At 58.3% G+C, this 57,671-nt stretch carries 49 protein-coding genes (1 of these 49 cut by a window edge); 34 read left to right on the top strand and 15 right to left on the bottom strand.

Features of this window, described 5'->3' with window-relative positions:
* A protein-coding gene (locus U5A65_RS02485; RefSeq protein WP_321945385.1) for a M15 family metallopeptidase crosses the window boundary here: on the bottom strand, window positions 1-270 show its start. 537 nt of this gene lie to the left of the window's left edge; 270 of the gene's 807 nt are visible here — the first part of the coding sequence; the start codon lies at window positions 268-270; its stop codon lies off the left edge, out of view.
* Window positions 271-937: 667 nt separating this feature from the next.
* On the opposite strand from U5A65_RS02485, the gene U5A65_RS02480 reads away from it, so the two are divergent.
* Together U5A65_RS02480 and U5A65_RS02475 are read left to right on the top strand one after the other, a co-directional pair.
* Window positions 938-2,449, top strand: coding sequence for a Dyp-type peroxidase (locus tag U5A65_RS02480; RefSeq protein ID WP_321938236.1), 1,512 nt, complete (start codon window positions 938-940; stop codon window positions 2,447-2,449).
* Between the two features lie 343 nt (window positions 2,450-2,792).
* On the top strand, window positions 2,793-3,806 hold the full coding sequence (locus U5A65_RS02475; protein ID WP_321945384.1) for a hypothetical protein: 1,014 nt from the start codon (window positions 2,793-2,795) through the stop codon (window positions 3,804-3,806).
* Window positions 3,807-3,832: 26 nt separating this feature from the next.
* On the opposite strand, the gene U5A65_RS02470 is transcribed toward U5A65_RS02475, so the two are convergent.
* The 3 genes from U5A65_RS02470 to hxlB all read right to left on the bottom strand — a co-directional run bounded on the left by U5A65_RS02470 (window position 3,833) and on the right by hxlB (window position 7,599).
* Window positions 3,833-5,269, bottom strand: coding sequence for a hypothetical protein (locus U5A65_RS02470; protein ID WP_321945383.1), 1,437 nt, complete (start codon window positions 5,267-5,269; stop codon window positions 3,833-3,835).
* The gene (locus tag U5A65_RS02465; protein ID WP_321945382.1) at window positions 5,269-6,168 is read right to left on the bottom strand and encodes a hypothetical protein; all 900 of its coding nucleotides are present in this window, start codon (window positions 6,166-6,168) and stop codon (window positions 5,269-5,271) included. The genes U5A65_RS02470 and U5A65_RS02465 overlap by 1 nt, the downstream gene beginning before the upstream one ends.
* Before the next feature lie 855 nt (window positions 6,169-7,023).
* Window positions 7,024-7,599 carry a 6-phospho-3-hexuloisomerase gene (gene hxlB, locus U5A65_RS02460; RefSeq protein ID WP_321917156.1) on the bottom strand — a complete coding sequence of 192 codons (576 nt, stop codon included), beginning with the start codon at window positions 7,597-7,599 and terminating at the stop codon, window positions 7,024-7,026.
* Window positions 7,600-8,043: 444 nt separating this feature from the next.
* Here hxlB and U5A65_RS02455 point away from each other — a divergent pair, with 444 nt between their 5' ends.
* From U5A65_RS02455 to zwf, 7 genes are all read left to right on the top strand, one after another.
* Entirely contained in the window at window positions 8,044-9,549 is a 1,506-nt protein-coding gene (locus U5A65_RS02455; RefSeq protein ID WP_321945381.1) for a sugar ABC transporter ATP-binding protein, read from the top strand.
* Window positions 9,550-9,629: 80 nt separating this feature from the next.
* A complete protein-coding gene (locus tag U5A65_RS02450) occupies window positions 9,630-10,559 on the top strand; it encodes an ABC transporter permease (RefSeq protein ID WP_321945380.1) in 930 nt (309 codons plus the stop codon).
* Between the two features lie 101 nt (window positions 10,560-10,660).
* A complete protein-coding gene (locus U5A65_RS02445) occupies window positions 10,661-11,614 on the top strand; it encodes a sugar ABC transporter substrate-binding protein (protein WP_321917152.1) in 954 nt (317 codons plus the stop codon).
* A 46-nt stretch (window positions 11,615-11,660) separates the two neighbouring features.
* Window positions 11,661-12,698 (top strand): NAD(P)-dependent alcohol dehydrogenase, encoded by a 1,038-nt coding sequence (locus U5A65_RS02440; protein ID WP_321945379.1) that lies wholly within the window; start codon window positions 11,661-11,663, stop codon window positions 12,696-12,698.
* A 32-nt stretch (window positions 12,699-12,730) separates the two neighbouring features.
* Window positions 12,731-14,227, top strand: a complete 1,497-nt coding sequence (gene xylB, locus U5A65_RS02435) for a xylulokinase (protein WP_321945378.1) — start codon at window positions 12,731-12,733, stop codon at window positions 14,225-14,227.
* 2 nt (window positions 14,228-14,229) lie between these two features.
* Window positions 14,230-14,946: a ribulose-phosphate 3-epimerase gene (locus tag U5A65_RS02430; protein WP_321945377.1), complete on the top strand. Its 717-nt coding sequence runs from the start codon at window positions 14,230-14,232 to the stop codon at window positions 14,944-14,946.
* 172 nt (window positions 14,947-15,118) lie between these two features.
* Window positions 15,119-16,603, top strand: coding sequence for a glucose-6-phosphate dehydrogenase (gene zwf / locus U5A65_RS02425; protein WP_321917166.1), 1,485 nt, complete (start codon window positions 15,119-15,121; stop codon window positions 16,601-16,603).
* 87 nt (window positions 16,604-16,690) lie between these two features.
* Here the strand turns inward: zwf and U5A65_RS02420 are convergent, their stop codons facing one another.
* A complete protein-coding gene (locus tag U5A65_RS02420; RefSeq protein WP_321945376.1) occupies window positions 16,691-17,494 on the bottom strand; it encodes a DeoR/GlpR family DNA-binding transcription regulator in 804 nt (267 codons plus the stop codon).
* A gap of 455 nt (window positions 17,495-17,949) precedes the next feature.
* On the opposite strand from U5A65_RS02420, the gene U5A65_RS02415 reads away from it, so the two are divergent.
* The 11 genes from U5A65_RS02415 (at window position 17,950) to bamA (ending at window position 33,979) form a co-directional block, all read left to right on the top strand.
* Window positions 17,950-18,993: an ABC transporter permease gene (locus U5A65_RS02415; protein ID WP_321917145.1), complete on the top strand. Its 1,044-nt coding sequence runs from the start codon at window positions 17,950-17,952 to the stop codon at window positions 18,991-18,993.
* A gap of 13 nt (window positions 18,994-19,006) precedes the next feature.
* Complete coding sequence (locus U5A65_RS02410) at window positions 19,007-19,987, top strand: substrate-binding domain-containing protein (RefSeq protein WP_321917143.1); 981 nt, start codon at window positions 19,007-19,009, stop codon at window positions 19,985-19,987.
* Between the two features lie 72 nt (window positions 19,988-20,059).
* On the top strand, window positions 20,060-21,580 hold the full coding sequence (locus U5A65_RS02405; RefSeq protein ID WP_321945375.1) for a sugar ABC transporter ATP-binding protein: 1,521 nt from the start codon (window positions 20,060-20,062) through the stop codon (window positions 21,578-21,580).
* 185 nt (window positions 21,581-21,765) lie between these two features.
* Entirely contained in the window at window positions 21,766-22,476 is a 711-nt protein-coding gene (locus tag U5A65_RS02400) for an HAD-IA family hydrolase (RefSeq protein ID WP_321945374.1), read from the top strand.
* A gap of 316 nt (window positions 22,477-22,792) precedes the next feature.
* Window positions 22,793-23,527 carry a response regulator gene (locus U5A65_RS02395; protein ID WP_321938225.1) on the top strand — a complete coding sequence of 245 codons (735 nt, stop codon included), beginning with the start codon at window positions 22,793-22,795 and terminating at the stop codon, window positions 23,525-23,527.
* Window positions 23,511-24,764: an ATP-binding protein gene (locus U5A65_RS02390; RefSeq protein WP_321945373.1), complete on the top strand. Its 1,254-nt coding sequence runs from the start codon at window positions 23,511-23,513 to the stop codon at window positions 24,762-24,764. Before U5A65_RS02395 ends, U5A65_RS02390 begins: the two co-directional genes overlap by 17 nt.
* 160 nt (window positions 24,765-24,924) lie before the next feature.
* On the top strand, window positions 24,925-26,175 hold the full coding sequence (locus U5A65_RS02385; RefSeq protein WP_415764038.1) for an efflux RND transporter periplasmic adaptor subunit: 1,251 nt from the start codon (window positions 24,925-24,927) through the stop codon (window positions 26,173-26,175).
* A gap of 9 nt (window positions 26,176-26,184) precedes the next feature.
* Window positions 26,185-29,400: an efflux RND transporter permease subunit gene (locus tag U5A65_RS02380; protein WP_321945371.1), complete on the top strand. Its 3,216-nt coding sequence runs from the start codon at window positions 26,185-26,187 to the stop codon at window positions 29,398-29,400.
* Window positions 29,397-30,827, top strand: a complete 1,431-nt coding sequence (locus tag U5A65_RS02375) for an efflux transporter outer membrane subunit (RefSeq protein ID WP_321945370.1) — start codon at window positions 29,397-29,399, stop codon at window positions 30,825-30,827. The genes U5A65_RS02380 and U5A65_RS02375 overlap by 4 nt, the downstream gene beginning before the upstream one ends.
* A 337-nt stretch (window positions 30,828-31,164) precedes the next feature.
* Complete coding sequence (locus U5A65_RS02370; protein WP_321917126.1) at window positions 31,165-31,563, top strand: hypothetical protein; 399 nt, start codon at window positions 31,165-31,167, stop codon at window positions 31,561-31,563.
* Window positions 31,564-31,666: 103 nt separating this feature from the next.
* Entirely contained in the window at window positions 31,667-33,979 is a 2,313-nt protein-coding gene (gene bamA / locus U5A65_RS02365) for an outer membrane protein assembly factor BamA (protein ID WP_321945369.1), read from the top strand.
* A 279-nt stretch (window positions 33,980-34,258) separates the two neighbouring features.
* Here bamA and U5A65_RS40920 read toward each other — a convergent pair whose 3' ends face one another.
* Together U5A65_RS40920 and U5A65_RS02355 are read right to left on the bottom strand one after the other, a co-directional pair.
* The gene (locus tag U5A65_RS40920) at window positions 34,259-34,465 is read right to left on the bottom strand and encodes a hypothetical protein (protein ID WP_415764037.1); all 207 of its coding nucleotides are present in this window, start codon (window positions 34,463-34,465) and stop codon (window positions 34,259-34,261) included.
* 448 nt (window positions 34,466-34,913) lie between these two features.
* The gene (locus U5A65_RS02355) at window positions 34,914-35,147 is read right to left on the bottom strand and encodes a hypothetical protein (RefSeq protein WP_321917120.1); all 234 of its coding nucleotides are present in this window, start codon (window positions 35,145-35,147) and stop codon (window positions 34,914-34,916) included.
* A gap of 797 nt (window positions 35,148-35,944) precedes the next feature.
* Here U5A65_RS02355 and U5A65_RS02350 point away from each other — a divergent pair.
* On the top strand, window positions 35,945-36,352 hold the full coding sequence (locus tag U5A65_RS02350; RefSeq protein ID WP_321945367.1) for a hypothetical protein: 408 nt from the start codon (window positions 35,945-35,947) through the stop codon (window positions 36,350-36,352).
* Between the two features lie 101 nt (window positions 36,353-36,453).
* On the opposite strand, the gene U5A65_RS02345 is transcribed toward U5A65_RS02350, so the two are convergent.
* Together U5A65_RS02345 and U5A65_RS02340 are read right to left on the bottom strand one after the other, a co-directional pair.
* Window positions 36,454-37,329, bottom strand: a complete 876-nt coding sequence (locus U5A65_RS02345) for an NAD(P)-dependent oxidoreductase (RefSeq protein WP_321945366.1) — start codon at window positions 37,327-37,329, stop codon at window positions 36,454-36,456.
* A 130-nt stretch (window positions 37,330-37,459) separates the two neighbouring features.
* Window positions 37,460-38,059 (bottom strand): short chain dehydrogenase, encoded by a 600-nt coding sequence (locus U5A65_RS02340; RefSeq protein WP_321917117.1) that lies wholly within the window; start codon window positions 38,057-38,059, stop codon window positions 37,460-37,462.
* A gap of 377 nt (window positions 38,060-38,436) precedes the next feature.
* Between U5A65_RS02340 and U5A65_RS02335 the strand changes: the two genes are divergently transcribed.
* Complete coding sequence (locus tag U5A65_RS02335; RefSeq protein WP_415764036.1) at window positions 38,437-39,150, top strand: hypothetical protein; 714 nt, start codon at window positions 38,437-38,439, stop codon at window positions 39,148-39,150.
* Window positions 39,117-39,455 (top strand): 3-hydroxyacyl-CoA dehydrogenase family protein, encoded by a 339-nt coding sequence (locus tag U5A65_RS40915; RefSeq protein ID WP_415764035.1) that lies wholly within the window; start codon window positions 39,117-39,119, stop codon window positions 39,453-39,455. Before U5A65_RS02335 ends, U5A65_RS40915 begins: the two co-directional genes overlap by 34 nt.
* 631 nt (window positions 39,456-40,086) lie before the next feature.
* Here U5A65_RS40915 and U5A65_RS02325 read toward each other — a convergent pair.
* The 5 genes from U5A65_RS02325 to U5A65_RS02305 all read right to left on the bottom strand — a co-directional run bounded on the left by U5A65_RS02325 (window position 40,087) and on the right by U5A65_RS02305 (window position 46,658).
* Window positions 40,087-41,133 (bottom strand): hypothetical protein, encoded by a 1,047-nt coding sequence (locus U5A65_RS02325; protein ID WP_321945365.1) that lies wholly within the window; start codon window positions 41,131-41,133, stop codon window positions 40,087-40,089.
* Between the two features lie 119 nt (window positions 41,134-41,252).
* Window positions 41,253-42,683, bottom strand: a complete 1,431-nt coding sequence (locus U5A65_RS02320) for a TniB family NTP-binding protein (protein ID WP_321945364.1) — start codon at window positions 42,681-42,683, stop codon at window positions 41,253-41,255.
* Between the two features lie 181 nt (window positions 42,684-42,864).
* Window positions 42,865-45,018: a Mu transposase C-terminal domain-containing protein gene (locus tag U5A65_RS02315; protein ID WP_321945363.1), complete on the bottom strand. Its 2,154-nt coding sequence runs from the start codon at window positions 45,016-45,018 to the stop codon at window positions 42,865-42,867.
* 202 nt (window positions 45,019-45,220) lie between these two features.
* Window positions 45,221-46,063 carry a TnsA endonuclease N-terminal domain-containing protein gene (locus U5A65_RS02310; protein ID WP_321945362.1) on the bottom strand — a complete coding sequence of 281 codons (843 nt, stop codon included), beginning with the start codon at window positions 46,061-46,063 and terminating at the stop codon, window positions 45,221-45,223.
* A 208-nt stretch (window positions 46,064-46,271) separates the two neighbouring features.
* Entirely contained in the window at window positions 46,272-46,658 is a 387-nt protein-coding gene (locus tag U5A65_RS02305) for a hypothetical protein (protein ID WP_321945361.1), read from the bottom strand.
* A gap of 419 nt (window positions 46,659-47,077) precedes the next feature.
* Between U5A65_RS02305 and U5A65_RS02300 the strand changes: the two genes are divergently transcribed.
* Window positions 47,078-48,001 carry a hypothetical protein gene (locus U5A65_RS02300; RefSeq protein ID WP_321945360.1) on the top strand — a complete coding sequence of 308 codons (924 nt, stop codon included), beginning with the start codon at window positions 47,078-47,080 and terminating at the stop codon, window positions 47,999-48,001.
* 397 nt (window positions 48,002-48,398) lie between these two features.
* Here the strand turns inward: U5A65_RS02300 and U5A65_RS02295 are convergent, their stop codons facing one another.
* Window positions 48,399-49,310 carry a TniQ family protein gene (locus U5A65_RS02295; RefSeq protein WP_321945359.1) on the bottom strand — a complete coding sequence of 304 codons (912 nt, stop codon included), beginning with the start codon at window positions 49,308-49,310 and terminating at the stop codon, window positions 48,399-48,401.
* A gap of 282 nt (window positions 49,311-49,592) precedes the next feature.
* Here U5A65_RS02295 and U5A65_RS02290 point away from each other — a divergent pair, with 282 nt between their 5' ends.
* The 10 genes from U5A65_RS02290 (at window position 49,593) to U5A65_RS02245 (ending at window position 57,497) form a co-directional block, all read left to right on the top strand.
* A complete protein-coding gene (locus tag U5A65_RS02290; RefSeq protein ID WP_321945358.1) occupies window positions 49,593-49,820 on the top strand; it encodes a DUF6471 domain-containing protein in 228 nt (75 codons plus the stop codon).
* 273 nt (window positions 49,821-50,093) lie between these two features.
* Window positions 50,094-50,357 (top strand): BPSL0761 family protein, encoded by a 264-nt coding sequence (locus U5A65_RS02285; protein WP_321945357.1) that lies wholly within the window; start codon window positions 50,094-50,096, stop codon window positions 50,355-50,357.
* A 217-nt stretch (window positions 50,358-50,574) separates the two neighbouring features.
* Window positions 50,575-51,156 carry an HAD domain-containing protein gene (locus U5A65_RS02280; RefSeq protein WP_321945356.1) on the top strand — a complete coding sequence of 194 codons (582 nt, stop codon included), beginning with the start codon at window positions 50,575-50,577 and terminating at the stop codon, window positions 51,154-51,156.
* Between the two features lie 205 nt (window positions 51,157-51,361).
* Complete coding sequence (locus tag U5A65_RS02275) at window positions 51,362-51,754, top strand: hypothetical protein (RefSeq protein WP_321945355.1); 393 nt, start codon at window positions 51,362-51,364, stop codon at window positions 51,752-51,754.
* A 48-nt stretch (window positions 51,755-51,802) separates the two neighbouring features.
* Window positions 51,803-52,141 carry a hypothetical protein gene (locus tag U5A65_RS02270; protein ID WP_321945354.1) on the top strand — a complete coding sequence of 113 codons (339 nt, stop codon included), beginning with the start codon at window positions 51,803-51,805 and terminating at the stop codon, window positions 52,139-52,141.
* Window positions 52,122-52,571: a hypothetical protein gene (locus tag U5A65_RS02265; RefSeq protein WP_321945353.1), complete on the top strand. Its 450-nt coding sequence runs from the start codon at window positions 52,122-52,124 to the stop codon at window positions 52,569-52,571. The genes U5A65_RS02270 and U5A65_RS02265 overlap by 20 nt, the downstream gene beginning before the upstream one ends.
* A gap of 554 nt (window positions 52,572-53,125) precedes the next feature.
* Entirely contained in the window at window positions 53,126-53,689 is a 564-nt protein-coding gene (locus U5A65_RS02260) for an HAD domain-containing protein (RefSeq protein ID WP_321945352.1), read from the top strand.
* 636 nt (window positions 53,690-54,325) lie between these two features.
* A complete protein-coding gene (locus tag U5A65_RS02255) occupies window positions 54,326-54,832 on the top strand; it encodes a 3'-5' exoribonuclease (RefSeq protein ID WP_321945351.1) in 507 nt (168 codons plus the stop codon).
* A 569-nt stretch (window positions 54,833-55,401) separates the two neighbouring features.
* Window positions 55,402-55,893 (top strand): hypothetical protein, encoded by a 492-nt coding sequence (locus U5A65_RS02250; RefSeq protein WP_321945350.1) that lies wholly within the window; start codon window positions 55,402-55,404, stop codon window positions 55,891-55,893.
* A gap of 740 nt (window positions 55,894-56,633) precedes the next feature.
* Complete coding sequence (locus U5A65_RS02245; RefSeq protein WP_321945349.1) at window positions 56,634-57,497, top strand: HIRAN domain-containing protein; 864 nt, start codon at window positions 56,634-56,636, stop codon at window positions 57,495-57,497.
* The last annotated feature ends 174 nt before the right edge of the window (window positions 57,498-57,671 follow it).

Below are 57,671 nucleotides of genomic sequence, written 5' to 3'. Positions count from 1 at the left end.
TTCGTGGAAGCTGCCTCCGGGTGGCGGACTAAACGCGGATTTCTTCTTGTTCACGTAGTCGAGATGTGACTGAAACTGCATTTCGTAGCTTCGGAACAGGTCGGAAAGCACGAGCCGCCCACCGCGAGCGGCCAGGTCGCGCGACAGTGCGGCGAGCGCGGCTGCCATGTCCGGCGTCGCGCGCGCGAGCCTTTTCGGCAAGGGCACGGTCGCGCCTTGCTTATTCTTGTAGATGGACGGGATATTGATATCGACAAGTGGCGTTTTCACGTGAACTCCCGAAGACTGCTGCATGAACGACGTGCCGAAAGCCCGTGCATGACAGGGACTTCCTGCCGTAATGAATGGAAACGCGTCCTCCGAAACCGGGCGCAATACTTTTGCTGAACTATTTATTCATCGATTCATCTTTGGGGTGGCCTTATTTCATCTCACTGGATGACCTGTTCATTACGAGGTTAGGTGGACTTAAAGTTGAGGAAAGCTTCTTGTAAATGGAAGTGTGCGTTCACGCACAAAAAAATGGCATTTCGATCGACTCTTCGGTCATTGAATATAAGTGAATAAACAATTAAATTTTTTGAAAGAAAAGTTATTTAACAACGAATGAATTGTGCGGTTCCGCACACAGCGAACAGATTTTCTGTGAATGGAGCCTCACGCTTTTCTAATCTTCTCGTCGAAGACAATCAAAAAATCAAGACCAGACCACTGGCGGAGAGGGCCTCAGACTGCCATATCTGTCCTGGGTGCGCGCAACATGCAGACAGTCTTGCGTGTTGTGTCGGCAGGGGGGCGGACCGCACGGCACAAGCGCTATTGCTGATCGAGCGCGCATCTCTCGTCTCTCACGTTGAGGTTCAGGTTGGGGCGGCGGAGCTATCTCGTCTCCACGTCAGTCTTCGTCATTCTTTTCAGAAACTTCAAGGAGAGGGATATGGCACGCGATCTGAACGCTGAACCAGCGTTACCGACAGATGAAATTCAAGGCGATATTCTGGCTGGGCTTATTAAGCAAAACGAACATCTTCTGTTCTTCAAGATATCGGATGTGAAGCGTTTCAAAACTTTCCTCCATTCGCTGCATCTGACGAGCGTTGACGAAACACTCGCACAGGAAGAGATGATTAAAAAGAGCAAGAACGGCACTCGTCGAAAACTGCTGCCCACGCCGGGCCTCAATATTGCGTTCACATTCTCCGGATTGACTGTACTTGGCGTTCGCGATATCGACTCGGTGGCGGCACAGGCCTTCATCGAAGGCATGGGCAAGCGCGGAGACAAGATGACCGATCCGCCCACATCGTCGTGGAGCATCCTGCGCCCGGACGCGAATCTCCATGGGGTGTTCGTCGTGACCGGCGCAAGCCGTGCTGAAATCGCGGATATCATTTCCCTGCGTCTTGCTCCGCCGAGCGAAAACGGCTGGATGCTTTTGCACACCGAGGAAGGACAGGTGCGCCCTGCGCCTGTCGCCGGTCACGAGCATTTCGGCTATGCGGATGGCGTGTCGCAACCGGGTGTGAAGGGGAGAACCTCGGCCAATGCTGCACTCACGCCAACCGCCAGTGGTGCGAAGCCCTCGGAAGGTCAGAAAGGCCAGGATTTGTTATGGCCAGGCGAGTTCGTCTTTGGTTATCCAGGCCAGAATCCGAATGCCCCTTCACTGGAAGTCAAAGGAGACGTAAAGCAGGCACCCTCGCCGTTCATGGAGAACGGTGCGTATCTCGTGTTCCGGCGTCTCGCGCAGAAAGTTCCTGAATTTAATCGCTCCGTAAAGCTCGCCGCCCAGAGCATCACTAGCACCGCCAACCCGATGGATCCGGATTTACTCGGCGCGCAGATGGTTGGGAGATGGAAAAGCGGCGCTGCCATCATCAATGCGCCACTCGGTGACAATCCCACCATTGCTGAGGGAACACCCGACGTCAATGATTTTGAGTTCGACGGCGACCGGCACGGCTTCAAGTGCCCGTTTGCCGCGCATGTCCGGAAGGCGTACCCGCGCGACGACGTTCCAGGGGATCCAAACGCCAAGGACAAGAAGGAAATCGACGCGGCGGAAGCGCGTACGCAGTCTCACCGCATGCTTAGACGCGGCATTGCTTTCGGCCCTGAGGTGACTGAGCAGGAGGCGCTCAATGAGCAATCGGCAGGTGGCGCCATGTCGCGCGGGTTGCTTTTCAAGTGCTACATCACGTCGATTGAGAACCAGTTCGAGTTCGTTCAGCAATCGTGGGCGAACACCGTCCAATTCTCACAGGTCAATAGCGGTATCGACCCGATCATCGGACAGTCTCATCAAACGCACCGATTCTTTGCCGGTGCTGCGCCAAAGTCACATAAGGCGGCCGATAAACCACAACTTGAGCTGGAGAGCTTTGTGAATCTTGATGGTGGTGCTTATTTTTTTGCTCCCAGTATCAAAAAGCTGCACGAGCTTGTCTAAGCGCCGATTGATAGGTGCGGTCACTAGTTGTAGTGAAAGGGGCGGGCGTTTCAGAGCGTTCGTATTCTGCGAATGAGACCTGAAACGCCGCTCCCCTTAATTCAGTCGCTTGGCGTGATCGACTGCCTGAATCAAAAAAACGGAGTTAGATGGCTGCTGATGGTTTTACAATGCGGCGGGAGGGCCGCCTGTTGAGGGGGGGACTCGCCTCCAATTCCTTATGCAGTAAGGAGTCGAATGCCGAGATCGATCTTCCATGGCGGAGACTGGCGCTCGGGCGTGAACGTTTAGAGTATCGTTTCGTTATCCGCATAACTGCCACGTCTTGCGAAGGAAAAAGCTCATGTCAGGGTTCGAAAGCTTTATGGGTTCGGTGTTTGGCGCGGCCTCGGTCGCCAGCGTACTCGGATATCTCGGCAAGCAGTTCGTCGAGCGCAACATCAAGGTCGACCTCGAATACGTCAAGGCAGAACTAGCGGACCTAGCCGAGAAGAAGAAGCTGGATCGGACGGAACAGGCGAGCGTGCGTGCAGTCGTTAAGCGATATTCGCGTGTCGTGATGCTCTCCGCCGCCGACTTGCAAGACCGGCTTTGGCACTTCAATGAAAGGATCGAGCACGTTGCCAAACGCCTGCATGCCGCGGATCCGTTCGTCACTCGCTCGAGCAAATGGCCGATGACCGGCCGCCATTACCTGGTCAGCACGATGTATTGCTTTGCGCGATATCTGTGCTGGATTGAGATCCTCAAACGGAACTTGAGTGTTCTTGAGTTCAATGACGACGCACAAACGCGCGAGTTCAACCATCTGGTCAAACGCGTCGAGCGTATGCTCGCGGATACGGGACCGCAGAACTGTTGGACCCAGAAGGTCACCGTCGATCAGCCCGTATTTCAATTTATGCAAATGGAGATCGGCGAGTCTGTCCTGGTAGCGGGCGAAACGGAAATCCATTGCATGTCGTATAGGGACTTCCGGGTGAATTACGATAGCCTTCTTGAAAATAACGAGGGCTTGTTGCAACTACAGAATCTGCTGATGACGGCGGCGAAGGCCTACGTTGCGCCGCCGCCGAAGCCGCACCAAGCCAATGCAGCCGGAATGCCGGAGGAGGGCCCGGCGCTGGCGCAACTGGCAGCACAGCCGACGGTCACTGCGTCCGTCATTCCGCAGCCTGGCAACTTCTGTCCCCTCCGGCTGCGGCTGATCCATAACGCGCTCGTCGACCTCACGAAGTTCCTGAATACCTACAACAAGGTCCAGTCCACTGAACCGCTCGTCATGCTGGAACTGAAGTCATTCCGGCTTGACGAGTTCGACAAGACCTGGCCCGCGTTCGGACAGAAGACCGTCTGAATCAGGTGGACAGCGTCTGCGGCGGTTCAGTCCGGAAGATCGCCGGAACTGAACGCAGGGTCGGAGGATTCGCTTCTCGGCGCATTGGGCGATAGGGTCGCCGTCTTTGCGATGAACTCCTCCACGTCACGGTGAAATGCGTATTGCGGCAAATTGCTCTTTAGCCAGGGCAATGCGGTCATGACACGCAGCAAGGCGTCCTCGTCAGGGTCGAAGCCCAGTGCCTCGTAGTCGTACCAGTGGTGTTCGTATGCCGCGAATTCCAACGGCAGATTGACGACATTGCTGCTCAGGTAACACGCGCCGAACAACAGAAGCTCGAACGTTTCTACATCCGTGCCCTTCGGAATCTGCGCGAGCGAGTTGCATGCGAACGCCAGCAGATGTCGAAGCGATGGCGCGGCTTTCGCCGGGCGATATTCGGCCGGTATCAGATGGTCGGGAATAACGACGCGAGCGAGGTCCGCGAAACGGTCGACAGAAGGTCCTCTGTCGAACGAGAGCCGACGATATGACCGGAAGATCGCTTCGAAGAAGTGGTTATACTCGTGGCTCGGCTGTCCGCGGCCCAGAACGAGAAAAGTCGCCAGCATGTTGACCGCCACCGCCGGATCTTGCAACGGGAGAATTGTGGCCCAAGGGCTCTCGTAGAAATCTTGATAAGCGGGCAACTGGTAATAGTCTCTGATCAAGGCAGCGATGCGTGCCGAAAAAGAGCTATCTTGTTGAAGCTGCAGGTACATGGCCGGCAAAAGACGCATCTCGCTAATGCACCGGAGCACGCTTCGCGCGGACATGTGCAGGCGTCTTCGATTGTGCCGGTCAGTTTCTTCTGGAAAGGAAAGTATGTGGATCGCCAGTCGGAGCGCCGCGCGGCCTAGGCGTGCGGCACAACCCCGGCCGTCTCCCGCCGAAGCCGCGTCGTTCAACCTCGCGAACGCGTCTCCCGAGAGAACCGGCCCGCCATTAACGGCATTCCCGACCTTGCCGAGAAAATCTTGATGTCCATTAATCAATGGGGCGACCGGGTCGAACGAGTCGAATGAAAGTACCCCGTTGCCAAACGACGGACCATCGAAAGGTGGTTCTGAACTGACCGCTTCCCCATCTCCGTCTTTCGGTGTCGGCGGCACGAACGGCGCAGGCGTAGATCCGCCGTCGTCGTCGGTGCTGCCGCCGCTGCCATATGCGCGCCGCACGAATTCGGCGACTGCGCTCAGCGTCGGGAACGCGACTTCATTGTCGACGTCGAAGAAGAGGCCCGTCTGGAAGCTTGCGCGAGCCGCGCCGAACGATACCGCTCTGGAGCTGACGCGTTCCGGCACGAATTGCGGTGCTTCGATAAAGAAGGTGTCCGTGCTGTCGAACAGGGCGGTCGTGTCATTCAGATCCTGCACCCGATGGCTTGCGAATGCATAGCCCGAGCGCGCGTCGATCGTGTCGATGTACCAGGCTCGGGTCATTATCGGATCCTTCCAGGTGCAGTCACCACTCGAACGTCGAGGTTGCGCTGATTCAATGCGCGCTCCGCTTGGAGACGCCGTTGCCGCCATTGCAACTCGGCGAATGAGGGGATGGGGCCATGCGCCGCACGGTCTCCTATCGACGCATCCCGCGCCGATTCGGTAGCAGACGTGCGTACTTCGGCCACATCGTCCGCGCTGAAGCTGCCCTGGCGAAGCACTTCGAGATAGTCTTCGTCGTTCAAGACCGCATTCGAGATCTGCCCGGTCGTCAGCCTGCGGGACGATACCCGCACACTTGTGAACACCTTGACGACGAGCATGTGCGCCAGGTCTTCGTCCCATTTTCCCGATATCGATTGAACAGCCCATTGCATGGGTCCGTCGAGCAGGTTGCCGTTTGCCAGCGGCGGCCGTGCGATATCCCAGGAATTGCGGTCGAGCACCCACTCGCTGGCACGCGCGACCTTCAAGACGAGGCAATAATCGCCGTAGAAGCGCATGCCGCTCCCATTCACTTCGACCGCGCCGAAATAGATGTCCTGCGCGGGAATGCCCGTGATTTTTTGCACGGCGTGATCGACCTTCCGGCGACGCTCGGACACCTGCTTCGGCGTCGCGCCGGTTCTGATCGACAGCGCCTCGAGATCGTAGGCGTTCAGATACGCTTTCACACCCGGTCCGCCATGCACGGCGCAAAACTTGGTGATGTTCTCATTGCTCATGTTGAATACAACGCACGCGCCGCCACCCGCATTCGAGCCTGGGTCTGGGCCGAGATCCTTGACGACCCCGTCGATCGCCTGGCTATTTGCCGTGGCAAACGCCCGTTGCTCTGTCTTGCGTCTGCCCGCACCTGCGAGCTCACTGTTTCTGCGCTGCTTCCATTTGGCCGACATGTTTGTCCTATCCCTCTTGGGTTCGAGCGTTCGATGCAGAAGGCCGCGGTGTCACGGACGTACGTTCCACCTTTTTATAAGACGAAATTCGGAGCGGCATGGACTTGTCCGGTGCGCCTATCCGACGAACGCACCCGAGCACGGCGAGCGCACTAATTACCCGTGGCTTCTGGCGATGCACTACACGAGCATAATGCAAAATATAGAGGACAACAGATATTTAAATAGAAAATCAAAGAATGCTTTGTTGTTGCCCAGGAATTTTTGATCGACATCCGAAGCGATAGAACGAAAAATTACGGTTCCGTCGAGCGCGTGCTGTTGACTTCGCCACGCAAGGATTTGCCGCTCGCCGCGTGGGTGGATCTCAGCGTGCGCTGAGCCTCAAGTTGTACGTTGTTGCGCATCCAGTCACAGCAGCTTCACACGCGTTGGTACGGACGCTTCACGCCTGCTGGTGAGTAGATCGATGTTCACGCATTCATGCGCGGACGACTGCAAATGATCGGCGATCGCGTCACACTGTCGCCGTGCCGTTTTCTCGCCGGACTCATCGTTCAGTTCATTTACAAACATCGGAGTTGCTGAAGAAGCGAAGGGCGCAGAGGACTTTGGCGAGCGCTGGATGATACCGCTCAGCGATTAGAATTTCCGAAAATAGGATGTTAGGTATGCATACGAGTGTTGGCACTTCGGGTTGGGAGATGCCAACTTCGGTTTGCAAGTGCGAAGGATGACAACCGGCCCGGCAGGGGTTCGGTCAATTCCAGATCGCTCGTCTTCGAGACTGGCTGGTCGCAGCTTGCGACAAAGCCCGCGCGCCTGGCATGACCTTCAACGATGCCGCGGGGGCGCTCATTCGAGATTGGCATGTCTCTGCGCCATTTCGTCTTCGCCAATTCCCTTCTTGATTTTCAGCAGGCATACGACTGCTTCGCAGAGCAGGAAGAACACCTGTTCGAACAGCGTGCGCATGGGTTGAAGGCTTTGGCCTTGTTCGCCGTTCACGAGATCGGCGGGAGCAGGAATTCTCACGGTTACGTCTGCCGTCATCGAGCGAGCGCCAGTGCGGCGCGCCGTGAAGAGCGCGACGCGCGCTCCCGCTCGTCGGCCCTGTTCCAGTACGGCCGACACGCTGCGAGTTTCGCCTGACCCCGAGGCAACGATGATCAGGTCCCTGGCGGCCACCGGAGGACAGGGCAGGCCGCCCGCCATATACGCCTCGAAGCCGAGGTGGTTCAGCCGCATGCAGAACGCCTGCAACAGGATGCCCGACCTGCCGGCTCCGAGGCAGAACACGCGCGGAGCACGCTCGATTTCGGCGACAAGCGAGTCAAGGTCCGCGGAATTGACATCGCGGAGGGAGGCGTGGATTTCACCGAGTATCTCGCCCGCCAGGCTCGGTACCTCCAGTTGCTTCAAGTCGGTCATGGTCGCACTTCGTTCTCGTCAGGTTAGTGGAGTCCGGCGCCCGGAGCGGTCTTCCTCTGCGGCGGCATTCCGGTCGGCGAGAAAGTCCCGTCTGTTGGGCTAACTATAACACCAAGAATTCATGATGGTGAAGTTACACCATTTAACCTGGTGCATTCCCTGGGTCGAGGCGGACGCTAGAGGGTGTGCGAAATCAGCTAAAAGTCCCAGAGAATAAGCGTGTTGCTCGAATTTGGAGGCTTTCAATGGTGGTTCGGTCCCCAAATCAATACTGGTGATACTAGAACATTAATGTTGATTGTTGAACTTCGCGCATGTAGAGTGTGTTCATGGTTAAGCAAAGCGGCGATGCTGGAGCGCGACATGTAACCCTGCGCTCCGGAGCGCCAGGCCGAACGGCAGGCCTGAGTGCCATTCCTTGTACACAGATATAAGGCGATGAAGATGGGAGACACACCAATCCTGGAATTGCGTGGAATCGAGAAGCGGTTCCCGGGCGTCATTGCGCTCAAGGACATGGGCTTCTCTGTGCGCAAGGGTTCGGTCCACGTGATATGCGGCGAAAACGGAGCGGGCAAATCCACGCTCATGAAGATCGTCAGCGGCATCTACCAGCCCGACGCCGGCGAGATTTATGTCGGCGGGGAGAAGGTCACGATCGACAGCCCGCTAACGGCGCGTCGACTCAAGATCTCGATGGTCACGCAGGAGCTCAACTACATTCCGGAAATCACCGTTGCGCAGTCGCTCTTTCTCGGCGACGAACCGAGAACCCGCATCGGCTCGATTGACTGGAAGAAGGTTTATGCGGACGCGAAGGCGCTGCTCGAGCGGGAAGGCCTGCATTACCGTCCCGACACGAAGCTCAAGGAGCTGAGTGTGTCGGACCTTCAGATGCTCGAAATCATGAAGGCGGTGTCGCGCGAAGCGAACATCATCATCTTCGACGAGCCCACCTCGGCGATCACGTCGAAAGAGGTCGATGTTCTCTTCAAGAAGATCAATGAGCTTCGGGAAAATGGCGCGGGCATTGTCTACATTTCGCACCGCTTCGACGAACTCTTTCGCATTGCAGACGATATTTCCGTTATCCGCGACGGCACCCACGTCGGCACGCGGCCCGCGAGCGAGATTGACGTCGACACCATCATTCAGATGATGGTCGGTCGCAAGCTCGACAACGTTTATCCCGAGAAGCCGCAGCGAAAGTTGGGCGCCACTGCGCTCGAAGTCAAGGGCCTTGGCGACGACGAGCGCTTTTCGGATGTCAGCTTCAATGTGCGCAAAGGCGAAATCATTGGCCTGGCTGGCCTCATGGGTGCGGGTCGCACGGAGGTCGTGCGCACCGTCTTCGGCCTTGACCCGTACACGCAAGGTGAAATCAACGTGCACGGTCAGCCGGTTCGTATCCGCCATGTACAGGACGCGATCCGGCTCAGGATCGCCATGCTGTCCGAAGACCGAAAGCGCTACGGCATCGTTCCCATGCGCAGCATCACCGAGAACACGGGTCTCGTTTCGCTCAACAAGTTCTTCAAACGCGGTTACCGGGATGCGAAAACCGAGAAGCGTCTGATCGATGGTGTGAGCAGCCGCATGAAGGTCAAGGCGCCGAATTTCAACACGCAGATTGGCCTGCTTAGCGGCGGCAACCAGCAGAAGGTGATGCTCGCGAAGTGGATGCTCTGCGACCCGGAAATCCTGATTCTCGATGAACCGACGCGCGGCATCGATGTCGGTGCGAAGTTCGAGATCTACAAAATCATCTTCGAGCTTGCGCAGGAAGGGCGCGCCGTAGTGGTCATCTCGTCGGAGCTCTCCGAGCTGATTGCCATTTGCGACCGCATCTATGTGATGGCAAACGGACGAATCAGTGGAGAACTGAAAGAGCCTGAATTCAGCCAGGAAGGAATCATGCGCCTGGCAACCCTTGGTGGAGACGAAAATTGAATACTGCAACGCGTAGCGTACCCGCTCGCTGGACGCTGTTCACAAACGGCCGGTACAGCATTTATCTGATTCTGGTTGCAATGATCGTGGTGAGTTCGATCATTAGCCCAGTGTTCCTCTCCACCACCAACTTTCTGAATATCTCTCGCCAGATTTCAATTACGACGATTCTGGCATTCGGTCAAACGCTGCTCATCATCTGCGGCCTCATTGACCTTTCGGCGGGCTCCGTGCTTGCGCTCTCCGGCTTGCTTTCCGTGATGTTCTTCAAGGCGACCGGCATGTTCGTGCCGTCGATGATCGTTGGCATCGCGATTGGCTCGGCGTGCGGCCTGGTGAACGGCTGGATTGTCACCCGCTTCAATACGCCGGCGTTCATCGCAACGCTGGCAATGCAGACCGCCGCGCGCGGTGCCGCGCTGATGATGACGAGCGGTCAGAACATCTATGAGCTGGACACGTTCACTGGCTGGGGCCAGGGTTCTGTGCTCGGTGTTCCGTCGCCAGTCATTTTCCTCGTGGTGATTGCCCTGCTGACCTGGTATGTCCTGAACCATACGCGTCTTGGTCGATACATCTACGCCATCGGCGGCAACCAGGAAGCGGCCCGTGCCTCCGGCATCCGGATTTCCCGCATCAAGATGGCAGCCTTCCTGCTGAACGGCGCACTCGTGGGACTGGCCGGCGTGCTCTACATGTCGCGTGTCAACGCAGGCCTGCCGAATGCCGGCATCGGCTTCGAGTTCGACGCGATGACGGCCGCGATCATCGGCGGCACCAGCTTCTCCGGCGGCATCGGAACAGCGATTGGCACGCTCGCAGGCGCATTCATCATGGGCTTCCTCGGAAACATCATGAATCTGCTCGGCGTCCAGTCGTACCTCCAGCAGATTATCAAGGGCGGCATCATCGTTCTCGCAGTGGCATACGACATCTCATCGAAGCACGGAAAGAAAAAGAAGGTCGCGAAGCGTGGCTCTACCGAAAAGCCGACGGCGGCGACCAGCTAGCTGAGTCGGCAGTGCAGTTAGCAGTGCAAGGTTTTCTGCAGGTGTCGGTTTTCCCTACTCACATGAAGAGTGCATAACGTCTAATCTGAAGGAGACACAACATGAAGTTGAAGAAGCTGATGGTGTGCGCGGTGGCGCTGGGTGTGTTCGCCGCAAGCGGTGCGGCGGTCGCGGAGAACGCGAAGTATCGTGTCGCGTACCTCGCCCGTGCGCAGAGCGACTCGTTCGCAGCGTGGCTCGCGAACGCCATGGTCAAGGAAGCGAAGCAGTACCCGGACATCCAGCTGACGGTGTTCGACGGCCAGAGCCAAAACTCGGTCATGCAGTCGAACATCGAGAACGCCGTCACGAACAAGTACGACCTCGTCATCATCCAGCCGTACGACCCCGCAGTGCAGCACGGCCCGGTCAAGAACGCGATGGCGAAGGGCGTCAAGTTCGTCGCGACGAATCCGAAGTTCTCGGACGACGCGATTCCTTCTGTCGACTCCAGTCCGTATCTGCTCGGGCAAGTCAACGCACAGCTCGCCTTGAAGGAAGTGCCGAAGAACGCCAAGGTCGTGGTTCTGCTCGGGCCCCCGGGCAACCCGCACTCGCTTGGCCGTCGTGACGCGTGGCAGAAGGAATTCTTCGCGAGGCGTCCGGACGTGAAAATCGTCGCGGAGCAAACGGCGAACTGGAACAAGGATGAGGCCATGCAGTTGATGGAGGACTGGATTCAGGCGAACCCCAAGATCGATGCCGTGATTTCGATGAACGACAACATGGCAGCCGGTGCGGTCGAAGCGCTCAAGGGTTCTGGCATGCAGCCGTTCCCGCTGGTGTACGGAACCGACGGAACCGGTGAAGCCTGTTTGCTCATCAAGCAAGGCAAGATGACGTCGACCGCCCTTCAGAGCGCGGACGAACTGGCCCAGAAGTCGATGGCAATGGCACACGATATTTTGACCCACAAGCAGACGGATCTGCATCAGGTCGAAGGGACCGTTCTCTACACGAAGGCGAACGTGGACGAATGCATCGCACTCCACAAGAAGCTGGGCGACATCAAGTAACGGTTTCGTAGCGGCCAACCGAACCGACTAACTGAAAGGAAATGACATGAAAGCCTTGGTCCTCGAGGAAAAAGACAATCTTCAGATTCGCGACATCGCAATCGAAGAGTCGCTCGGCCCCAACGACGTGCGCATCAAGATTGCCAAGGTCGGCGTTTGCGGCAGTGACGTCCACTACTACAAGCACGGCCGCATTGGTGACTTCATCGTGAATGAGCCGATGGTCCTCGGGCACGAAGCGAGCGGCGTCATCGCCGAAGTCGGCAGCGCGGTGAAGAACCTCAAGGTCGGCGACCGTGTGGCAATGGAGCCGGGCATCTTCGACCCGAACTCGCCCGAAGCCATGCAGGGCAACTACCACCTCGACCCGGGCATCCGGTTCTGGGCAACGCCGCCGATTCATGGCGTGCTGCGCGAGTCGGTCGTTCACCCGGCGAGCCTCACGTTCAAGCTGCCGGACAACGTCAGTCTCGAAGAGGCGGTGCTGGCCGAGCCGCTGACCTCGGGTACCCATGTCGCCCGCAAGGTTGGCATCGCGCCGGGCGACACGGCGGTCGTTGCCGGAGCCGGCACGATTGGCTCGCTGATGGCGCTCGCGCTGCTGGCTTCCGGGGCCAGCCGCGTCATCATCACCGACGTGAAGCAGGAGAAGCTCGACTTCCTGTCCGAAAACTATGGTGAGCGGCTCATCACGTGCAACGTGGCGAAGACGGACCTGAAGGAATTCGTCCTCGAGCACTTTACGAACGGCGCAGACCTGTTTGTCGACTGCAGCGGCAACGCGAAAGCCATCGCGGCGGCGCCGCACTGCCTGCGTCCGGCCGGCAAGCTCGTGTTCGTCGGCATGCCGCAGGACCTCGTCCCGATGGATATCGTCGCCATGCAGGTCAAGGAGATCGAAACGGTCGGCATTTTCCGTTACGCAAATGACTATGAGCGTTCGATTGCCCTGATCGCATCCGGCCAGATCAACGTCAAGCCGTTGATTTCGCGCCGCTACGCGTTCAAGGACAGCATCGAGGCGTTCGATCTCGCGGCGTCCGCGCAGCCGGACGTCATCAAGGTTCTCATCGACGTGCAGTAACGCAATTCACTTTCAGGAAATAGAGGTCTCGAATGTATCTCGGCATCGACTGCGGAACGCAAGGAACGAAAGTCGTTTTGTTGGACCCTGAGAGCGGCGCCCTTGTGGCCCGCGGTCATGCCAGCCACCCGATTATTTCCGAAGCCAATGGCCGCCGGGAGCAAAAGGCGGAGTGGTGGATTACGGCCCTGCGTCAGGCGCTCAAGCAACTGTTCGCACAGACCTCGCGCAGTCCCGCCGACGTTTCGGCAATTGCAGTATCCGGCCAGCAGCACGGGCTTGTCATGCTGGACGGCAAGGGCGCCGTGGTACGCAACGTGAAGCTGTGGAACGACACGGAGACCACCGAGGCGAATGAGACGCTATTCAACGCGGCAGGTGGCGAGCGTCGCATTCGCAGTCTGATTGGAACCACGATTCCTGTCGGCTTCACGGCGTCCAAGGTGGCGTGGGTCAGAGAACACGAGCCTCAGACCTGGGAGCAGGTGGAACATGTTCTTCTGCCTCACGACTACGTCAACTTCTGGCTGACCGGCGAATATGCAACGGATGCCGGTGAGGCGTCCGGTACCGGTTATTTCGACGTGGCCTCCCGTACGTGGTCGAAGCACATGGCCGGCCTGATCGACCCGACTGGCAGGCTCGAACGGGCTCTGCCGCGCATCGTTTCGCCACTCGACGCGCTCGGTACCGTGCGCCCCGAGGTGGCGGCGGAATTCGGATTCTCGCCCGGGACGCTCGTTGCATGTGGTTCCGGCGACAACGTCATGGGTGCGCTGGGCACAGGCAACGTCGCCGCGGGACGCGCGACGCTCGGTCTCGGCACATCGGGCGTGCTCAACCTCCATGCGGACCGCTTGACCGACTCGGTCGACCCCAGCATTTACGTGTTCTGCGGTCTTGACGGCGGCTGGTTGCCCACAATCGCGACGATGAACGCGACGTCGACGACCACGCTGCTGCAACAGCTCTTCGAAGTGGAGATCGCGGAGGTCGAGACGCTCATCGCCTCGGCGAACCCGGGCGCAGGCGGCGTGCGCATGTTCCCGTACTTCAGCGGCGAACGCATTCCGGCGCTGCCCCGCGCGCGTGGCGTCATCAAAGGGCTGTCGGCAGACAACATGACCCGCGCGAATCTGATGCGCGCCGGCGCCGAAGCGGTCGCGTTCGGTTTGAAATGGGGCTATGAGCTTCTTTCACAGAGCTTCGAGCGCGCGCAGCAGTTCCGCCTGACCGGTGGCGGTGCGAACAGCGCAGCCTGGCGCCAGATACTCGCGGATGTTTTCGATGTCGACGTCATTCGCGTGAAGTGCGACGAGGGCGGTGCGTATGCCGCCGCGCTGCTCGCCCTGACCGTGCATCAGCGCGCAAAGGGTGCGGACGTCACGCTATACGACGTCTGCGAGAAGTACGTCGAACTGGACGAAACGCGCGCAGCGAAGCCGCGCCCGGAAGTGGCAGCGCGATACAAGGAACTCTTCGCCGCGTTCACGGACACCATCGCGAACGAAGACTTCGAGGCGAGCTGACCGTGGAAATCGCCTGGCAAAAATCCTGTCTCATTGCGCCTTCGCTCATCACATTCGACCTTTGCAATCTCGAACGTGAGGTGCAGGGCATCGCTGCGGCTGGACTGGACGTCGTGCATCTCGACGTCCTCGATGGGCATTTCAGCCCGAGCATGCCGCTGGGCATCGAGACCATCGCTCAGCTGCGGCGAAAGACTGACCTCGCGCTCGATGCGCACGTCATGGCAACGCGGCACGACTACTTCATCGACGCGCTTCTTGACATCGGCGTGCAGCAGCTCACGTTTCAGATTGAATCGGAGCCGCATGTCGACAGGATGCTCAATCACATCCGGTCGGCGGGCGTGCGTGCCGGTGTAGCACTGAAACCGTCGACGCCGCTCAATGCGCTCGACTATGTTCTCGAGCGCTGCGATACCGTGCTGTTGATGCTCACCAACCCGGGCTATGCCGGCGTTCCAGGTGAGTCGCAGGTGCCCTATACCGAGCGAAAGATTCTCGCCCTGCGCGAGATGATTCAACAACGGGGACTTGAAACGGCCATTGAAATCGACGGCCGCGTGTCGAAGGACACCATTCGCAAGCTCGCTCCATCGGTCGACATGTTCGTGGCGGGCAGCATGTGCATCTCCAGAGAATCGCCCGCAGCGGGCCTCGCAGAGCTTGCCGAACTTCGGCGTGCAGTGACGGCGACGGCATCCATGAACGCCGGTTCATAAGCCGCCGCGTCTGCCGTGGAGCGCTTCGAATGGTTTGGCTCCAGGCCAACAGCGCACGATTGAATCTCGGCCGTCCGGCTACAGCCATCTCGACCTCGGCCTGCCCGTCGAGGCGCTGCACCTCGCGCGTTTCCATTTAATCGCCAACCCTCTCTGTCTTAGAAGAACACCTATGGCAACGTTCTCCAGGTCACCCACTGCGAACGCATTTTCCTTCGTGCTCATTGGCGGCACGGGAGACCTCGCCATGCGCAAGATTTTGCCGGCGCTCTATGCCGCGCATCGCGATGGCACGTTGGGCGAGGGCGGGCGCATCATTCCCGTTGCTCAGACTGCGCTTGATCAGCATGGCTATATCCAGTGGGTCAACGAACACGTGAAGCCGCTGGTCGCCATGGTTGCATCAGGCGTTGACGACGATGCGTGGCTTAGCTTTCTCGGGCGCATCACCTATGTGGCGCTTGACGCCAGTCGTGCCGATGACTTCGCCGTGCTTCGGGATGTACCGGGGATGCTCCGGTCCCAACGCATCTTCTATCTCGCGACAGGGCCCTCGCTCTTCGTGCCGATATGCGAGGGTCTCGCCGCTGCAGGGCTGACCGAGCATGCGCGCGTGGTGCTCGAGAAACCGCTTGGTCATGACCTGGCGTCGTCGCAAGCGATCAATGACGCGGTCGGCGCAATCTTCACCGAGGACCAGATTTACCGGATCGACCACTATCTCGGCAAAGAGGCGGTCCAGAACATGTTTGCGCTGCGCTTCGGCAATGTGTTGTTTGAGCCGCTTTGGCGCCGGGAGTGGGTCGAGAGCATCCAGATAACCGTGGCTGAGGAACTGGGCGTGGAGCGCCGTGGCGACTTCTACGACAAGACGGGCGCCCTGCGCGACATGGTGCAGAACCACCTGTTGCAGCTGCTCTCGATCGTCGCGATGGAGCCGCCGCATTCCATGGATGCAGATGCTGTGCGGGACGAAAAGCTGCGCGTGCTACGGGCGTTGAAGCCGCTGCGCGAAGAAGACATCCGGCAGAACGTGGTGCGCGGGCAATATCGCGCGGGTGTCAGCGGCGGCGCGCCTGCTCCTGGCTACGCCGAGGAGCCGGGCGTGTCGCACGACAGCGTCACGGAAACGTTCGTCGCGCTGAAAGTCGAAATCGAAAACTGGCGATGGTCCGGCGTGCCTTTCTTCCTGCGAACGGGCAAGCGTCTGGCCGGTCGGGTAGCGGAAATTGTCGTCAACTTCCGGCCGGTGCCGCATTCGGCGCTCGGCGCCATGCCGTTGCGAGCCGGATCGAACCGGCTCACCATCCGGCTGCAACCGAACGAGTCGGTCCGGCTCAACGTGCTCGGGAAGGTGCCGGGTATGGGTATGGATTTGCGAGGCGTCTATCTCGACCTCGCGTTCGACCGCTTCTTTCTGCGCGACAGGATGGAAGCGTATCAGCGCTTGCTGCTCGATGTCATCGCGGGACGGCTTGCGCTCTTCGTGCGACGCGACGAGCAGGAAGCGGCATGGAAGTGGGTCGCCCCGATACTGGAAGACTGGAACCGGTCTCTCACGGCGCCCAAGCCCTATGCGGCCGGCACATGGGGGCCCGCCGCGGCGAGCGCGCTGCTTGCCCGTGAAGGCACCTGCTGGCTGGAGGAGGAGAGCTGATGGTGCAGGGCGCTGCCCGCAGGCGGGTGCGAAGTTCGCGGGCTTGCCAGCGGGTGCGCCCGCGAACGTTCGGGAAACGGCCGCCGGTCAATCGGCGATGAGTACCTTGAGACCTTTCGTCTCGAGGTCGAGCCGGTAACGGTCCGGGACATGGGAATCGGTTATCACCCTGTCGAAGTCGTCCACGTCGGCGAAGCTGCAGGTGGACACCTTTCCGAACTTGGACGAATCCACCAGCAGGATGCGCTCGACGCTGCATTGCATTGCAGCCTGCTTCCACGAGCAGTCTTCGACATAGCTGCAGGTAAGGCCATGCTTGAGCTCGTATCCCGTCGCGCCGATAAAGGCCTTGTTGGCGCGATACCGTTGCATCGCCTGGACTGCGTCGGGTCCAGAGAACGTGAAGGACTTGGTCGAAAGCACACCGCCGAGCGAAATTACCGTTGTCTCTTCCCGCTTGGCCAGCACGTTGATGGTGTTCAGGCTGTAACAGATGAAGGTGTAGGCGCCTTCGGCAGGCAGGCACTCGGCGAGTTGCTGGACCGTGGTGCCCGAATCGAGAATGACCACATCGCCCGGAGTGAGCAGCTTGCTGGCCGCCAGGGCAATCCGCCGCTTCTCGTCGGCATGCTGGCTGCGTTCGGTCTGCGCGTTGTAGTTCGCGACCGTGCCCGCGTTCTCGAGCGACGCCACGCCACCGTACACCGTACGAACCTTGCCGATGTCCGCCAGGTCGCGCACATCACGGCGAATGGTCATCTCGGACACGTCCAGTGCCTTCGCCAGATCGCCAATGCTCATGAAGTGCCTGGTGTCGACCATATCGAGGATCTGGTCGGACCGCTGCTCTTTGCTAGCCATAGAAAGATGATGTTCCGTGCAGAGCGACATCGACGGATCGGTCGGTCGCAGCCTGGTTCGAGATATGTTCAATCTCGAACATTCTACTTCAATTGTAACGGCTGCGGGCGGGTTCAAAGTGTCAGTGGTTCGAGTTCCACCACTAGAACCGCGCGAATTGACACTTGGCCCCGTTTCCCCGGTTGATCAGGCCCTTTGCTCATTTCCCCTGTGTGGCGCGCTTCAGGCCAATGCTGGCGTGCAACGTCCAGATTTCCCCCTGATTCGCACGTCAATCGATTTGTATATATCTCTAACATTTAGTTGAAACTCTCACTTTTATCGATTAGGATGTGGTTGACGTAGAACATCACTTGAGCGGCCTCCCGGCGTCAGTGACCTACGGCAAAGCAGCGGAGCCAGAGCGCGCGCAGACGCACCCGGCGATTTCGCGGCAGCACGTCGACGCACACGCTTTAGATGCTTCGCCATATCAGGAGACAAACATGAGCAATCTTGAATCACCTGGGACAACCAAGCGCCAGTTTCGGCTGCCGCCCGAAGCGGGAATCGCCGCGGTGTTCTTCGTGGTCATGCTCGGCGGCTTTATTGCCACGCCGAACTTTCTCACCGTGTCGAACATGATGGTGCTCTTGCTCAATGGAGCCGTGATTGGCTTCCTGTGCCTCGGGCAGTCGTTCGTGCTTCTGACCGGCGGCATCGACCTTTCCTGCGGTTCCATCGTGGCAATGACCTGTGTTGTCGGCGCACTGCTCATGCAGAGCCTGGGGTTGCCGTGGCAACTTGCCGTCCCGCTTGTTCTCGTTATTGGGGCGCTTGCGGGGATGGTGAACGGCTGGATTATCGAGCGCACGGGTGTGCCGCCCTTTATCGTGACCTTCGCGACGATGGGCGTTGCGGCATCCATCCCGCAAATCATTACCGGCGCAGAGTCCATCCGCGTCACGCAGATTGGTTACAGCCTGATTGGTCAATCGCGGCCATTCGGCGTGCCGTTCCCGGTGCTTGCCTTGCTTGTTGCGATCGTCCTGGCCGCGGTGCTCCTGAAACGCACGGTTACGGGCACGCACATCTACGCAGTGGGCGGCAACGCGGATGCTGCGCGCCTGTCTGGCATCAGCGTTCCGCGCGTCACGTTGTTCGTCTATTCGGTGTCTGGTTTGTGCGCGGCGGCAGGTGGCCTCATCTACGGCTCGCGCTTGATGACTGGCTATCCCACCGCCGGCCGCGGTGACGAGTTGTTCTTCTCGATTGCAGGCGCCGTGGTTGGCGGTGTCAGCCTTTTCGGCGGCAGCGGCAGCATTGTGGGCGCGATGATTGGCGCGATGCTCATTGCCGCAATCTCGAATCTGATGAACGTGCTGAACGTCAGCGCCTACTGGCAACCGCTGGTCATCGGTTTGATCATTTTGATTGGCGTAACGCTCGATACGATGCGTTCGAACAAGCGAATCAGCTTTCCCTGGCTCAAGTCGCGCAAAGAGCGCACGTTTGCTCAGCCCACTGACTCGTTGAAAAGCACGTCCTAACCAGGTGAATAGCATGCGAAACCATCAAGTCGTCGCTCTCGGCCTCATTTGCTCCGCGCTCGCGCTGGGTATCTCCGGTTGCAATCGCCATCCCGACGCCAGCGCGTCCAGCGCGGGCAAGAAAACCCTTGGGGTGGTGCTTCCGAATCTCACGAACCCATACTACGTTGCCATGAAGAAAAGCTTCGAGGACAGCGGCGCCGCGAAGGGAATGAGTGTGGAGGTCTCGATCGCGGATAACGACGATGCGCGCGAACTCTCGGAAGTGCAAAGCTTCATCCAGAAGAGGGTGGACGCCGTCGCGGTGAACTGCGTGAGTTCGGGGCCGTGCGTCTCAGTCATCTCCGAGTTGAACAAGGCCAACATTCCCGCGTTCGCCATCAACATCCTGCCGGACGCCGACGGGATGAAGCAGCAGGGCGCGCACATCGTGCAGGGCGTGCAGACCGACCAGAAGGCGGGCGGCGTGTTCATTGGCCAGCAGCTGTTGAAGGACCTGGGTGAGAAGGCCAACGCGGTCATCGGCATCGTTGGCGAACCCACCTCCATTGCGGCGAATGCACGTGACGATGGTTTCAAGCAGGCCATTGCCGCCAACCCGAACATGAAGGTCGTCGCGCTCGTCAACGGCAAGGTGGAGGAAACCACGTCTCTGAAGGTCACGACGGAAATGCTGCAGGGCAATCCCAACATGACGGTGGTGTATTCCGATACTGAACCCTCCGCGTTGGGCGCGTTGGCTGCCATCAACCAGCTTGGCCTGAAAGACAAGGTGAAGCTCTATGCGTTCGTCGACAAGGAAGGCGTGAAGCAGATTCAGTCCGGCGATATTCTGCGCGCGGGAGCCATTCAGGAACCCGTGCGACTTGCCTCACTGCTGGTCGACAGCGTGAACGATCAGCTTGCGGGCAAGCAGACGACGGCCATGGTGAACAGCCCCCCGCTGCTCGTCAACAAGGACAACGCCGGTCAGGTCGTTGGCCAGGCCTACTGATGCACGTGACGCCACTGGATACAGTGGCGTTATGCGCCGCCTCATTTTCGTGTTGGGATTGGGAATCGAGCAATGAGCAACAGTAACCGATGCTATCGCGCCCTCGACATCAAGGTCTCCTTTGCCGGCGTACCCGTGCTGCGTGGTGTTGACTTCGAGGTTGTGCCCGGAGAAATCCACGGGCTGTTTGGCCACAACGGAGCGGGCAAGTCCACGCTGCTCAAAATCCTCGCGGGCGTCAACCAGCAGGACTCCGGCGAATTGCTCATTGGCGACGAATCCGTCTCCCTGTCTTCACCGCGCGATGCGTTACAACAGGGCATTGCCTGCGTCTATCAGGAGCTGCGGCTCATTCCCGGCATGACGGTGTGGCAGAACCTCTTTCTGGGCCGCGAACTCAGAAAGGGGGGATTGCTCGACGAAGCGGCGATGAAAGAGCACACCCGGCAGGTGCTGCACGAGTACAAGCTCAAGGTAGACCCGCTCAGTCTCGTCAGGGACTTGTCGCATCCGGACAAGCAGATGCTGGAAGTCGTTGCGAATCTGGACAGGGACGCACGATTCCTCTTTCTGGATGAGCCGACCACCGCGCTTGAGGGCGCGCAGGCAGAGGCGCTTCTGCAATCGGTTCGGCGTATCGCGCGTGAGAAGAAAATCGGCGTCGTTCTGGTCTCGCACAAGCTCGACGAGGTGCTCGGCGTTTGCGACGAGGCAACGGTGATGTGTGGCGGGAAGGTGATCTATCACGCCAAAAGCCAGATCGCGAAGCAGGACATCATCGACGCGATTGTCGGCGACGCGGCTCCCTCCCTGGAGGAAGGCGAGCGCTCGTCGAGAACGCTCGTCGATAAAACCGCTGCGCCGTATCTTGAGGTCCGTAATCTGTCGACGTCGCGCCTGCGCGATGTTTCGCTTCAGGCCTGGCCGGGCGAGATTGTCGGCATCTACGGACTGGCTGGCGCCGGACGTACCCGTTTTTGCCGGACCCTGTTTGGCCTGGAGGACGTCGCGAGCGGAGAGGTCCGGGTAGCGGGGAAGCCCTATTGCGCGCGCAGCCCCGCGCACGCAATCGACGAGGGCGTGGGCTATCTGACGGAGGAGCGCAAGAAGGACGGCATCGTGCCGCTGATGTCGAGCTTCTCAAACGCAACGTTGCCGATCCTGCAGCGGTTCAGAAAGCGCGCGCTCGTGGACCATGGCGCCGCAGCGAAAAGTGCCAACCGGATTCTGGTGGAGATGAACACACGAGGCAACCTTCGCGGTCCTATTAAATCGCTGTCCGGCGGCAACCAGCAGAAGGTCTTGCTCGCGCGCGTCATCGGTCAAGACGCCCGGCTCGTTTTGCTCGACGAGCCGACGAAGGGCGTCGACATTGGCGCGAAGGCCGACATCTACGCGATTATCCGCCGCATGGCCGCCGAGGGTCGCTGTGTCGTCGTTGTGTCGAGTGAAGAGGAAGAGCTTCTCGAGATTGCAGACCGTGTGCTCGTGTTCCATCAGGGCAGCTGCGATGGCGCCCCCGTGCCGCCGGAAGCGTTGAGCATTGCGGGCCTGCGCAAGGCAGCGTGGAGCGGCGAGTCGAACGCGGCGTGATGGCGCCTCGCGGTGCCGGCCGGCTGTTCATCTCGCATGGGCCGGCGCTGATTCTATACGCTGATTCGCTGGTCGCTATAGCTGCAGCGTGGGCCCGGGCGTGCCCATCAACTGCGTCGTATCACTTGAGATTTAACGCGGCGCGCTTATCGCACGCACTCATGCAGGCTAGAAGGGGGTAGCGCATGAACGATACGCTTGCACTCATTTGTGATTGTGACGGGGTGCTAATCAATAGCGAGGCGATTGCCGGGGCAGTGCTCGTGCGGGAGCTGGAAGCGCGATGGCCTGGCGTCGAATTGCATGATGTTGTGACACCGCTCCTTGGCGTGCAGACAGAAAGGCTCTTGTTGGAGGTGGCGAGCGCAGTTGGCAGGACATTGTCCACCGACGATATTGCGGTCATACACCGCATCGTGCAGCAAGAGGCGGTCACGGCGCCGATGGTCGACGGCATCGCGATCGCATTGGACAACATCCCGCTGACCAAGGCGTGCGCGAGCAACAGTACTTCGACTTATGTCCGCGCGGTCCTTGAACGCACGGGCTTGGGCGCGTTCTTTGCAAATCGCCTCTTCACCGCAGATAGGGTGCCGAATCCAAAGCCTGCGCCGGACGTGTACTTGATGGCGGCTGGCCGCCTCGGTGTGCGGCCCGAAAGCTGCCTCGTGGTCGAGGACAGCGTGGCTGGCGCAACGGCCGCTATGGCTGCCGGAATGACGGTTTTCGGATTTACTGGAACGGCGCATCATCCGGTGGCTCAAGGCGAAAGGCTGTTGCGCATCGGAGCGACACGGACTTTTCACACGATGTCTGAACTCCCTTCCCTCGTGCAAGTGTGGAGCGCTGAGCGCCATTCACGCCTGAGCGTCGAGGATGCGCGCGACAGGTCATAAGTCATACGCAGCGCGGCAATATTACAAAAATGTAACTGCGTGCTGTCGATCCAGGTGCGTTCTTTTGAGAGGATACTTGCCAGCAGTCGAACCTTCCCCCGCTGCACACCGGAAGCGGCGCGGACTTCGCTGGCAAAGGCGTTCATCGTTACGTGGAGGATACGGGTTCGACGGCACTGCCGCGTCGTACCTCATGGGCGCGCTGCCGGGACCGTCAAGCCGGTGAAAGAATTCGTTAACACATGCGCGTCTCATTTGTGGAAGATGAGGTCTCGCCCACTTTCATCTCCAGGACGCGAATCCAGACAGCTTCACGATGTCAGACCTACCCATTCACGTATTGTTCGTCGACGACGACGCAGACCTCTGCCAGTTGATCGGAAAATTCTTCCGCTTGCACGGCTGCGAATTCACGGCTTTGCATTCGGCGGTTGATCTGGCGCGCACGATCGATCGTATCCGGCCCACCATCGTCGTCCTCGACCTCATGATGCCCAAGGTCGACGGTCTCGCGGCGCTGAATCGTTTGCGCGCGGAAGGCACGACCACGCCCGTTATCATGCTGACCGCCCGCGCCGAAGACGTGGATCGCATCATTGGCCTGGAGCTGGGTGCCGACGACTACCTCGGCAAGCCGTTCATGCCCAAGGAACTGCTGGCGCGCATTCATGCGGTTCTGCGGCACCACCGGCACGTGCCCCGCAATCCCGCTCAAGCGGCGCGGCCGCGCAACGCGTTCGGCAGCTTCGAGCTCGCTTCCACGGGGCGCACGCTGCTTCGCGACGGGCAGCCCGTCAAGATTGGCGCGCGCGAGTACAAGCTGCTGGAGATCCTCGTGTCTCGCCCCATGGAGCCACTCAGTCGCGAAGACATCGTGCGCTTGCTGGACGGCCCGGACAGCACGGCAAGCGAGCGGAGCCTCTACGTGGAGATACTGAGGCTGCGCCGAGTCGTCGAGGAGGACCCGGCCCAACCGCGCTTCATTCAAACGATTCGCGGCGTGGGCTACGTGTTCGTGCCGGAGCAAACGAACGATGAAACGCCCATTTAACACGCTGTTTCTGCGCCTGGCCGCGATGACGGTCGGGCTGATCGTGCTGCTTCACGTCACGTTCCTCCTGCTCGTCGACCGGGAAAGGGCGACGCTGGAAGTGATGCACGTCTCGCAGGCCGTCAAGACCGCAGTGACTGTGCGTGAGCACGATGCCGCGCTCTCGCCGCTGATCGCCAGCGATCTGGGCATCCAGTACTTGCCCCGCACCGCAGCCGGCACGGGTTGCACGGGCGATTGCAGCAACGGCATGCACCCGATCGAGAACGCTTTGAGTGCGCGGCTGCCTGCGGGAAGCCGTGTATGGGCCCGCAAGGACGGCATGATTACGGTCGACGTGAGCGGCGCGCCCTACACAATTGTGTTGCCACAAGGCTTTATGCCGCCAGCCCGCTTCTTGAGCGCGTCGCTTTTGATGCTCGTGTTCGCCGTGGTGAGCGCGCTCGCGTTTGCCTGGCAGCTTCAAAAGCCGGTGCGGGCGCTCGCGCGCGCCACCCGGGAATTCCGCATTCGGGGCGGTTTCAAGGATTTGCCGCTGAGCGGACCGAACGAAATCCGCGAACTGACCGCGAATTTCAACGAGATGGCAGGCGCGTTGTCCGAGACCGAGCGCGAGCGCGCGGTCATGCTGGCGGGCCTTGCGCACGACTTGCGCGCGCCGATTACACGCATGCAGGTGCGCGCGGACATGCTGGGCGATGACGACGATCGCGCCGCCTTCCTTCGCGACGCGGAATCGATGTCACGCATCGTCAATCAGTTTCTGGACTTCTCGCGCGATACGTTCGAGCCGTCGCCGCTCGCCAGCGTGGATGAGATTTGCCGCCGCGACTATGGCGGGCTGATTGCCGAGGAGCCGGATGCCGGCGAGCTGGTCGTGCTCGATCTCCAGGCGGGCGAGCGCTTCTGCTTGCCGGGTCTCGAAGTCGAACGCATCGTGCAGAATCTCGTGCAGAACGCGATGGTGCATGGCGCGCCGCCCGTCGAGATCATGACCCGCAAGGAGGGCGGCGCCTGGCTGCTGCGCATTCGCGACCACGGGCAGGGCGTACCCGAGCACACACTTGCGTCCATCCAGCTCCCGTTTGTGCGGCTCGACCCGGCGCGCGGCGGCAACGCGAGCTGCGGTCTGGGTCTTGCAATCGTCAGGCGGCTGGTGCGCACACTGGGCGGAACCCTGACCATCGCCAACGCGCCAGGTGGCGGGCTGAGCGTTTCGATGACATTCAAAGCGTAGTTTTCGACACGCACTTGAGCGACCAAAACGTATCAAGTCTGAATTCATTCAGTAGTACTAGTTGACCGCGTGATCCCGAGTTGGCAGCCGCTCAGGGATGGTCAATCGTTTTGACGCGCTTCGCTACACGCGATGCGACCTTCCAACACTCTCGCAAACTATGCATACCAATATCTCGCTACCCGTGAGAGCGACCAGGCGTTCGTGTGTCACCGGGCGCCGCATGCTCACCGCCTTGTGCGGCGTTTGTCTGATCTTCGTCTCCGCATGCAGTCGCCACGACGGGCCGCCGCCCGGCATGCAAACCGCCGAAGTGGGCGTGCTGACGATCGCGCCGCAGCGCGTCGTGATGACGGCGGAGCTGTCTGGCCGTCTCTCGGCGCTCAAGGTTTCGGACGTCAGGCCGCAGATCGGCGGGATCGTGCAGAAGCGGCTGTTCGTGGAGGGCGCGGACGTCAAGGCAGGCCAGGTGCTCTATCAGATCGATCCGGCTTCGTATCAGGCGAGTTACGACCAGGCGCGCGGCACGCTGGCCAAGGCGCGCGCGACGCTCGCCTCGGCGAAGACCAAGGCCGACCGCTACGCCGATCTCGTGAAGATCAAGGCCGTGAGCCAGCAGGACTATGACGACGCCGTCGCCGCGGTGCGCGAAGACGAGGCCGACGTGATCGCTGACGAGGCCTCGCTCGAATCCGCGCGGGTCAACCTCGACCGCACGCGCATCACCGCGCCGATCTCAGGGCGCATCGGCGCATCGAGCGTGACCGAGGGCGCGCTCGTCACGTCGGAGCAGACGACCGCGCTCGCCACGATTCAGGCGTTCGACCAGATGTATCTCGACGTCACCCGCTCCAGTTCGGAATGGCTTGCGCTGCGCAAGGCGCTGGCGTCGGGGAAACTGAAGCGCGCGGGCGAGAACGGCGCGGAAGTCAGTCTGCAGCTCGAAGACGGCACGCCTTACGCGCATCCGGGAACGCTGCAATTTTCCGGTATCACCGTCGATGCCACCACCGGCTCGGTCACGCTGCGCACGATCTTCCCGAACCCCGAGCGCGAATTGCTCCCGGGTATGTTCGTGCGCGCGAAGCTCGGCGAAGGGGAGAACGACAGTGCGATTCTCGTGCCGCAAATCGCGGTCACGCGCGGCTCGGACGGCCAGGCAAGTGTGTATGTCGTGGACGCGTCTTCGAAGGTGCAAAAGGCGAATGTGAAGGCCGACACTGCGTACGGCGATCAGTGGATCGTCAGCGACGGGTTGCACACGGGCGACCGCGTGGTCGTGAGCGGGTTGCAAGGCGTGCGCGTGGGCGCCGCGGTGAAGGTCGCCGACGATAGCGCGGCTGCAGCATCGGCATCGGCATCGAGCGGCGCGTCCGCTGCTGCCGCTGCCGCACCGCTCGCGCAGCGGTAAGGGGCGCGCATGGCTCAATTCTTCATCAAGCGGCCCATCCTTGCCTGGGTTATCGCGATCGTCATCATGCTCTTGGGTACGGCGGCAATCACGACGCTGCCGGTCCAGCAATATCCCACGATCGCGCCGCCCTCGGTGCAGGTCACGGCGACCTACCCGGGCGCGTCTGCGGACACCGTTGCCGCCACCGTCACCCAGGTGATCGAGCAGAAGCTCAGTGGCATCGACAACGTGCTGTACATGTCGTCCACCAGCAGTTCGGCGGGGCAAGGCACGATTACGCTCACGTTCAGGCCAGGCACCAATCCCGACATCGCCCAGGTGCAGGTGCAGAACAAGGTCAGCCAGGCCACGTCCTCGTTGCCGGAAACGGTGCAGGAGCAGGGCATTCAGGTGGCCAAGGCGTCGACGAATTTCATGATGATCGTCTCGCTCTCCTCGCCGGGCGGAACGTATAACTCGATCGATCTCGGCAACATCGTTGCCACGCAGATCGAGGACCCCCTTTCGCAACTCAACGGCGTGGGCGACGTCACGCTTTTCGGCGCGCAGCACGCGATGCGCATCTGGCTCGATCCGGTCAAGCTGCGCAGCTTCGGTCTGATGACGTCGGACGTGACCACGGCGGTGTCGAACCAGAACGTGCAGCTCTCGGTGGGCCAGGTGGGCGGCGCGCCCGCTACCGATTCGCAGGCGATCAACGCGACAATCCGCTCGTCCGGACTGCTTACGACCGCCGACCAGTTCGGCAACATTTTGCTGCGCGTGAACAGCGACGGCTCGCAGGTGCGTCTGAAGGACGTTGCGCGTGTAGAAGTGGGCGGTGACAGCTACGACACGTCGTCGCGCTACAACGGCAAGCCGGCCGCGGCCATGGCGATCAAACTCGCGACCGGCGCGAACGCCATGGAAGTGGCGCGCGAGGTCCGGGCGAAGCTCGCCGAAATCGAGCCGCAATTGCCGAAAGACGTGCAGGTTAACATTCCGTACGACACCACGCCGTTCGTGCAGATTTCGATCGAGGAAGTCGTCAAGACGCTGCTCGAAGCGATCGTGCTCGTGTTCATCGTGATGTATGTCTTCCTGCAGAACGTGCGTGCGACGCTCATTCCGACGATCGTGGTGCCGGTCGCGCTGCTCGGCACATTCGGCGTGATGGCTGTCATCGGCTTCTCGATCAACGTGCTCTCGATGTTCGCGATGGTGCTCGCCATCGGCCTGCTCGTGGACGACGCGATTGTCGTGGTCGAAAACGTCGAGCGTCTCATGAGCGAGGAGCGGCTGGGGCCGCGCGAGGCCACGCAAAAGGCCATGGGGCAGATCACAGGCGCGCTGGTCGGCGTGACGACCGTGCTGACGGCTGTGTTCATTCCGATGGCGTTTTTCTCGGGCTCGACCGGCGCGATCTATCGCCAGTTCTCGATCACGATCGTCTCGGCGATGGTGCTTTCCGTGATCCTGGCGCTCACCCTCACGCCGGCGCTGTGCGCGACGCTGCTGCGACCGGTGGAAGGTGAGCACCGCGAGAAACGCGGATTCTTCGGCTGGTTCAATCGCAAGTTTTCTTCTGGAAACGAGCGGTACAGCGGCGTGCTTTCGCGCATTGTCGGCCGGCCGCTGCGCTGGATGTTCGTCTATGGCTTCGTGGGCGTGCTGGTTGCCCTGCTGTATGTGACGCTGCCTTCATCGTATCTGCCCGACGAAGACCAGGGTTTCGTCATCGTTTCCATCAGCACGCCGGTCGGCACACCCGCTTCGCGCACGCTCAAGGCGGTCGAGGCTGCGGAGCAGTACTTCCTGCACGACGAGCCCGGCGTTGCACAGATGATTACGGTGAATGGTTTCAGCTTCAACGGTCAAGGCCAGAACAACGCGTTCGCCTTCGTGGCGCTGAAGGACTGGAAGCAGCGCGGCCGCAATGACAGTGCCGCCGCGATCATCGCTCGCGCGAACCGCAGGCTGGGCGCGAATCGCGACGCCCAGACGTTCGTGCTGAGTCCGCCGGCAATCCAGGAGCTTGGCACGCAAAGCGGCCTGAACTTCGAAATCGAGGACCGTGCCGGGCAGGGGCACGCGAAGCTGCTCGCGGCGCGCAACCAGTTCATGCAGCTCGCGGCGAAGGAACACGCACTGGCCATGGTGCGCCCGGCGGGGCTCGAGGACACGCCGGAGCTTCAGGTCGATATCGACCGCGAGAAGGCCTCGGCGCTCGGGCTATCGGTTGCCGATATCAACGACACGCTGCAGACGGCGTTCGGCTCGGCCTACGTGAACAACTATATCGACACGGGCCGTATTCAAAAGGTCTACGTTCAGTCGGACGCACAGTACCGCATGATGCCCGCCGATATCGGCAGCTGGTTCGTGCGTGCGAGCACGTCGTCGTCTTCGTCATCGACTTCTTCCGATGCGAGTACGTCTTCCTCGTCCGCTTCATCGACTTCGGGCACGGGGTATGACTCGGTCATGGTGCCGTTCTCCGCGTTCGCGACGAGCCGTTGGGGCTTCGGGCCGCCGCAGATCGAGCGTTACAACCGGCAACTGGCAATGGGCATGTCGGCGCAAACGGGCATGGGCGCCAGCACCGGCGACGCCATGGCGGCCGTGCTGAACATCGCGAAGCAGTTGCCGGGCGGGTTTGGCGTCGAATGGACCGGCCAGTCGTATCAGGAGGTGCAGGCGGGCTCGCAGGCCGCCTGGCTCTACGCGGTATCGATCATCGTCGTGTTCCTCTGCCTTGCGGCACTTTATGAAAGCTGGTCGGTGCCGATCGCAGTGATTCTGGTGGTGCCGCTCGGCGTGCTCGGTGCGCTCGTGGCCGCCCATCTGCGCGGCCTCGAAAACGACATCTATTTCAAGGTGGGACTGCTCGCGACCGTCGGGCTTGCGACCAAGAACGCGATTCTGATCGTGGAATTCGCCAAGGACCTGCAAGCCGAGGGCCACGCCATGATCGATGCGGTGATCAAGGCGGCGCATATGCGTTTGCGGCCGATCCTCATGACGTCGCTCGCCTTCGTGTTCGGTGTGCTGCCGCTCGTGGTGAGTTCGGGCGCGGGCGCCAACGCGCGTCATGCCATTGGCACGGGCGTCGCGGGCGGCATGATTTCCGCCACCGTGCTCGCCATTTTCTTCGTACCGGTGTTCTTCGTCGTCGTGCGCCGCCTGTTCGGCGAGCACGGCCACCCGCATCAAACCCGCCCGTCGCGGGAGGGAGAAGCATGAAACTCAAGCTCCTGAGCGCGCTCGTTGCGGCGGCGCTGTGCGCGTGCACGCTCGATCCCGCCTATCAGCGGCCCGACGCGCCCGTCACATCGGCGTGGCCGGCCGGCGACGCCTACCAAAGCGTCGCGGCGAAAGCCACCAGTGCGCCGTTCGCCGCCGATACAGGCTGGCGAGACTTCTTCAAGGATCCGCGCCTGCAACGGCTGATCGAACTGGCGCTGGCGAACAATCGCGACATGCGTGTTGCCGTGCTCAACGTCGAGGAATATGAAGCGAAGTACCGCATTGCGCGTGCGAATCTCGCTCCGGAAGTCGATGCGTCGGGGTCGTTCACGCGTGAACGCACAGACGGTGCGGTCACCTCGTCGAGCACCGCGGGCGTGGGGATATCGGCATGGGAAATCGACTTCTTTGGCCGGCTGCGCTCCCTCAAGCGGCAAGCGCTCGAAGAATATCTCTCGACCGACGCCGCGCGCACGAGTACCCAGCTGAGCCTGATTGCGACGGTCGCGACCGACTATCTGCAACTGCTGGCGGACGAAGAGAGCCTGGCGATCACGAGCCGCACCGTCGAGGCGGATCAGAACACCTATGACTTGACGCTGCAGATGATGAACCGTGGCAGCGCGTCGATGCAGGATGTGCAGCAGGCGCGCACCACACTCGCGAGTGCGCGCTCGAGCCTGGCCTCCTATACGCGTGCCGTCGCGCAGGACCAGAACAATCTCGCGGCGAGCATTGGCAGCCCGCTGCCCGACGATCTGCCGCAGGGTGGCACTTTGATGACCAGCCAGTCGATGCTTGCCGATATCGGCGAAGGCGTGCCTTCGGATCTGCTCGCGCGGCGGCCAGACATCGTCGAGGCAGAGCATACGCTGAAGGCGGCGAATGCGAATATCGGTGCGGCGCGCGCGGCGTTCTTTCCGAAAATCGAATTGACCGCGTCGGCAGGCGCATCGAGCACGAGCCTCACTGATCTCTTCAAGGCCGGTAGCGGCGCATGGACGTTTGCACCGACGATCACGATGCCGATTTTCGACTACGGCTACAACAAGGCCGCGCTCGATGTCGCGAAGATCGAGAAGAACATCGACATCGCCGACTACGAAAAGGCCATTCAGACCGCGTTCAAGGAAGTGGCGAATGGTCTGGCGGGGCGCAGCACCTACGTCGCACAAACGCTGGCCGACCGCGAGTATGTCATGGCTGCGCAGCAGTACTACGACATTGCGCAGGCGCGCTATCAGCGCGGCACGGACAGCTTCTTGACGCTGCTTGATGCGCAACGCTCGCTTTACACGGCGCAGGAGCAACTCGTCACTGACACGCTCTCGCAGCTTTCCAATCTGATCACGCTCTATAAGGCGCTCGGGGGAGGGTGGAGCGAGACGAGCGTGACGGCGCAAGCGAGCGCGGCTCCGGGATAATCGGTACGCTGGATATCGGGCGACATCGTGCAAAAAAAACGGAGGGCTCGCGGGCCCTCCGTTTTCTTGTCTCCTGCATCAGACCCGGTCGTCACTTCGAGTAATCGTTTTGAATACCAAATCTTTCATTTGAAAAGCCGGGTGATGTTTCGCGCGGGAGAGAACGAAACGTTCCCGTCTTTGTCTGCTGCCTGTCGCGGCGTGAATGCTTGCGGCGGCAGCGCGATGCGTTTTACAAGTGCGTAGCTTACCTAATTAGTTTCGGTAACATACGAACAAAAACATAGCGAGCTTAGGCCATTACACTCCATCCCTTGTTTGGTCAGGGAGGGTTTCCATGCCTATGTCCACGACACTTGCCATTGACTCGCTGCACGGTTTTGAGTTGACGCCGGACGGCCAGTATCTGATGGTGAAGTGCAATCAACCGGGTAGCGTCGCCGTTCACTGTTCGGTCATGCACGAATTGCTCGCCGCGCTCTCCAATGCAATAGGCCGGTCCGCACGCATTCGGCAGCGTGCGTCGAGCCTCAAGTTCACCATGCCGTGCGAGGCGTGGGAGATCGGGCGCGATTCCGGCACGGCGCAGCATCTCGTGATGAGCTTTCGCCTGCCGGGCGGGGCCGAACTGGCGTTCCGTCTGCGTCCGGCGCAGGCCGCGCACATATCCGAAGTCCTCTTGCTTGCCACCGGCGTCGCCGTGCCGCAGCGCCCCGATTCGATGCACGTGCAGTAAGCCGCCGTTCAATCCCCGCGCGAGCGCCGCTCTCGTTGCACTCGCGATTGTTGTCTCACGCCGCTGAGCGGCGCCACCGCAGTCCTTACGACCGAATATCCGCATGACCGTTTCCTCCATTACGCGCTACGCCCGCGCGCTCTCGTTTGCCGGCTTCGGGCTGGGGATTTTCTCAACTGCGCACGCAACCGGGTCCTTCGTGGTTCAGGACATTCGTATCGAAGGGTTGGTGCGCATCGAACCGGGCACGGTATTCGCCTACATGCCGATCAAGCAGGGCGATACCTTCACTGACGACAAGGCATCTGATGCGATCCGCGCGCTTTATGCCACGGGATTCTTTCGCGACGTGAATATATCCACGGAAGGTCACACGGTCATCGTGCGGCTGAGCGAGCGCCCGACCATCAGCACGATCGACTTCGCCGGCATTCACGAATTCGATAAGGACAATTTGAGCAAGGCACTCAAGTCGGTCGGACTTTCCGCTGGCCGCAACTTCGACAAGTCGCTCGTCGACAAGGCCGAGCAGGAACTCAAACGCCAGTACCTCACCCGCGGCTACTATGCTGCAGAAGTCACCACGACCATTACGCCTGTCGACCAAAATCGCGTTGGACTGCTTTTCGCCGTCGTCGAGGGGCCCAACGCGAAGATTCGCCAGATCAACTTTATCGGCAATCACGTATTTCCCGAAAGCACGCTGCTCGACGAGATGCAGCTTGCCACGCCGAACTGGTTTTCGTGGTACACGAAGAACGACCTGTACGCCAAGGAAAAGCTGACGGGCGACCTCGAGAACGTTCGCTCGTACTATCTCGACCGCGGCTATCTGGAGTTCAATATCGACTCCACCCAGGTGTCGCTGTCTACCGACAGGAAAGAGATGTATCTCACCATCTCGATCCATGAGGGTGAGCCCTATACGATCTCGGGCCTCAAGTTCTCAGGCAATCTGCTCGACCGCGAAGCGGAATTGAAGAGGCTCGTCGTGATCAATCCGGGAGAGCGTTTCTCGGCGCAGAAGCTCAAGGACACGACCAAGCGCATGGTCGACAAGCTCGGCGAGTACGGCTATGCATTCGCCACCGTGAATGCGTTGCCCGAGATCGACCAGAAGCATCACACGGTCGTGCTCACGCTACAGGTCGATCCGGGTCGACGCGTGTATGTGCGCCACGTGAACATCACTGGCAACACACGCACGCGCGACGAAGTCGTGCGCCGCGAAATGCGCCAGTTCGAAGGCGCCTGGTTCGATTCGAACCGGCTCATGCTTTCCAAGGATCGCGTCAACCGGCTCGGCTATTTCACGGACGTCGATGTGAGCACGGTGCCCGTCGAAGGCACGCAGGACCAGGTCGACGTGAACGTGAACGTGGCCGAGAAGCCCACCGGGACGCTTTCGCTGGGCGTGGGTTACGGTTCCGGCTCAGGGCCGAGCATTTCGGCGGGCATCTCGCAGGACAACGTGTTTGGTTCGGGCAACAGCCTTTCGCTGAACGTGAATACGGGTTCGACGAACCGCACGCTCTCGGTCACGCAAACCGATCCTTATTTCACGGTGGATGGCATCAAACGCATTACCGATGCGTACTACCGCACTTCCTACCCGCTCTACTATTCGAGCACGAACGACACCAGCTTTCGTATCGTCTCGTACGGCGCGGACGTGAAGTTCGGCGTTCCGTTTTCCGAGGCGGATATGGTGTACTTCGGCCTTGGCATCGAGCAGGATCGCCTCGACGTCGACAGTGAGACGCCGCAGACTTACAAGGACTACGTCAATGAGTTCGGGCGCGTGTCGAACACGGTGCCGGTCACCGTGGGCTGGTCTCGCGACAATCGCGACAGCGCACTGGTGCCTAGCCGCGGCTACTACGCGCAGGCCAACGCCGAATACGGCACACCGGTCGGCACGCCGTACTACAAGACGGATGCGCAGATGCAGTACTACTACTCATTCGCGCGCGGGTTCGTGCTGGGGTTGAACTTCCAGGGCGGCTACGGCAACGGGTTGGGCGGCAAGGCGTACCCGATCTTCAAGAATTACTACGCTGGGGGCATCGGTTCGGTGCGCGGCTACGAGTCGGGCTCGCTGGGTCCGCGCGACAAGTCGACGAACGACCCGATCGGCGGCTCGAAGATGGTGGTGGGCAATATCGAGCTGACATTCCCGCTGCCGGGCACCGGCTACGACCGCACACTGCGCGTATTCACGTTTGTGGACGGCGGCAACGTGTGGGGCACGGAGGGCAGCAGCACCGGCGCGAACGGATTGCGCTACAGCTATGGCGCGGGCCTCGAATGGATTTCACCCATCGGCCCGCTCAAGCTCAGCCTTGGCTTCCCGATTGTCAGGCACGCGACCGATCAGTACCAGAAGTTCCAGTTCCAGATCGGGACGTCGTTCTAACCGGAAGCGAGAGGGCTTCCGGAGCGACGAAAAAAACCGCCCAAATGAGCGACCAGCCAGCGAGGCGCTGCGGCTCCGACGAAGTGGGAGGAGTGCTTATGTAATGCGTTTTTCAGGCTTCTAACAAGGGGAGCGATTGTCTTGTCGGCATCACGCCCGCCACGCCTTCGCCCGATATGCCGGATAGCCTGCAGATCTGGCAGAACGAGCTCAGGGCACGCTCGCGTGCCATACACGCATCTCGAATGGTTGCCCATTTGCCGATGAACGCGCGCTCAGCTACGTCGTGACTTCTGCAGGAGCGATTTTTTTCCTGGCATTGAGCAAGCCTTCCACCATTCTTGCTTCAGCCTTGGCAATACCGTCAAGAGACACCACGGCTAGCTGGCGACCGAAGAGTTCGAACGCCACACATACCCAGGCGTAGTCAGCATCATCCATCACCCAGACGCCGTTTTCCTTCTCGGCAGCGTCGATATGCATCATCGCCGCGTGGGCTTCCTGTATGTCCGCAATTTCGTTTGGATAGTATCCGAGCCGACACAACTCCCCGGCAATCAAGAGTTGTCGCTCCAAGGTCGTGAAGAGCTCACGCGAGCCGTGCCCTCGCCGAAACGCGTCCAGGCCCGTGTAACACTGAAGGAGCATGGCTTGCGTTACGGGCTCATGCGCAGCCCGACTGAAAGTAAGTGCACGCAGCAATGGTGACATCGCCGGCCGGGTGTGTTTGCGGGTTCGTGATTTACCGGGCATGTTGATTTCAATCTCGTTGAATAACGCTCAGTCCTGCCACCAACGCAACGCTCACCGACAAAACGCGAGGGCGATATGCTGGCGGCAAAGTACAGGACCTCGGACGTGCGTGCGACGATGATGGGAGGCAAAAGTTAAGACAGGCTTAAGCACCGCCACGAGCAACGCTGTTCCTGAGACATTACTCCGCGCGTGCCGCTTGCTTCTGCGCGGCCTGTTCCTCCGCGTGCTTTTTCGCCAGGTGATGTCCGACGATACAGCCGCCAACCGCCCCTGCGACTGCGTGATGACCGGCATAATGTCCGGCAACGCCACCCACAACGGCGCCCTTGATGCAACCGGCTGCGTTTGCCGTTCCGATACCTGCGAGTGCGGACATTGCAATAGTGAGCGTGAACTTGCTAATTGCTTTCATCGTGTAAAACCCTTTGGTTGAGTTGGGCTGATGTTGAGGCTGTTATCGAGTTTTCAACTGCAGCGCACGCGTTGCTCGTTGGCCGATATGTTCGGAAATGCGCACATCGGAGAAATGTCGCTGCCTATGTTGACGGACATAACGCTTGAGCGATCGTCGAAGTGCACGTCGGAACCGCGACGTTTGTAAGCAATTGTCAGAGGCTCAACGATAAGCGTGGCAAAGAGCGCCCGCAGGTTCTTGCCGTTCGTGGACCGTTGGCCGGGCAAACGCAAATTCCGGCAACCCGTGCAAGGATGTTTTTCGAAGGCAACCGGTGATTGTTCTCCGGAAAGGCGAATAGCAGGCCGTGTTGCGGGTGTTGCGCTGGAAATCGCGAAGCCGAACTCGTCATTCGGTTGACCTGCTGCCTTGCTTTCACGCGCCTGATTTCAGAGCCGTGACGCGTAGCGTCCCGCACGTTCCGGCCTCACTCGCTCCCGCGTAGCGCGATACCTTCGCTGATCGCGCTAATCCACCTCACAACAAATGGTGGGAGACGTGTTTCATGCGACACGTCTCGTTACACACAAAAACACCGGTAATTTGCCGCCTCAATATAGTGCGTTCACAACTGACAAGTGAGGCACTTATGAAAAGAATCTTTGCGCTGACGCTGATGGCCGTATGTCTTGGAACCGCGCTGAGCGGCTGCATTGTGGTACCTGCAGGCGGCTACTATCACCGCTATTAACCGTAGCTGACTTTCTGCGCATTCAACTGAAACCGCCAGGCATACCTATCACGGAAAGAAAATTATGAGCATTGCACCTCGCCGCTGGTGCGCGATTACATTGGTTGCCGGCATCGGCATAGGTGTATCGGCCGCCGCCTCCGCGCACGTCGATGTTGGCGTGAACATTGGCGTCCCCGGTATTGCAGTTGCACCCCAACCAGTCTACGTCGCGCCACCGCCGGTGTATGAGGCGCCTCCGCCTGCTGTTATCGTCAGTCCTGGCTGGTATGGTGAGAGATACTACGATGGGCATCGCTACTGGGAACGCAGGGAGTGGGAGGAGCGGCATCATGATGAGCGGGAGTGGCGCGATGCCCGTGCCCATTACGACGAGCATCGCGGTAACTGGGGCCGTTACCATGACGAAGGTGGCCCGCGGGGCGACTGGCATCACGATCACGGGGACGGCGACCGGAGGCACGACCATTGATGCGAGCAGTGCCCGTCAAGTTGCTGGGCGCATCGTTCGCGGCGCCTTAGACGCCCCGTCTCCAAGCCGGACTGCCGGGTTCCCCTCGCGTGCCAGCCACGTCACAGGCCCGGCTTGGACTTGACCATATTGTCCGCCCGTAGCATGCCCGGCAGCGCATCGACGAAGAAGTCCGCCTGCAATGCTGCGCCCGCCTTGACGTCGTATTGCGCAAAGTCCCGGACACCGGCTGCCAATAGCACTTCGTCATCGAGAAAGAAATTTCCCGTGCACTCCCTCGACGGGCGGGTCAGGATATAGTGGGCCGCATCGGCGACTATCTCCGGCTTGCGACAGGCCGCAATCATATCCGCACCGCCAATCTCGTTTCGCACGGCAGCAGTCGCTATCGCGGTTCTTGGCCACAGCGAATTCACGGCGACGCCACGGTCCTTGAACTCACCAGCCAGCGCGAGGGTGAAAAGGCTCATCGTGTATTTGGCGATGGTATAGGCCGGGAAATCCTTGAACCACTTTGCGTCGGTGACCAGCGGTGGCGACAGCGTAAGGATGTGCGGATTCGCCGAATTGAGAAGGTGGGGCAGGCAGGCCTGGCTACAGACAAACGTGCCTCTCCCATTCACCTCATGCATCAGGTCGTAGCGCTTGACGGGCGTATCCAGCGTTCCCGTCAACCGGATGGCGCTTGCATTGTTCACGAGTATGTCGATGCCGCCGAACACCTCAACGGTTCTGGCGACCGCAGCCTTTACGCGTTCCTCATCGCGAATGTCGACGACCAGCGCAAGCGCCTTTCCGCCTGCAGATTCCACGGCCGCCGCCGCCGTATGTATCGTGCCCTCAAGTCGCGGGTCCGGGTCGGCCGTCTTTGCTGCAATCACGATGTTTGCGCCGTCACGCGCCGCCCGGAGTGCAATGGCAAGTCCGATGCCGCGACTGCCTCCAGACATGAATAGTGTTTTGCCGGCGAGGTTCATGGTCGTCTCCTGAATACTTGGGCTGGCATGCGGTTAAGTACGAAACGCTGCGTTGCTACGAGTTAAAACAGAAAGACTGAAGTGGAAAGCTATTGATATGGCGGCGCGTCGAGCGATGGCGGCGCTGCTTTCACGGCTTCTTGACTGGAATGACCTGTCCCGTGATGTCCTCGACCAGACTTCGCTTGTACGCTTGGGCTACCACCGCGGCCGGAGTACCCGCCGAGTAAGCTTGCCCCATCGCAGCAAGCGTTTCTGAAACCCAGCCTGGGCTGACGACGTTCACCCGCGACTTGCCGTGCAGTTCGAGAGCCGCGGACCGGACGAACGCCTCGACCCCCGCATTCACGATACCGACTACGGCACTCCCCGTGACCGGATGCTGGGACAGAATGCCGCTGGTTAGCGTCAGGGACCCGCCTTGTGCAATGTGACCGGCCGAGCACCGGACGAGATTGACCTGTCCCATCAGCTTATTCGTCAGACTGAACGCAAAGTCTTCGTCGGTCAGCCATTCAAGCGGCGCAAATTTCGCGGCACCTGCGGTGCAAATCACAGCATCAACGGTTCCGAGTTGCCGGTACATTGACTCAATGGACGCCTTGTTCGCGAGGTCCACCGACAAGTCCGGGCCGTTGCGGCTCGCACCAATGACCTCGTGCTCGGGCGAGAGCAGGTGAACGATTTCCCTGCCGAGCAGTCCGGTTGCGCCAACTATCAGAATGCGCATACGTCCTCCTTATCCGGAAGCGTCAGGCCAGCGCGGAGTGACGCATCGCACGTGGCGCCAAGACGAACGAATATCGTACTACCGGCCGAGGCGGCCGTTTGGGGCGACATTCAAGTACCCGCACTCGTAATGTCGATGAAGAGAGCAGTGTGACCTCCTGAGGTTCCAGTCCTTGCGCAGGATCTGCAGCTAGTCGAGGCTCGCAGGACGAGGAGGATCCCGGCTCGCACCCGTGGCACGCCGCCGGCGGGCAAGCCTCGCCGCGCGCCTCGAATCGTCGGATTCGACGACGCCGCACCGCACAACTCCCGCTAATCTTCAGAGCATGCCCGGTGCCGTTTGTCGGCGCGCCAGAACATCATCAGAGGGGAGTTCCAGTGCAAGACGCCTATATCTACGACCACGTGCGCACGCCTCGCGGCAGAGGGCGCGCGGACGGGAGCCTTCACGAGATCACGCCGGTCCAGCTTGCCGCCCAGACGCTCGCGGCCGTGCGCGATCGCAACGGATTCGACACCGGGCTCGTCGACGACGTGATTCTCGGCTGCGTCGCGCCTATCGGCGAGCAGGGCGCGAACCTCGGCCGTGTGGCCGCGATTGCCGCCGACTATGCGCAAGGCGTGCCGGGCCAGCAGATCAACCGCTTCTGTGCGTCGGCGCTCGAAGCCGTCAATCTGGGTGCCTCGCTCGTGAGCAGTGGCCAGGCGCGCAGCGTCGTGGCGGGCGGCGTCGAATCGATGTCGCGCACGCCGATCGGCGGCGACGGCGGCCCCTGGTACGCCGACCCGCAAACAGGATGGAAGTGCTATTACGCACCGCAAGGCATCGGTGCCGATCTGATTGCCGCGCTCGACGGCTATAGCCGTGAGGACGTCGACGCCTTCGCGGTCGAAAGCCAGCGCCTCGCGGCGCAAGCATGGGACGAGGCGCGCTTCGCGAAGTCGGTGCTGTCCGTGCGCGTTCGGACGAGACGCTTGCGCGCGCGCTCGACTTCGTCAGGCAGTTGCGCAAGACGCCGATCGTCGGCAACGACAGCCCGGGCTTTTTCACGAGGCGTGTGTTCGGCAGCTATGTCGACCAGGGCTTCATGATGCTCAAGGAAGGCGTCGCGCCCGCGCTGATCGAAAACGCCACGCGCGCGGCGGGTATGCCAGTCGGCCCGCTCGCAGTGGCAGACGAGGTCTCGCTGCCGTTGCAGTTGAAGGTCAACGAGCAGGCGATTGCCGATGGTCTCGACGAGCGCATCCAGCGCGGCGCGGCGATCGATCTCGTCAGGAAGATGGAGCGCGAACTTGTGCAACGTAATCCGGATGCGGGCCTACATTCGCCTGCAAAGCTATCAACGACCCTGACACGGCTCGAACTGAGGCGGAGTGTCGGGCTTCAGGTTAGTTAGCAGTTGAGTTGCCTGCGATCGACGTCTCCGAGTTGCCTGGAGAAATTCTTATGGATCAGTTAATTGGGCCTGTTTTCGTCACGCCAGATTTCGTTTGCAAGGGGTAGTTCTCGGACCAGTCTTGTTTGCAAGGAATTTGGCTAATTGTTTGATTCTTAGAGGGGAGCGTTCGCGCCCCGGCGTTTGGAGGTCATCCAGGTGCGTGCTGGTAATTTTACAATGCAGCGAAAGTGCGCTTGGTGTGGGAGGGGCGTTGCCTGCAAACCGTCATGGCGTAAGGAGTCGGAGGGCGAGGTCGATTTTCCAGGACAGTTTTATTTGCGAAGAATCGTAAGAACAACTTTGTTTGCAACAGATCAGATTTCGTTTGCTGATCACCACGCTGGTGATTCGCAAACGAAAGTTGGCTTCCAGGCGCTCGCTAAGTCGATGATAAATAGGTGATTGTAAATACTATCGCCTCGCACGTTACCAAAGAAAGCTGGTCTGTCGCGTCTCGATACGCCACTGTGTTTAGCAAACGAAAATTGTTCTGAACTTCGCAATAAAAATCGTACTGGCGCTAAGGAAGCGGCGGCGCTCGCAGTGATCGAAAAAGATGGATCGCGACCTTAGATCAAGCTGTTGCGTGTCAAGCACGCTTTTCTCGCATATCGCCCGGTCTGGTGTTTGTGGCGATATGGAAGCATTCGCCTCGTTTGTTTTTAACCGGAAGCTTTCTCCTGTGGTTAAGTAAAATGCTTTTGATTGTTGGCCATAGGTTATTTTTTCTCAGCTTCCGATACAGTGATTGAATAAGATATTTATTTTCTATTTCTGACCATCGGAGACCACTCGTCAACTTATGAAGAATGCAATCAATTCTCGTTCGAGTTATTCTTGGTGTTCTATCAGAATATGTATTTAAGAAATCTTTTATTTCAGTCCATTCTGAATTGGACAACCGAAAATTGCCACTCGCTCTTATTAGAGCTATGTCCGGTAGACGGGAGCGCCCCGTATCGAGGGTGAAGCTGAACTGCCCTCTTTTCATTTTAGCCCAATCGATCGCATCTTCTGTCGGATTAACGGTCGATATACGAATTTGGGTAATAAATACAGAGTTCTTTATACGCTTGCCGCGGACTTGGCAAGTAATATCTGCGTCAGGCAAATCAATGCCGATAGTGCCATCTCGTGATAGTCTGTATACACTTTGCCAGGCGTTATATGCGGTAGGAAACGCGAAAAGCCAATTAATGCGATTGAGGCGACATTTTCCGTGATTATTTTTGTGATTGAAGTAACAGGAGAATTTCCCGTCTCGCATTTGTGTGTGACATAAGTCATGGAAGCCATTAAGATCGAATAGATATTTTAATGTCGTCGAAGGTGGTGAGAATATGGAGTTAATAATAATCAGGCTTGGCGCGAAGAATCTAATCTGATTTTCGTTAAAGAAATAGACTTGGTGATGATTGGCTTTGTCTTTTGTAATTCCATAGGCGGAAAGGTACTGTATTGGTTTGGCTATTTTCCAGTGGGAGAATTTCGTTTCTAATTTTATCTGAAAATTGGTTTTTTCTGTCTGTATGCGTTTATTTATTTCGCATACTCCAATTGATGTATTTTTTTTGTTTTTGTGATTTTCGATAATATAATACATTCCATTTAGCCTTTCTATTTTCTCGAACCACATTGGCAACTCCTGATCCCGTATGATTAGGGAAAAGGTGCAGGTCCCTGCATTGTCAAGACGTTGCAATGTACCAATTCGGAATTGGTACATTGCAACCGCTCGCGGGTGAAAGAAAAGATCTAAAGCGCAGCGTCGAAATCGAACACCGCACCCATGCTTTCGAGTTTGGCAAAGATCGAGCATCCTTCTTTTCGGGCGAGGAAAGCGGCCATGCGGTAGTCATCGGGCGGTAAGTTCGGGTTTTCGGAAGAAGCTGGCTGAGCCTTCCGCTTGAGGGAACCCCTCGACGTGGCGTTTGCGCTAACTGCTGTCTTGGTCGCCTCGTGAACACCTCCCGCAGCGTCCTTGAGATCCACATGCCCTGTATGCTGAAGAGCAAGTTGTGTATCTCTTCCTTGATTCACGAGTTCCTTCGCCATAGCCACAGCAACGCCGCTGTCATCGAGGCAGGCGGATGCATCCGGATCTCTTGGACCTTGATACCGAAGCCTAAGATTGTCAAAAAGCGATTCGAAAGCAATTGGAGTAATGTCTTCATAATGTTCGAGCGCTTTCTTATCGCCCGATCGGTATGCCGCCAACATGGGATCAATGAGCGAGAAGTTCCTTTGCCACGCTTGTTGGATACCCTGCGCGGTAATTGTCTCCGTTTTCTCAAAAATTGCCTCTATTTGAACCACGAAAAAAAGCTTCAGTGCTATATCAACTATCCCTTGACAATACGTGTACATCAATTCAGACAGGTCGGCAGTGAGCTCAACGGGCTTCTGTAGCCATTGCAGTCTCCAGAAAGCGACGATGAAGTGCTCCCATTCGCCACGCAATTTGAACTCGAGGCTGTGGCTCGCTTTAAGGACATTCCACGGAGGGAATCCGCCCCCGACGGAACGTCGAGCGGAACTAAAATCAAGTCCAAGTAGTTTCACCGCCTTACTGGTGCCCACGAATAGTATAGGAATACCCAATTCGTTGGAGGCAGCAACTAACAGGTTGAGGAGTTTCTTCTCTCCTTTTCCAGCAACCTTAAGCCTTTGCACCTCGTCGACAATCAATAGACCCACATTGCATAGATACATAAGCCGCGCCGCGCTGTTCATCCGCTCTGATTCAGTTTCACGAGCTTTCACCTTCATCGTCGCTTCTGGTGCCAGGTGCTCGATGCGACGGCGGATTGTTGTGGCTAGCTCGCTAACGGAGAGTCCATCGGGAGGCGCCTCGATATGAAGCCAAGGAATCTGGATCCACCCGAGTTCGACGTGGTTGGTGACCGGATAATACCGCGAAATTCGATGTAGGATCGCTGTCTTGCCTATGCCGCTTGCACCGACAAAAGCGCTCGAATTCTCTGTGAAGTCTTGATCGTCCTTTCCGTCGGGCCGAAGTATATTACCGGCCTGCCTCGCTTCGTATAGCTTCTGGAGGGTGGCGGCATGTGCGGCTGTACGAGGTTCACGGCCTATATAGCCATCTTTTATCATAGTGTCGATTGCATGCGCGAGCCGGATATGTCTTTCCAATGGCACCATAAATTTCTGGAGTTGAGAGATCATTTTGAACCTCTGTTGAACTGGCCACGATCTTTGTAATGGGTCATAATTGGGATACGACGATAGAATCGTATCCCATTCGTCAGTACTGAGAGATGGTGGCATTGCTTCGATAAGCTTATTACCCTTATATTGTGGGATATCTTCTTCTCGGTATACTGCTGTTACGATGTATGCGCCTATCTCAGCTAATATGTTCACGATTCATCTCCTGTCTTTTCAAGGCGAGTTGATATTCGATCCCGCTTGGCTCAGTGTCCGACTTCCCTGCGGAATCACAACCTGGCAAAGTCGAACTGGAAGCTTGCGAGTTTTCTCCGTTTGCTGTGGAGACGTTGGATTGGTCGTCAGGTGATATTCCATCACCCTGATTTGCCGGTTTCGGCTGTTCGTGCTCCTGAGCAAGTCGGTTGTCTATCGGGATGGTCGGCATAGCTGCGTCCGTTTGCCGTCTGGCAGTCCTTTCGGTCGCTCGTTCGAGCGCTGTACGAGCCTTGCGAGAGCTTCTCGACTTCCCTCGACAAGCCGATTTCATCGCCGCGTATGCAGGTTCCGTGATCACGGCTGAGTTCCTTGAGAAGTCGGAACGCCTCTGCTGTGCATCTTCTTCATCATCGTTGATGATCGATTTAACCTTTTTAAATATGTAATCTACTTCGGAGAATGACAATCCTTTGAAATGAAGGGATCGGGGAGTGAGCCTGCATTTGTACGCAATCTGGTGATCATTCGGGTCGTACACAACGATCTCATCGACCAGTCTCCGATCAAACGACACCGAGACTTGTGATCGGCCTCTGTTTGCGGCTGCTATGAACCAGCCTTTTCTCTCAATTTCGGGGCAGGAATAGTAACAATGTTTGAAGAAAATACCTTCTTTTTGAATCGTTGCGCTCGAGCGCGGCAGCAACTTGAGATGTAGGTAATCTTCACAATATTGACGTAGACTGCCCACTTGATTGATGATGCTGTCGTTCCATAGCTCAATCGGAATTGGTCGGGTTCTCAACATCACAGCGGGCGCGGCTTCGTAGTTCTTCATCATGCTCCGGTTGTGTTGATTAATTGCTAGAATTACGAGTGCCGTAAACTGATCGACATTGAGACACGCATCGCTTTCATAGTGTTTTCCGCGGCGTCTTTTTGCATTAATTGGTGGATCATAGCCGGGTGCCACAGCTTCAATCCTGACATGAATTAGTTTAAATCCACACTCAACGGTCCCCTTTGTTTGAGGGCACAACGACGACGCGTTTGAGATTGATCCCTCCATTCCATCGCAGATTCTGTTGCTGTTGCGAGAGATCATTTCTCCGCGGTCGCCTAGCCAATTTAAGGGGAAAACTCCATCGGCTGGATAATCTGAGGGATCGTAATCTAATTTGTATTTTTTACACAGAGCTTCCTTGTCCTCGGCTATGCTGAGAATGGCCTGCATGGCGCATTCCCAGCACGCATTTTCTAAACCGACATAGTGTCCAACGCACAATCGACTGTATCGGTCATAAATCAAATACAAGGTCGGCTTTCCGATAATCTTTTGAGGATTGTCTCTGGCGACCAGCCAAACGTCCGCTATTGTCGCGTCAATTTCATAAATATGACCTGCGCCGATCGTTGAATGTAGGGCGCCAGTTAGATGTTGATTGTGATCCCGATTGAAATCTTTTTCGCCTTTACGCTTTAGTAATAAAAATTCTGGAGAGAAATGTTTTTTTACAGTTTGACGGAATTGATGAATTGTTGGCCGCTCGCCCAATGGTTTATTGTATAGCTTTCCGTTGCCATCTTTGTATGAATAGTAACGGTCCAGCATCCAGCTGTGGGTTGAGGCGAGCGTTTTAGTTTCTTTTTTTAGAAAATGTTTAAATATGCTTTTCTTTATATTCCTGACGTCTTGTAAGTTCATCTGGTACGTGTCGTACCTATCCGTTGTACGTCCGCGTCCATTCGTGCAATCGTTCTTGGACGTGCCAATGGAAGGAAAGTCGAAGCATAGTGCATCCTTGGTTTGGCCGCCCGTCCAGTACGCTCTTAGATATGTATAAATCGTCGTTTTACAGCAGCCACTTGCAACAGCCTGTTCCCGCACCAGCCGACCGCGCTGCACGGGATCGTAGATCGCCGGACTACTGAGCAGAGATTCTATTGCCTTTAAGGCAAAATCTCTCCGTGCACTTGCAGCTGGCGTGCAAAATTGAAGCTTGCCCCGAATGTTTATTTTGATTGAGAAGATCAAGCCTTTTCTAGCCAGTTCCAACAATTCTGAATACTTTCTGGCAACTGGCCAACAGTTCTTGTCATTGAGATTGATGGTCCACGCGGTATCGTCGATCACATTCAAAATTCGGAATCGCGTTCCGGTCCCGTCCACAAGCACATCATTTACCACTAGAGGCGTATGCAGATTACGCCGAACCTCGTTTACAGCGATTTCGTCGGAGGTGGAGAGGGTAGAGGTGGTCATTGTGGGAGTACAAATTTTGCGTCGACCTTGCTGGATTGTCGCGGTCGAGGATGCCCGATTCCGGCCGAAGCGTTTACATTGCGGCGATCGAGAAATCGTAATGAGATGTCATGTTTAGTCTGAAAGCTCTCAAGGGGCATGTTGCAAGATCTGGATTGTTCAAATTGCATAACAGAACCCGCTCATTCATAAGTATCTTCGCAATCCTCAAGCCGTCACCGGCACGGAGACCGTGACGAACCTCGAACGAATGACAGTAGTCTCTCAGTGGGATGTTCCGTGTCGATTTGAGTTCATTCGCCATGCGTATCGTGCGGTCTCGTAATAGTTCTGTATATGATTTGTCTTCTCCTGATTTGATGATTCCATCACGTATCCATTCGATATTCTTTATTTTTTGCTTTGGAATTTTGGTATCAAATATGAGGCGATGCGGTATGTCCATTCCGGAGAAATATGTCCGTGCAATGGCAAGTTTTTCTATTTCTCTTTCGTTTTCTGCGTCCGCGGTCATCTTGCAGTCGTATGCTTCAAAACTAGGGGCGGAGTCGTTGACTCTGGTGATGAGAAAGTCCACGGTCATCACAGTAGGCACGTGTGTTCCGGGGTAATACGGATGCCTGATTCCAAGCTTGCTTGCGATCTCCAGCGTAAGTTGCCGATCCAGAGGATACTGCTCATAGATACCACTAATGGTCTCCTGCCACTCAAGGCCGTAGAAGGTGCAGGATTCGACGGTGGACAGAAGATGCACTACCCGACCGAGTTTTGTGCTGTGTACTCGGTTAACGATACCGTCTGAGGAGAAGTCGTGGACCTCCAGCCAAGGCTTATAGCATTGGCCTGTTCCAGATCCGCGCCCCTCGGCACGCCATCGTTGTATGACGTCTTCTGTAATCTTTCTGGAGCGTGACATAGATCCTCCGATTCATTTGTATTGGTGATGATTCTCTGTTGCGCAGGCCGGAACCTGAAAAACTGCTTCCCATCTCCTGAAGCTTTTTGGATTACTAAATAATTTTCAGTCCGAATAAATATATGCAGTAAAGAGTGAAAAATAGGATCGACTGGCTAGTTTCCTGTTTCCGAGATATGACGCTCATGGTAAATCTATGGCATCCGGTCTACCGTTTTTGTAGAAATCTTGTCTGATTCGGAAAAAATTCTATTTTCGTCACTTTTGGTGTGTTTGATGCAAAGTAGTATGAATACTTGATAACAAAGTAACCAGATATTTCCAGATCTAGTTCTCGGTGCGCCGAATAGTGTCTTCTTGTGGTTAAAGGATCGAACTGCAAATCCGATGTCCCGTGGAGGGTCTTAGGTTCAGCCTTCGGGATGGTATGTATTGCGCATGCCGCATCCGTGCTGTATTCGGGAGACGATTCTGTGAAAGGACAGCCGAACGGGTCCGTCCAAGGCATGCGGATCTGTTTTTCTCCAGAGCTACGCCGTTCAGCCCGCCCGTGCTTGAAGACGTCTTTAGCTTTCTTCTTTGCGTGCTTGCTCATTTCGTTCTCCGTAAAAATATACCGAGATTGGTCAATGGTTCGCGGCATATTCTTCAAACGACCGCACTCTTGCAGCCGAGCCATTCCGCGTCGATGGCACGCCCGCGCCCAGATTCGTTAAACCAATGTCGCATCCCGATGCACGGTGCTCGCCCCAGGTAATCCAGGCACAGCGGTACGCGGAGCTCACTTCGTCCCATCTTTCAGCGCGACCAACTGCAACGTCTGGAAGCAGTATCTGGTGCTGAGCGTTGGCACATCTCGTTGAACACACAGTAGCAATTTTTTCGGGCGCCGCAAGGACTCGCGGTGTAATGAGAGCGTATTTCTGCCCACCGGACGGCTGGATTTTATTGGCTCCTCAGGGTGCTGGGTGTAGCATTGTTCGAGGGTGATTACACCGATGATGGGAGTCAACGATGTCTACCGGTGATTGGCCGAAGCCTGCATGGGCTTCTGGAAAGGGTGATCCTGAATTTCTAAAGCAGGTGGGTAGAGGGGCGACAAAAGCGTGGGCGTGGGCGGCCGTTCTTTCCATTTCAGAAAGTGCCTCCGCGCTGAGCAAGCGGATGGCTGGACCGGAAGCGGAGCCAGGTACGAACAGTAAGATTGTTTACCAGTGGCTCAACGGCAAACACGCGCTACTTCCGGGGCCGCATGGACGCTACGGCTACGATTGGTTCGATGCCATCAATGCGCACTGCGGTGGAGCTTACATAACGCCCTTTTACTATCAGCCGTGGGAGCTGATGGTACAGGAGGTGTCTTTGGATCGGGTTTGCCACTTGCTCTACCGTGCGCTTAAAAGAAGCTTTGGCGGGGCCGGTCTGTTTCCCGAGGGTATCTATGGTTTCTTTTACGTGGAACTCGGGCGAGGTTTGCCCGAAAGCGAGGCATGGCGGCGCAAGGCGAGCGTGATTCGAGACGAGTTCAGTACTCTTACGGATGACGCGGAGAGATGGGTCGGTGACGACAACGACCGCATGTGGCAGGTGTTCGATCGGCTTACGGTGTATTGGTGTCTATACAGAGAAGGAATCCTGCGGCGCGACCCCCGGAGGGCTATCTACTATCGTGAAAAGATTGTCGAAGTGCACGTCGAGGTTGCACGCCATCCTGTTTTTTCTCACGTTTTCGACGAATACAAGCGTTGCGCTCGGTACGCGCTGGAAGCTGACGGTCTACCAGCCCGGAGAAGCATCAACCGAGAGAAAGTGAAGTCGCTTGCTTGTATCGATGATGAGGAACAAGAGCTCCAAAAATTTCTGGAGCTCTTCTGGAACGTGGACAAGCGCGTCTATGATCTTTTGAAGCGTCCCCCGAAACGCTTTCGCAAGGGTTGAAGAAGGAGGCGAAGCAGGATGAGTTGCAACTGCGGAAGTGGAACTGGTTGGGACTCCACGCGACAGTCTTGCCCGCCGCGCATTTGTATTCAGGAACATACTAAGCGGGCCGCGTTAGAATGGTGGTCGTACGTGTCAGCGAGCGAAAAAGCGGAGACGGATTAGCCTGCAGAAACTGTGTCCCAAGTGTATTCGGGCAACCTCGTTGAGTCTAATGCCGCTATTCCAAGGCGCTTCATACTGCTCCATCGAGGCTCCAGTCGCCGGGGCGTCATCTGTGCGTTTGGTGAAGCTTTGCGCTGGACGTCGACCGTTTTTGGTTGCGCCGAAATACTCGAGATCTCGAACGCCTTTCGAAATCTCTGCCAGACAAGGCGAACCGAGGTTTATATCGTATCTAAGTTGTGGGCTTCCACGCAGATTTAAGAAAGAGCTGAAGCAAAATATGGCGCAGTTGCAGAAGAAGCCGTGGGTGGGCGCCGTGCAGCAGTTTTGCCGGCCATGCATCTCGATCCATGGACGCCAAGCCGAGACCGATTTTTTCAAGGAACGTGGGCCCATAGAAGCGTCCAAAATCTACTACCATCGGGTCTACCCGCCAACGGCTTTGTTCGCGCGAGGCGACGATCGTAGAAGCGCAGGCGAAATACTCCGCATTCACTGTGTCCCACGTGTTTTCGGGCAAAGTCATCGCATGTAACGCTGCTCTTCCAATGCACTGCAGCCGTTTCTCATCTAGGCCCCAGTTGCATGGTTGTCCAGTGACCTCTTGGGGAAGCTTGGCATTGCTTGTCGACAGTCTCGGCAGCGCAGCAATGCTCGAGAGATGGAGTATCTTTCCGTGTTGCGGACAGACGAACACGCCTGGCAGCGCATGTTGGGTATGCCAGTAACTTTCCCCGAAGCGGGTGCGGTCTTCATGGCAGCATTGTTCGCAATAACGTCTGCACGAGAGCGCCTCAATGTGGAAGCCTAGAGTAGCTCGAAGGCTGAAACTGGCTCGAAGCCGGACGCTGCTTCCGCGCGCGGAAGCCGACAGTAAGTCACGCGCGAGGATGGCGCGCCTTTGCGATGTTAGACCGATCGCCGCATAGGGGAAAACGGTATGCTTTAGTAGTAGTTGCCACGCTGACATACGAGTCAGCCGCGAAATGGTTTCAAGAAAAGAGGGAACGAGGAAAAACAAATCGCCTGCGCCATCCGCGATCAAACGAACCAGCGCCGCGGGCGACAGACCGAGATGGTGGCACGCCCGGATAAGCAAACTGCCCAGGAGTTCATCCGGATAGGGCGTGGGGAAGTACAGCATGCGAAGTTGACCGGGTTCTTCAACCCGGCGCGAAACCGCTATCCGGCGAAGAGCCCGGTCCTCTAGTGGGCTGATGCTGGACGGCGCCGTACTCGTGGCCGCTGACGTCTGCAATGCCTAACCGACAGATTCTCGTAATCGCTGGTTGGATGGCCTTTATGCCATCTCGCCTCCATGATCATTGAAATCTCTATTTCGAGATCAAAGTCGCATATATGAGATTATAGAGGCGCATCTGAGAGAGGCAAGGAATAATCCGCCTTTTTACTGGGGTCGGGGCGGATGGACTGGTATCACGTAGCGAGAAACGTGTTGCGTGCCGAACTCGCGCGGCACGGTGTTAGTTACCGACAGTTGGCGGTATTGCTTGCTGGAATTGGAGTTAGCGAGACCGAACGATCGATTGCCAACAAGCTATCTCGTGGTAGCTTCAGCTTCGCCTTCTATCTGCAATGCATGAAGGCCCTAGGGCGAACGGATTTTCGCGTAGACCTGACTGATGTAACGTAAACCCAATTAATTCTCCTGCATGCGGCTTCGTACCTTCTGGCAGCACCGCGTGTTGCCACCTTCGATACCCTCTCTGTATGGCCATGCGGGGAGCAGGCGAGTGCTCCGGTAGTGTGATGCCCCGATCCTGTAGTTCAAGCCAAGTCGTAATGCCGATCTACGCGTAGAACAGCCATCACAGTATCTTGAAAATCTCATATATGAGACTATAGTCTCATGTAAGCGTGATGACTACGAGGTCGATCTGGCCGGCGTGGGCGCTCGGCCGTGAGCATGGAGAGCGAGATGACGACACCTGCAGAACGTACCCGCTCGGTGCGCGGGACGAGGACTGCCCTCGAAATACTTGCTAGTCACACCGGTCAGTTTGACCACTGCCTCGTTCGCACCTTGGCCATTCAGCTCTTGCGACACTTCCCGTCAGACGCTGATATCGCACTCTCAAGCCGTTCACTTCCGGCCCTGTGGGGAGCGCTGCACGAGGATTGTTCCCAAATGTCGATGTCAGAAGTTGATGACCCGAGTTCCTGTCACTGAAATGGCGGAGATCGTGATCGTATTCAGGGGATTCAAGCCAATTCGGATCGCCTCATGGTTCGAGTCGACGAATCGCATGCTGCACGGCGAGCGCAAGCGTGACGTCCTGGCGTTGCCTCCCAAGGAGGTGCTGGAGGCTGCGAGAGATCGCGTGGCGGGAGCAGTGCGCTGCTAGTCCGTTGCGCACGTTGCTGCATGCCCTGTCGATCCCGACAACGTGAACCGACTTCTCCCTCCTGCCGAGCGTCCTCTCAATACTCCGCGCCCGATGCATGCGGGCGGGCAGGTGCTGTATCTCGACTTCGACGGGGTGCTCCATCCAGAGGATGTCTGGCGACGGCCCGGATTCGGCCCATACGTCGCGACGCCGCCCGGACACGCCGTGTTTGAGCATGCGCCGCTGCTGGTAACACTACTGGCACCGTATCCGGCCATGCGAATCGTCCTGTCGACGAGCTGGGTGCGGGTCTACGGGAGCGTGCGCAAAGTTGCACAACGTTTGCCGCAGGCGCTGAGATCGAGGGTGGTCGGCGCGACCTTTCATGGCGACATGGACGCCTATCTGTTCACAACATTGCCGCGCGGGCTGCAGGTCTGGGCGGACGTCCGGCGCAGGCATCCCATGGCGTGGCTCGCACTTGATGACCAGGACGACGGGTGGCCGGACGCCGCGCGTGACCATCTCGTACTGACCGATCCAGTACTTGGTATCAGTGAGCCTGGTGTGTATCACGCGATAGAGGCGAAGCTCGCAGCGATGGGTCCACCAAAAATTGCTCGCGGTGGGCCGGATTGTTAGTGGTCGAACGCGCCCGACGGCCTGATAGCGGTTCGAGCGCGTGCTGCTCGACTCTGTTCCGAGGGGGGATTCCTTGGGCGCATTGCCTGGACGGACGGGGCATGCGAAGCGATCCCGCAGCTGGCCGTAACGACTTTCTGCGAACCTGTATGCCTCCAGCCGACGCGGAGCGTCGCTGGCTATTGCAAAGAACGAGGTGGAACAGATGCATGAGGAACTGCAGAAGACTCTACGTGAGCGCTACCCGCGCATTTTTCCCTTTGCGCACCCGAATCGCGACCCGCACGCGGTGTCATCGTTCTCGGGATTCGAGTGTTGGGATGGCTGGTTCGATCTCCTCGATGCACTATGCCTGAACCTGCAGGCAGCGACAGATTTCAGAGGCTCGCCTCAGGTAGTCGCGGTGCAGGTCAAGGAAAAATTTGGAGCCTTGCGCTTCTACACGGACGTGGCCGACGCCGGGCAACGCGGCATGATAGAACTCGCCGAGTCGATGAGTGCTCGATTGTGCGAAAAGTGTGGCAATCGCGGCGAGCTCATGAGCAGGAAGGGTTGGATTATGACGCGCTGCCCTGCCCATTCGGGCGGAGATTCGTGACGACCCCGCCGGAACACGTCCCGACAAAGACCCTCAGGAGTGCGTCCCATGAGCGTAAAAATTCCGATCTGTGACGGTGACCAAACGGGCGAGCTGCCCGCCTGGCACCTTTACACGAAACTGCTGGTCGATGTTCTTTACCCCGTAATGGTGGGGGGCACAGGTCACTATCACAGAAGGGGCGGCGGTCGACACGGCATGCCTCCTCACGGTGCTGGGCACATCGCGGTCACGAAGCTTGTCTTGCCAACCTCCGCTACCGAAGATGCGCTTGATTGCGGCGTGTCGAGCGTCACGCTGGCGCAATGGGAGCGCGCGCTCCGGCTTGGCCCCGGGCAAATGCTGGAATCAGCGGAAGGAAAGGCGGATGCTTCGGATCACGGTTGAACTGCTGCCCGTTGGACGGGAAAGCGGAAAGCGTGTCATTGCGACGGCGGATATCGCGCGGGTGCGTAACGGAGCGCTCGCCGATTACGTGGTAGTCCTGGACGATGCGGTACTCGGTGAGGTAGGAGAGCGGGCGATCGTGCGCAGTTATCCGAGATGGGCCACCAGTGTGTGGGACCTCGTTGCGCGCTGTCTCGCTGCCGCATTGAATCAGGGCCGCGAAGTGTTGCCGCCGCGGCCAGCACAGCCGGAAGTCACGGTTCGTGTGAACGACGCAGGCTTCCTCTACGTGCGTCTGGACGAAATTCCAGAACCGACCAGAACATTCTTCGACCAGACGCTCTCCGGTTCAGGCATTCCAGATCACGGCTGCGCTTACGCGCACGACTGGCTCGACTTTCTTGGTGGGCAATCGCCATGGGACCATTGAAGCCGGAGCTGTTTTCGCAATAGAGGGAGTGGAGAAAGAGAACGATGCGTGAAGGACTGTCGAACATCCAGCGGAATAGACATCCACTCATCTTCGCCGTTAGTCGGGTAGCCGCCGACACAATAGACGCCATGGCAACTGTGTTTTCCCTGTGGGGATTCGAGTGCGGGGATGGATGGTTCGATCTGATCGATGTGCTGTGCGCGGGACTGTACCTCGCTCCCAGGCATGGCGCACCGCAGGCTGTCGCAGTGCAGGTAAGGGAAAAATTCGGGACGCTGTGCTGTCCGGCGCTGACGCCCGGCATCGAGCCATGGTTGAGCTGGCCGAAAGGATGAGCCGTCGGCTGTGCGTAATATGCGGCGATCATCACCGACCGGATGCAAACCCGATGTCTAGGCCACTCTTACGAACAGCTGACCAATGGCGTCGCATATACCCGGCCGTTGCCCGTCAGGAGGGCCCCGGCTTCGCCATCTCTTGCCCAGCGAAGCCGCGTACGCCCCTGCAACAATGTGAAAACCGTAGTCGTGATGCCGGGTGGGGATCTGAGCTTGAGCAACGAATCGAAGCCGCCAGTGCTGATTCTGGACGAGCGAGTACCAACACTCTTCGTAGACTACGACGGAGTGCTTCATCGCGGCCACGCATTCCTTGACGAAAGCAATGAGATATTCCTCGATACAGGAATCCCGCTGTTTGAATTTTCGCCACTACTGGTCAGCCTGCTCGAACCCTGGCCCGAGGTCGAAATCGTACTCACCACCACCTGGCTCAGCAGACTGCCGGTTGATGAGGTCGTTTCGTACCTGCCGTTGCGGCTTGCCAGACGCGTCGTCGGCACAACGCAGGGCTACAGGGCACGTTTCGGCGACTGGAAGACTGGCATCGCACGGACCTATATCATTCGCGCGTACGTATTTGAGCATCGCTTGAGGAACTGGCTAGCGATCGTTGATTCCGTCTACGGCGCACATGACCTGAGTACCGACTTTCTCGCGCTGGAGCCACATCTCGTCCTACTCGACTCCCAACGCGGCATCGGTGAAGCGCAGGCACAACAACGGATCCGGGACTGGCTCGCTGAAGTACACGGTGCTGACAGGTGTTCCGACTGAAGGCATCCTGCTACGTAGCAGCGACGCCGCCAGCCGCGCCCTCCAGGTCAAATGCTGGCTGGATACCAGAAGCTTGTGAGGGTTCTGGTGTGAAAGCACATCGCCGCATTGATCGGACAGTCAGGACTACGATCGATCATCGGAGGCCGTCGCAGCGATCATCAACGGAACGCAATGGTTGACGGCGCAAGCTGTCGGCGAGCGACACGACCCGGAAGGGACCGATCCGCAGGCAGTGACGAACAAGGGGCAAAAAGGAATCCAGGATTTTTGCGGTCGAACTGGTCGGCGAGCCCCTGTATCCCGCCTACCTGTTCGACAACACCGGCAACCCGATTCCTGAAGTCTCAGAGATTCTGGGCGTTTTCGCAGGCCACAGCCCGTTCCGGATTGCCGCCCAGCTTGGGTCGACCTGCGGCATGCTACGTGGCAACTGGCGTCGACGAATGGCAGTTCTCACCGCCGCCGAACGAGTCCTCGCGACCCGTCTCGACCATTTGATTGATGGAGGCGGGCGACCGTCAACTGAGCGACACCGGCAGTTCGGGGTCCGACTGCCGGTAGGCAAGCAGGTAGCCAAAACCTGACGTCTAGGCGGGTCTTGCTTTATCTTGAACGTGGGTTGGAGAGGAATGCATGCGAGTTTTTGTCGATTGCGAATTCACTGATTTCATTGGATGCGACCTGATCAGCATCGGCCTTGTCGCCGACGATGGTTGCGAGTTCTACGGCGAGCGGTCGGACTACGACCACGCGGCTTGCAGCGCGTTTGTACGCGAGGCCGTGCTGCCGCAGCTTGGCCAGTACCCCAGCCGCGTATTCACGCGCGAGGGCCTGCGGGTGTCCCTGCTCGCGTGGCTCGATCAGTTTGCCGGCGAACCGGAAAGGGCGCTCTGTGTTGACTACGCGGGCGACTGGGACTTGCTAATCGACCTGCTTGGCGAGGTGCCGGAAGGGTGGGTGGGGCTTCACGTGGGCAGTCTGGTCGATCATGGCAGGCTGGAAGCGTACTTTGCCGAACACGAGGGAAGGCATCACGCGCTGGTGGATGCGCGCGCAAACCGCTTTGCCATCGTGTCAGGCGGCAAGGACTCCGCGCCTGCAGTGCCGATGGCACAGATGAAGTCTCCACGCATTTTCTAGCGGAGCGGCTGCACCCGGCTGGACTTGCAGGGATCGTGGATCTTTGATGTCGATGCGACGGGCGCGCGGAAAGCACGTAGACCCCTTGCATCGTACATGTCAGCGCGCGAATATCCGATTCCTGCCCGAAGCGGTCGGCCTCCTGACCAGTTGTAGCCAGTCCAACTGTCAGGCGTTTATTGGCAGTTGGCTGAGTGGTTCAGTCATATACGCCGACTTCTCGTGGGCAGCAGTTCGGCCAAAGCCGACGGTCGGTGATCGGGGGCTGTGGGGCAGATGCACGTCCCATTACTGACACTCGCAAACCGGCGTCGATGAATGTCAGTGCTCACCGCCATCGAACGGGTCTTCGCGACCCACTCCGGCTACTGGTCGGCGCCCGATTAGCGGCAGCTTCCGAAACTTAAACGGTCATGATGGCCCGCGCTAGACGGGCGTTCCGGAGGTAGCGAACTGACCTCATTCGGGCGGCAACGCAGTCGGCAGCGTGCGCTATACCGCAGAGGATAACTCCAAGTTCGGAATATGTTAGCCCCACCAACACAATTAAGAAAAACGGGGCAAGCAACATGGACATTCGCTATCCATATCGCTATTTGTTCGACAACAAGCGGCGCACCAGGATACCTGCTTCATTGGACGCCTATAGGCATCCATTTACTGCCCTTCAACATGCTGATGGAGATTTACTGCATCGCATCGATGACCGAGGAGTGATCACCGTTGTGGATGCCAGTGATCTGCTGAGAAGGTGCAAAAGACTTTTTGCGCTAGACGCGATGTATCTGCATGACGCGCCCAAAGCGGTACAAGAGTTTTGGCAGACTCAGGAGGGCTTACGAGCTTCCGAAGCTCGCTGGGCTGCGGTTGCAAACGATCCGCGCGCTCCTGCTTGGTCGGCTGCGGCTTTTGCTGCTCATGCTGCTGCCGGGTGGGCTGAGATCGCTGTCGATGCTCTCGGTATCGGTGCGGATCCCGTATGGGCTGAGAAGGCTCGCGCCGCTGTTCAAAGGCAATGTGAAACGTTATTGCGCGAAGTGTCGCAGGCTTTTGCAATTTGATTCGAGGCTGAATGAGCGGCCTGTAGCAGGCTACTCCATCGCAGAAAAAGCTGGTCTCGGAGGGCGCGCATGAAAGCCGACCACCATGCAGGAACTGGAGCAACAGATTCGGCGCGAGAACGCCAAGCTGATATTCAAGTGGCTATTGGGCTTTGCAGCCCTGGTTCTAGTGTATGAGGGCTTCTAGGCCATCACGGCGCCAACGAACTGGGCCGATCGCGTCCTGTCAGAATTGCCAGGGGCTCAGAACGACGTGGTCGCCGCCGCGCTCGCCAGCGGTTGCACGCGGTGGTTCGGCAGCTATCAAAATCGGATACCAATGCCTTGGTACCGCGTGGCGAACCGACAGTACAGCAGCGGTGATGAGTGCGTCATCCACGAGGCAGCGTGTGTCGTTGATACTCCACGTGTCATGGAAAAAATGACAGTCTCAGGCGTCAAGGTTTCGCTCATCGCTGAATCGTGCCATCAGTTGTATGACCCGCCCACTCAGTGACTATTGGTCGCCTTGCTCGCTACCGTCCGCGCGTGGCGCCGACCCAGTGAGAATGTTGATCTCGAGCAATGCGCCAGGCGCTTGTCGACCCCTTTGTCGTCGTTCAGTCGCCGGCGAATGGGAACTTAGTAGCCCTCGGTTGTATCACGCCGTATTGCGACATGCGAGCGGGTGGCATGCGCGGTAGCGCGGCGCTCCCGAGCGACACGAACAAACTCTCCGCCGCCGAACCCTCGAGGAAAAAATGAGAGGCGAAACGACGTCCTACAAGGTCAAGGGTACCCGATATTACGCCGCCGAGGCGGCCCTTTCGGCGAACGCCCTCAAGACCGGTTCGGCCATTACGCTCGTACGCGAACCGACAAACAAGGTTGATCCGAACGCTGTCGCCGTATACCTCAGCGAGGGCCGCCGCAAGCTGGGGCACATCTCAAGGAGCAGCGCGCCAGACGTAGGCGCGAGACTTGAAAGGAACGGCGTAGGCTCGGTGGTGGTCACCTCGATTGAAAGGCATCCAGAACTGACCATCCGCATCAGCGTTTCATGGAGCGAGGGCAAAGGCGGGGACGCGGGGCAGCAAGGCAATGACCGGCTTTCGGTATCGGCCAAGTCACTTCCTTCAGTTGGAGGCGCCTATTTGTTGAGCAACATCGGAAACGGGCGGATGTATGTAGGCTCCTCAATGAACATCCGCGGACGTGCACTCTCTCACGTGTCCGATCTTCGATGCAGACATCATTGCAATTTCCTGTTGCAGCGAGACTACGACCTGTCAGGTGGTGACGTTTTCGAGTTTTCGGTTGTCGGCCTGGCGGCCAATACACTCGAGGCAGAACGACTCGAGGCGAAAGCGATCGATGAAGCCCGGCGAAAAGGGAACACGTTCTACAACATGACGGCAGACGGCAAAGGAGCCGGCATGAGAGTAACCCCAGGATATGGGCAAACGCCAATCGCTCCATACGGCCCGTCGACCGTTGGGAGTGGTGCTCCAGTGCACGCACCGGTCGTCTCAGGCTCGAATGACGCTGGCAAGCGCGACAGGTCAACGCTGGTCTACTGGGTGACGGGTATTCTGTTCCTGCTCTTCCTGGTGACGCGCAAGTAAAAGCGGCGTCAGCGTCCGGATATGGCGCCTGCGAGGCAATGGGGAACCAGCGGGTCAAGGTGCTTACGGCCCGCTCAGCCTTCTATGGGCCTCGTCTTCGTTGGGAAGCAGAGCCAATCGGCCGACCTCTTCGACGCAGCACTATTGAAGCGGTGAAGTCTGAAGGCCGCGTGA

Origin of the sequence: Paraburkholderia sp. J10-1 (assembly GCF_905220165.1) — a bacterium.
GTDB lineage: Bacteria > Pseudomonadota > Gammaproteobacteria > Burkholderiales > Burkholderiaceae > Paraburkholderia.
The sequence above is the reverse complement of the archived record's forward strand: the minus strand, read 5'-3'. Positions and strand labels throughout refer to the sequence as shown.

Bases quoted from the DNA above. Each gene is read 5' to 3' on its own strand.
- U5A65_RS02480 (WP_321938236.1), top strand. From the start codon at position 938: ATGGCACGCGATCTGAACGCTGAACCAGCGTTACCGACAGATGAAATT.
- U5A65_RS02475 (WP_321945384.1), top strand. From the start codon at position 2,793: ATGTCAGGGTTCGAAAGCTTTATGGGTTCGGTGTTTGGCGCGGCCTCG.
- U5A65_RS02470 (WP_321945383.1), bottom strand. From the start codon at position 5,269: ATGACCCGAGCCTGGTACATCGACACGATCGACGCGCGCTCGGGCTAT.
- U5A65_RS02465 (WP_321945382.1), bottom strand. From the start codon at position 6,168: ATGTCGGCCAAATGGAAGCAGCGCAGAAACAGTGAGCTCGCAGGTGCG.
- hxlB (WP_321917156.1), bottom strand. From the start codon at position 7,599: ATGACCGACTTGAAGCAACTGGAGGTACCGAGCCTGGCGGGCGAGATA.
- U5A65_RS02455 (WP_321945381.1), top strand. From the start codon at position 8,044: ATGGGAGACACACCAATCCTGGAATTGCGTGGAATCGAGAAGCGGTTC.
- U5A65_RS02450 (WP_321945380.1), top strand. From the start codon at position 9,630: ATGATCGTGGTGAGTTCGATCATTAGCCCAGTGTTCCTCTCCACCACC.
- U5A65_RS02445 (WP_321917152.1), top strand. From the start codon at position 10,661: ATGAAGTTGAAGAAGCTGATGGTGTGCGCGGTGGCGCTGGGTGTGTTC.
- U5A65_RS02440 (WP_321945379.1), top strand. From the start codon at position 11,661: ATGAAAGCCTTGGTCCTCGAGGAAAAAGACAATCTTCAGATTCGCGAC.
- xylB (WP_321945378.1), top strand. From the start codon at position 12,731: ATGTATCTCGGCATCGACTGCGGAACGCAAGGAACGAAAGTCGTTTTG.
- zwf (WP_321917166.1), top strand. From the start codon at position 15,119: ATGGCAACGTTCTCCAGGTCACCCACTGCGAACGCATTTTCCTTCGTG.
- U5A65_RS02420 (WP_321945376.1), bottom strand. From the start codon at position 17,494: ATGTCGCTCTGCACGGAACATCATCTTTCTATGGCTAGCAAAGAGCAG.
- U5A65_RS02415 (WP_321917145.1), top strand. From the start codon at position 17,950: ATGAGCAATCTTGAATCACCTGGGACAACCAAGCGCCAGTTTCGGCTG.
- U5A65_RS02410 (WP_321917143.1), top strand. From the start codon at position 19,007: ATGCGAAACCATCAAGTCGTCGCTCTCGGCCTCATTTGCTCCGCGCTC.
- U5A65_RS02405 (WP_321945375.1), top strand. From the start codon at position 20,060: ATGAGCAACAGTAACCGATGCTATCGCGCCCTCGACATCAAGGTCTCC.
- U5A65_RS02400 (WP_321945374.1), top strand. From the start codon at position 21,766: ATGAACGATACGCTTGCACTCATTTGTGATTGTGACGGGGTGCTAATC.
- U5A65_RS02395 (WP_321938225.1), top strand. From the start codon at position 22,793: ATGTCAGACCTACCCATTCACGTATTGTTCGTCGACGACGACGCAGAC.
- U5A65_RS02390 (WP_321945373.1), top strand. From the start codon at position 23,511: ATGAAACGCCCATTTAACACGCTGTTTCTGCGCCTGGCCGCGATGACG.
- U5A65_RS02385 (WP_415764038.1), top strand. From the start codon at position 24,925: ATGCATACCAATATCTCGCTACCCGTGAGAGCGACCAGGCGTTCGTGT.
- U5A65_RS02380 (WP_321945371.1), top strand. From the start codon at position 26,185: ATGGCTCAATTCTTCATCAAGCGGCCCATCCTTGCCTGGGTTATCGCG.
- U5A65_RS02375 (WP_321945370.1), top strand. From the start codon at position 29,397: ATGAAACTCAAGCTCCTGAGCGCGCTCGTTGCGGCGGCGCTGTGCGCG.
- U5A65_RS02370 (WP_321917126.1), top strand. From the start codon at position 31,165: ATGCCTATGTCCACGACACTTGCCATTGACTCGCTGCACGGTTTTGAG.
- bamA (WP_321945369.1), top strand. From the start codon at position 31,667: ATGACCGTTTCCTCCATTACGCGCTACGCCCGCGCGCTCTCGTTTGCC.
- U5A65_RS40920 (WP_415764037.1), bottom strand. From the start codon at position 34,465: ATGATGCATATCGACGCTGCCGAGAAGGAAAACGGCGTCTGGGTGATG.
- U5A65_RS02355 (WP_321917120.1), bottom strand. From the start codon at position 35,147: ATGAAAGCAATTAGCAAGTTCACGCTCACTATTGCAATGTCCGCACTC.
- U5A65_RS02350 (WP_321945367.1), top strand. From the start codon at position 35,945: ATGAGCATTGCACCTCGCCGCTGGTGCGCGATTACATTGGTTGCCGGC.
- U5A65_RS02345 (WP_321945366.1), bottom strand. From the start codon at position 37,329: ATGAACCTCGCCGGCAAAACACTATTCATGTCTGGAGGCAGTCGCGGC.
- U5A65_RS02340 (WP_321917117.1), bottom strand. From the start codon at position 38,059: ATGCGCATTCTGATAGTTGGCGCAACCGGACTGCTCGGCAGGGAAATC.
- U5A65_RS02325 (WP_321945365.1), bottom strand. From the start codon at position 41,133: ATGTGGTTCGAGAAAATAGAAAGGCTAAATGGAATGTATTATATTATC.
- U5A65_RS02320 (WP_321945364.1), bottom strand. From the start codon at position 42,683: ATGATCTCTCAACTCCAGAAATTTATGGTGCCATTGGAAAGACATATC.
- U5A65_RS02310 (WP_321945362.1), bottom strand. From the start codon at position 46,063: ATGTCACGCTCCAGAAAGATTACAGAAGACGTCATACAACGATGGCGT.
- U5A65_RS02305 (WP_321945361.1), bottom strand. From the start codon at position 46,658: ATGAGCAAGCACGCAAAGAAGAAAGCTAAAGACGTCTTCAAGCACGGG.
- U5A65_RS02300 (WP_321945360.1), top strand. From the start codon at position 47,078: ATGTCTACCGGTGATTGGCCGAAGCCTGCATGGGCTTCTGGAAAGGGT.
- U5A65_RS02295 (WP_321945359.1), bottom strand. From the start codon at position 49,310: ATGCTGTACTTCCCCACGCCCTATCCGGATGAACTCCTGGGCAGTTTG.
- U5A65_RS02290 (WP_321945358.1), top strand. From the start codon at position 49,593: ATGGACTGGTATCACGTAGCGAGAAACGTGTTGCGTGCCGAACTCGCG.
- U5A65_RS02285 (WP_321945357.1), top strand. From the start codon at position 50,094: ATGGAGAGCGAGATGACGACACCTGCAGAACGTACCCGCTCGGTGCGC.
- U5A65_RS02275 (WP_321945355.1), top strand. From the start codon at position 51,362: ATGCATGAGGAACTGCAGAAGACTCTACGTGAGCGCTACCCGCGCATT.
- U5A65_RS02270 (WP_321945354.1), top strand. From the start codon at position 51,803: ATGAGCGTAAAAATTCCGATCTGTGACGGTGACCAAACGGGCGAGCTG.
- U5A65_RS02265 (WP_321945353.1), top strand. From the start codon at position 52,122: ATGCTTCGGATCACGGTTGAACTGCTGCCCGTTGGACGGGAAAGCGGA.
- U5A65_RS02255 (WP_321945351.1), top strand. From the start codon at position 54,326: ATGCGAGTTTTTGTCGATTGCGAATTCACTGATTTCATTGGATGCGAC.
- U5A65_RS02250 (WP_321945350.1), top strand. From the start codon at position 55,402: ATGGACATTCGCTATCCATATCGCTATTTGTTCGACAACAAGCGGCGC.
- U5A65_RS02245 (WP_321945349.1), top strand. From the start codon at position 56,634: ATGAGAGGCGAAACGACGTCCTACAAGGTCAAGGGTACCCGATATTAC.